Below are 57,671 nucleotides of genomic sequence, written 5' to 3'. Positions count from 1 at the left end.
AGTAGACCTCAGAACACCTTGCGATAAATCAATATACAGCGAAAAGATCAACAGAATATAGGAAAAAACATGCAACAAAATACCCTACAAAATCAACACTTAGACTGGCTAGAAGCAGAGTCCATTTATATTATTCGTGAAGTGGTAGCAGAATGCCATAATCCTGCCTTGCTGTTTTCAGGAGGCAAGGATTCTGTGGTGCTACTCGCTTTAGCACGTAAGGCCTTTCACATTGCCGGTCGCCAGTCGCCATTGCCTTTTCCCCTTGTGCATATTGACACAGGACACAACTATCCTGAGGTCATTGCCTTTCGTGATGAACAAGTGGCAAAACTAGGTGCACAGCTTGTGGTGGGGTCTGTTGAGTCTTCAATTTCACGAGGTTCTGTGGTATTGCGAAAGGAAACGGATTCTCGTAATGCGGCACAAGCAGTGACTTTGTTAGAAACGATTGAAGAAAATGGATTTGATGCCTTGATGGGTGGGGCACGTCGTGATGAAGAAAAAGCACGAGCCAAGGAGCGTATTTTCTCATTTCGCGATGAGTTTGGACAGTGGGATCCGAAAAATCAACGCCCTGAATTATGGTCGCTTTATAACGCTAAACTGCATCAAGGTGAGAATATTCGTGTTTTTCCCATTTCCAACTGGACAGAATTAGATGTTTGGCAGTATATCGCACGTGAAAATCTAGAACTGCCAAGTATTTACTATGCCCATCAGCGTGAGGTAGTGCGTCGTAAAGGATTGCTTGTGCCTGTTACTCCATTGACACCTAAAAAAGCCTTTGAACAAAGTGAAATTGTCTCTGTCCGTTTTCGCACTGTTGGGGACATTAGTTGTACTTGTCCTGTTGCAAGTACGGCATCAACACCGTTTGACATTATTGAAGAAACGGCAGTGACTGATATTTCTGAGCGTAGTGCGACACGTTTGGATGATCAGGTCAGCGAAGCAGCGATGGAACAACGTAAGAAACAAGGGTATTTCTAACTCAAAATGACAATGTATTAGCACCATGAAGTAGGGCAACATGGTGATAGGAATAAGGAAATAACATATGACAATTAATCAATATGCACCACTACGATTTATTACTGCTGGTAGTGTTGATGATGGTAAAAGTACGCTGATTGGGCGTTTGCTTTATGATAGCAAGGCTTTGTTAAGCGATCAGATTTCACATATTACGAAGAATAATTCTGAAGAAATTGATTTTTCAATCTTGACGGATGGCTTAGCAGCAGAGCGTGAGCAAGGGATTACTATTGATGTTGCTTATCGCTATTTCTCTACTGCCAAGCGTAAATTTATCATTGCCGATACTCCAGGACATGAACAGTATACGCGCAATATGGTGACAGGGGCTTCTACGGCAGATGCAGCGGTCGTGTTGGTCGATGCAAGTCAGCTTGACTTTACACAAAAGCCACTTAATTTGTTGCCACAAACTAAGCGTCATTCAGCAATTTTGCGTCATCTAGCCTGTCCTCATATTATCGTAGCAGTAAATAAAATGGATTTACTTGGCTTTGAACAAGAGAAGTTTGAAGCGATTGAGGCTGCCTATAGATTACTTAGTGAACAATTAGATATTCGTGCAGACCTTTATTTTGTACCAATTTCTGCATTAAAGGGCGATAACGTAGTATATAAAAGTGAAAATACGCCCTGGTATACTGGCGCCCCTTTGCTGGGTATCTTAGAAAATCTACCTATTCATAAAGATATTGCATTAAACAAAGAAGCGTTTCATTTCCCTGTGCAATATGTATTGCGTTTAGATAGTGATAAACAAGATGATTTTCGTGGTTATCAGGGAAAAATTGAAGCAGGAAGTATTGCAGTAGGGGATAAGGTTCGCGTTGAACCATCGGGTCAGGAGTCCGTAGTAGCCGCTATATTTTCACCTGATGCCCAAGTAGAACAGGCAAGTGCTGGCGAGCAAATCACCCTATGTTTAACAGATGATATTGATATTTCGCGTGGTGATACGTTGATTTTTGCAACCAGTCCTCGTCAAGCACAAAAGCAATTAAGTGCCACACTATGCTGGTTTGACCAACGCCCATTAAACTTGGCCCGTAAATATCTACTGAAACATACAACACAAAATGTCTTTGCACGTATCAAAGCGATTGACTACTTGTTAGATGTAAAAACCCTAAGTAAACATCAAAGTGGAGAGAGCTTCCAATTAAATGATTTGGGACAAGTGCAGATTAGTTTACAAAAACCCATTTTGGCAACAACCTATCAGGAAAATATTGCTACAGGTTCCTTTATCCTCATTGATGAGGTGACTTACCATACTGTAGCAGCAGGTATGATTTTGGCAGCAGAATAGGAGAAAAACAGTGTTAGTAAATTCTGGAACACAAGTAAATTCTGGAGTGGGGATGCCAATTTCAACACAGGCTCAAACCTCAACTGCATCAGGGGTTTCTATAGGAACACCTATTTCTGCTGAGTTAGCACAACAGCTAAGTCATTTAAATCCAGTCCAACTTGCCTGGTTATCAGGGTATTGCTGGGCTAAAGTGGATGCAGTATCGGGGGTAAATGGTAATGGAGTTTCTCGCCATGAGCCTAATATTACTGGAGATGTGGCTCCTAGCATAATGCCAACCCCTGCAGCAGTACCTATTCGTATTAAGATTATTTCTGCTTCACAAACAGGCAATGCCCGGAAAGTGGCCGAACAATTAAAAGCACAGCTTGATACTGTGGCAGAAGTTCAGCTTATTGCAGCAGCTGACTATAAAGCTAAACAAATGACACAAGAGAGCATTGTATTGTTAGTAACATCTACTCAGGGAGATGGAGAGCCCCCTGAAGAGGCTTTAAACTTGCATCGTTTCTTATTTGGTAAAAAAGCCCCGGATTTATCTGGATTATCATTTGCTGTGTTGGGTTTAGGAGATAGTTCTTATCCTAATTTCTGTCAAGCGGCCAAAGATTTTGATAAACGATTGGCTGAGCTAGGAGCCAAGCGCTTATTTGATGTTGGTACCTGTGACGTAGACTATCAGGAGTTGTCACAGGCATGGATAGCTCAAGCACAACAACATTTCTTGGCTCTCAAAGAGGCAGGAGATGTAAGTGAAGTGTCAAATCGAAGTGAAGCAGCAACAGCTAATGACAGCCCAGCTGACGCTGTAGCCTATACCAAAGAACATCCTTTCACGGCAACTTTAAATGTGCGTCAAAAAATCACTGGAAGAAATTCCTCTAAAGATGTTGAGCATATCGAAATTGACCTGAGTGGTTCAGGGTTGCAATATCAAGTCGGTGATGCTTTGGGAGTATGGTTTCGTAATGATGAGCAGCTAGTCGACGAAGTCCTAGGATTAGTCTCCTTAACTGGGGATGAGTCTGTTACTTTAGCAAATATCACCCCACTTCTTCAGTCTGACAATCCATTGACAACAGGGCATTCTTTAACACTTAAAGAAGCCCTAATCTCTCAGCTGGAACTTACCCAAAATACTGCTAAGTTTGTGCAAGCCTATGCTGCATTAAATCCTATCACAGAGTTACAGAGTCTGGTTGCCAATAGTAAGTTATTACAGGATTTTGTACAGACTACACAAATTGTTGATGTCTTACGTGCCTATCCTCATGCATTGACTGCTGAACAGCTTGTATCACTTTTACGTCCTTTGACTCCTCGGCTTTATTCCATTGCTTCTTCACAAGCAGAAGTGGGAGATGAGGTTCATTTAACGGTGGGGGTAGTACGTTATAAACGTGATGGGATTACTCGTTCTGGTGGAGCTTCAGGTTACTTAGGAGAGCGTTTAGAGGAAGATGGCGAAGTGCCTGTATTTATTGAGCCTAATCCACATTTTCGCTTACCTGTTGCAACCGATAAGGACATTATCATGATTGGTGCAGGAACGGGAATTGCCCCTTTTAGGGCTTTTATGCAAGAGCGTGCGAATCAACAGGCGACAGGCAAGAATTGGTTATTCTTTGGCAACCCAACGTTTACTGAAGACTTTTTATACCAACAAGAATGGCAAGACTATGCGAGACAAGGTCTACTCAATCGCTATCACTTTGCTTGGTCACGAGATCAAGCTAAGAAAGTTTATGTACAAGATAAAATCCGCGAACAAGCTCGTGAGATTTGGTCTTGGCTAAAGGGAGGGGCTTATATCTATGTTTGTGGTGATGCAAGCAAAATGGCAAAAGACGTTGAGCAAGCCTTACTAGCAATTATTCGTCAAGAAGGAGGGCTAGATGATGACGCTGCTGAAGACTATTTGGCCGATTTACGTCAGGATAAACGTTATCAAAGAGATGTGTATTGATTAACAGGATTGAGATTTTGAAGAATAAACATTTGTTGCCCCTTGTGATATTCATAGATGAGTGGTTGCATCAGCTAGATAATGTATATGGAGTAAAGTATGAGTGATAAAACAACAGCATGGAAGCAATTTCCTTTGGCCGATAATGAGCGACTTAAAGAAGAAAGCGATTATTTGCACGGCACGATTGCAGAAGATTTAAATGAGCAGTTAACAGGTGGGTTTAATAAAGATAATTTTCAACTAATCCGGTTTCATGGGATGTATGAGCAGGATAATCGTGATATTCGTGCTGAGCGTCAAGCACAGAAGCTAGAACCCAATAAGAATGTAATGTTGCGTTGTCGCCTGCCGGGTGGAATTATTAGTCCTAAACAATGGTTAGGTATTGATGAATTTGCATCAAAATACACTTCTTTTGGGAGTATCCGCTTAACTAATCGGCAGACCTTTCAGTTTCATGGTGTGTTAAAGCGAGATATTAAATTTATGCACCAATGGCTGCATGAGCTTGGATTGGACTCTATTGCGACAGCAGGAGATGTTAACCGTAATGTACTCTGTACTCCCAATCCAGTTGAAAGTAGGCTACATCAACAAGCTTATGAATGGGCAAAGAAAATTTCCGAGCATTTGCTTCCTCGAACCAGTGCTTATGCGGATATTTGGTTAGATGGTGAAAAGGTTCTTAGCACTGAACAAGAACAGCCATTTTTAAAAGAGTCTTCTGATAAAACTGAACCCATCCTAGGTAAAACATATTTACCTCGTAAATTTAAAACAACAGTGGTTATTCCTCCACAAAATGATGTGGATTTGCATGCAAATGATTTGAGTTTTGTAGCGATTGCCAATAAAGATGAGCTAATTGGCTTTAATGTACTGATTGGGGGCGGTTTGTCTATGGACTTTACCAACCACAATACCTATCCAAGCACGGCACAAGAGTTAGGGTTTGTATACCTTAAGGATGTGCTATCTTGTGCTGAGGCTGTAGTGACTGTACAGCGTGATTGGGGTAATCGCAGCGACCGTAAGAATGCTAAATTGCGTTATACACTAGCGCGAGTTGGCTTGGATGAGTTCCGTGCTGAGGTGGAAAGGCGTGCCAATATTCAATTAGAAGCCATCCGTCCTTACGAATTTACCGAGCGTGGTGATCGTATTGGTTGGGTACAAGGAGAAGATAAAAAATGGCATTTGACCTTATTTGTGGAAAGTGGTCGTCTTATTGACACCCCTAATCGCCCATTAAAAACAGGGATGCGTGAAATTGCCAAGGTACACAAAGGAGATTTTCGTCTAACCGCTAATCAAAACCTTGTTGTAGCAGGCGTGTCTACTCGTGATAAATCCAAGATTGAAAAAATTGCTCGTGAATATAAGCTGATTGATGATAGTATTACCCCCTTAAGAAAACAAAGTATGGCTTGTGTAGCACTGCCGACTTGTCCTTTAGCAATGGCAGAAGCAGAGCGGTTTTTACCGGGGTTTGTTGATCAGGTTGATGCTTTAATGGCAAAATATGGCATGTCGCAAGAGAGTATTGTATTACGCGTAACAGGATGCCCCAATGGTTGTGGTCGAGCAATGTTGGCCGAAATTGGTTTAGTGGGGCGTGCTTTAGGACGTTATAACCTTTATATTGGAGGGAACCGTGCAGGTACGCGTATTCCTCGCTTATTTAAAGAGAATATTACCGAGGCAGAGATTATTGCTATTATTGATGGCTGGATTGCTGCTTGGGCAAAAAATCGTGAGGTAGGCGAGGGGATAGGTGACTTTGCAATACGCACTGGAATTGTTGAACCTGTTACTAATCCTGCTGTGGATTTCTGGGAAGTTAAGCTAAAAGTTGCATAATGCGGCTAGGCTACTTTAAAAAGTTACGCCAAAAGCTGCGTGGTGTGGATAGGCTACTTTAAGGATAAAGTACAAGCATAAAGGGCTATCAATAGATTATTGGTAGCTCATAGTGTTATTTACGGCTTTTTTTACCCTTGGCTGTTAGTGTGCAACCCATAGAAGCGATAATAATGCACATAATCGCAACAATCTGTTGTAAAGTGAGGTATTCATGCAGAATAAACGCACCTACTATTGTACTAAACGCAGGTTCTAAACTTAGTAACACACCAAAGGTTTTGCGGTCCAATGAGCGTAAAGCAATCATTTCTAGTGAATAAGGAATTGCACTGGATAAAAGTCCGACAATAAATCCCATCCATAAGAGTTCAGGATGCCATAAATCCACCAGCCCCAAATCTAGCGTGGCAAAAGGAAGTACAGTCAGTGTGGATATACTGATTCCAAAGGCACTTGCTTGCCCTGGGTGTATACCATTCATTTTTTGACCAATAATGATATATATCGCCCATAACACTGCTGCCGTAGAAATATAGATTAAGCCCATGGTATCTAGAGAATCTGTGCCTGTTAAGCCATTGGGGATAAGGAAAAGAAGACCCGCTGCCACTAAGGCAATCCATAGGAAGTCAATCTTACGACGAGAAGAAAAAAGGGCTAGACCTAGTGGACCACAAAATTCAATCGCTACAGCAATGCCTAGAGGAATAGTCTGTAGTGCCAAGTAAAAGAACAGATTTAATAGTCCTAGCGAGACGCCATAAGCAACAATCAGTTTAAATTGAGTAAATGATAAAGAAAAGCGCCAAGGTCTCCATGCAATCCATAATAAAATAGCTGAGAAAAGTAAGCGATAAAAGGTTGTGCCTTGAGCTCCTAACTCATGAAAAAGTCCCTTGGCATAAGAATTACCAAGAGAAATAGAAATCATAGAGCCTATTAGAGTAATAATACCCACATAGAGTGGGTAATTTTTGGAGACGACTTGCTCAGAAGACATATCAACGCATTTATAAAAACAAATTATGCTAGGAGTGTATGCTCATTCTTTCTTGGCGAAGCGTATAAGAACGCATTAACAACATAGCAGAAATAGGGGAGGTGAAAAAGAGAAATAAGATAATCACCACTTCGTGGAAGGACACTCTATCACGGATATACCATGAGAGTAAACATGAAGCGGCCAATACTAACATGGTACCTAGGGTATTACCTAGGGTGGTAGCGTGAATACGTCCTGTAAAGTCGTTAAAACGCAACAATCCTAAAGTGCCGATTAGTGTAATCAGACTGCCAAGGATTAGTAGTACTGCAATAATGATGCTGGGAATTAAAGGTACACTAGTCATGGCTCAATTACCTCACCGCGTAATAAAAACTTAGCTAATGCAGCTGTTCCAACAAAACCAAATAAAGCAATTAATAATGCAATATCGTAGTACCATGATGTACGAAAAAGTATGCCTAGTGTAATGATAAGCAGCATGGCATTAATATACATGGCATCCAATGCCCAAGCACGATCTTGGGGGCTGGGTCCTTTAACAATGCGAATCGTGCAAACCAGACAACCTAAGGCAAAACACATAATCGCAAAGTAGGAAGCGAGAGAAATAATATTTATGCTCATAGTAGACTACTCAAAAATCTCAATTAATAATTTTTCGTAGCGGTTCTTAATGATGTCGAACCATTCAGTTTCCTCTTTTAAGTCTAGTACGTGTAAACGTAGAATATAGTCTTTTTCAGAAAGACTAGACCAGACTGTGCCAGGTGCAAAAGTAATAATACAGGCAAGAAACGCAATTGCATGAGGATCGCGGATTTCTAATGGTATGTAAACATAACCAGAGTTAAAGTCGTCACGACGCCATTGTAAAATCAGCTTTATCACCGCCAAATTCGAACGTAAAGTATCGATTAATACTCGCCCCATAAGTCGCAAAATAAGCCAAATTTTTTGTGGATAAGCAAGATCTGGGCGTAGCCGTAGTGACAATATCACCAATACAAAACTAATACCCCCACCTAGCAGAAACTGCCCTAGGTCTATACTGTTGGAAAGAAGTAGCCATAATAGGGTTAATAGGACTGTCATAGGAATCCAGAAGAACACACTAATCATTATTGTTCTCCTAAGTGGTATGGAACCCGTTTGGCGTGAAATACTGCCTCGATATACTCCATCGGCTCATCTAGAGAAGTGGCTGTATTGTTCATATATGCCATCACATCGCTAACAAAAATAGTGATATAAAAGCAACCACAGAGTAGCAATGTGATTGGAAGGGCTTCAGATACCGTGAGTTTAGGGGTGTTTAAGGTACCTGAACCCCAGAAGATACGGGTACCTGTACGACCTAGCACAATCACAGTCACCATACCAGAGACCAGCATGAATCCGACTAACATCCAAGCATTATGCGTACTGGAAGCAACTTCAGTAAGATTAATCGCTTGTGAAAGCAAGGTAAATTTTGCTAAAAAACCTGAAAATGGAGGCAAACCTGCGACAATAAGAACGCAGGTAAAAAATGCAAACCCTAAAAATGCCATAGAAGCAGGGATGGGGACACCGACTACTTCTCCTGAATAGTCAGAGGATTTATCTTTATCTAGCCCAAAGGCCTCTAGCGAAATGGATAATACACTACTTTGAACTGTCTCAGTGCGACGAATAATTTCTACTAATAAAAAGGCTACTCCCAATGCTAATACAGAACTAACAAGATAGTAAAGTGAGGGTCCTGTCAGCGTGACACCAGGCATACCTAATGCAGTTAAAAGAGTGCCTGAAGAAATCACAATAAAGTAGGAAATCATACGGCCAAGGTTTTTCTCAGCAAGTAAGCCCATCGTGCCATAAAAAAGGGTGCCTAGACCCATATAGAACATCCATTCCCCACCAAAACCAGCTGGAGCCCCAGTGGGCAATAGTAATGAGCCTACCCGCAATAGTGCGTAGATGCCTACTTTAGTCATGATAGAGAACATGGCTGCAACCGGTGCTACCGCAGAGGCATAGGCATTAATCAACCAGAAACTCAGAGGCCAGGCAGCTGCTTTAATAAGAAAAGCGGTTGCTAAAAAAGCACAAGCAGTTTCAAATAAAATGCGTTCGCTGGCACTCAAGTTGCCGGCTTTCATGCCGATTTCGGCCAGATTAAGAGTGCCTGTGACAGAATAAATCATTGAAATGCCAATGAGCATCAAAAAGCTACCTAGTAGGTTTACTACAATATAGTGAAACCCTGACCCTACACGGCTGACACCTGATCCATGCAAAAGCAGTCCATAAGAAGCGGCTAAAAAGATTTCAAAAAAGACAAAAAGATTAAATAAATCCCCTGTTAGGAAAGCACCATTAAGCCCCATCATAATAAACTGGAATAGGGGATAGAAATGTACTCCTGCTCTGTCCCATAGCGAGCTTGAGTAAATTAAACAAGTTAATCCCAACCCTGCAGTCAATAGCAGCATCAATGCAGTGAGACGATCAGCAACCAGCACAATACCATAAGGAGCCTCCCAATCACCCAACAAGTACACTGCAATATTATTAAACCAGCTTACATATTCTAGTTGTCCTGTCACCCCTATCATAAGCAAAATGGCCACTACTAACTGAGCAAGAGCGGACAAAATCCCTAATGCTTTATTAAAGTGACGACGCTTATCCTTGAGGTATACCATCAATGCCCCAGTGAACATGGGAATGGCGATACTAAAGACAGGCAGATTATTCCAAAATATCATGAGCGTTTCTCAACCTTTCCATCTACATGGTCTGATCCAGTCATCCCACGTTGAGCCATAATAACAACCAAAATGAGAGCAGTCATTGCGAAACCAATAACAATGGCAGTGAGTACAAGGGACTGAGGTATAGGGTCAGCATATAAAATGGTGTCAACCGGTGCTGTCTTATTAATAATCGGAGGGGCTCCTACAAACAAACGCCCTGTGCCAAAAATAAAGAGATTAATCGCATAGGAAAGCAGCGACAGACCGATAATAACTTGGAATGTACGTGGGCGCAGTAACAACCATACACCTGAACCTGCGAGAATACCAACAGCAAGTGCATAAACTATTTCCATGCTAAGTCTCCTCGTGTTAGAAATAAAGGGGTGGCAAGGAAAGCATCTATCATGAAGTCTCTCCTTTTTTGCGTTGCGAACGTAAGGATTGGTGAGCTAGTGCCACTAGCATATAGGTCACAGCCCCTACAACTAGCATAAAGACGCCAAAATCAAATAGCATCACACTGGATAGGTGCAGTTCTCCTAGAACTGGTAAATTAACATGCCATGCCAATGCAGACAAAAACGGTAAACCATATAAAAAGGGTAAGAATCCAGCAAGTGCTGCCATGATGAGTCCTATGGCTATCCAGTTTTGGGGGCGAATACGTGAGCGACGCTCTACCCAATGAATGCCACTAACCATATACTGAATAATGACACCCGTAGCAAAAATAACTCCTGCAGTAAAACCCCCTCCTGGCAAATTATGTCCTCGTAAAAAGAAGAAGACAGCAATAAGACTGATGATAGGGAGGATAAACCGTGCTAGTACATTGGGCACAAGCAACGTTCCGCGAGGAAGAGCCTCATTTTCTTGGATAATAGTTAAATCTGTAGAAGCTATCTTGGTGCGTTTTTCAAGTGCATAAATACTTTCTTCTGGGGGGCGAAAACGGCGTAATAAAGCATAAACAGTAAGTGCCACAATGCCCAGTACTGTAATCTCACCATATGTGTCAAAAGCACGGAAATCTACTAGAAGCACATTGACAACATTGGCTCCTCCACCTTCAGGGAGAGATTGTTCAAGAAAGAATTTACCGATAGAGGGAATAGTATTACGTGTGGTGATAATGTAAGTTAGCAAAGCAATCCCTATCCCAGTGGCGATGGAAAGCATAGCATCACGGGTATGCCGTAAATGGGCAACCGTTTCTTCAGCCTCTGTCATTTCATCATTTTTACTGCGACGTGGCAACCAGCGCAATCCCAATAAAAGCAACACAACAGTGACGGTTTCTATCATTAATTGGGTCAAGGCTAAGTCAGGGGCAGATAACCAGGCGAATGTAATAATAGTGACTACACCAGCACCACCAGCAAATACAATGGCACGAAAACGATTGTATTTAGCTTGATATGCTGCACCAATAGCACAGGCAGCACCAACGAGCCACAATATGGCAAAACTCATACTAAATTCAGTACGTGGCACTTGCCACCAGTCCTGATAGCGTAATAGGGGAATCAGTGCTACTACAAAACTCACCACAATAATACAGAAGACCTGTACTTGGACGCGACTAGAGGCTATATAAGTATTAATCGTACTGGCGGTAATATCTAAGCCATCCATAATGCGGTCAAAAATCGCTCTTCCCTCAATACGAATGCCTAAAGTGCGTCCAGGATGAGTTGCCCAATAAGGTCGTAGGCCCAGATAAAGAATAATGCCTCCTACCAAGGCGAGTGCACTCATTAATAAAGGTATATTAAAACCATGGAAAATGGCAAGATTGATAGCTGGGTGGTCGGCCCCTATAATTGCACTGGTCGCGATTTCTAGGACAGGGGCTATGACAGTAGCAGGAAGCACTCCGATAAGAATGCAAAGACATACGAGTACAGCACTGGGGAACAACATCCATTTAGGTGGTTCATGAGGTGCTCTAGGTAGGTCTTGAGCAGGCCTTCCAAAAAAGACTTTTAGAATAAAGCGTAATGAATAAGCCACGCTAAATGCACTGGCAATCACAGCGAGTACAGGAAGCAGATAACGTCCTCCGATATGGTAATTGAGCGTTTCTGAGAAAAACATCTCTTTAGAAATGAAACCGTTGAGTAAGGGTACACCTGCCATTGCCGCTGCTGCTACAATAGCTAGAGTAGCAGTCAGGGGCATGCTTTTACGTAGTCCTGATAGCACAAACATATCGCGTGTTCCAGTCTCGTGGTCCACAATACCTGTAGCCATAAAAAGCGAGGCTTTAAAGGTCGCATGATTAATCATATGAAATACTGCTGCGATTAGGGCTAATGGGCTATTAAGTCCGAGTAATAAGGTAATTAGCCCTAGGTGACTAATTGTAGAGTAAGCGAGAACACCTTTCATATCGCGTTGAAAAGTGGCAATATAAGCCCCGATAGCCAAAGACAAGAAACCTGATAAGCCTACAAACCAGAACCATTCATCCGTTAATGCTAACACGGGCCAGAAACGGGCGAGAATAAAGACTCCTGCCTTAACAAGAGTGGCGGAGTGTAAATACGCAGACACGGGTGTAGGGGCTGCCATGGCATTGGGAAGCCAGAATTGGAAAGGGAACTGTGCACTCTTAGTCAGAGCCCCAATTACAAAGAGAATCACAATCAGGGGATATAAATCATCGTGACGAATAGTATCTCCTGATTGCAGAATAACTCGCAATTCATAGGAGTTGACCACTTGACCGATAAGTAACATAGCAGCGAGAAGACAAAAACCACCTGCTGCTGTGATAGTCAACGCGATACGAGCTCCACGTCTAGCTTCTGGACGGTGATGCCAGTAGGCAATTAGCATAAAAGAGGAGAGGGAGGTCAACTCCCAAAAAATTACTAATTGGATGACATTGCCCGATAGTACAACACCAAGCATAGACCCCATAAAAGCAAGGAAAAAGGCGAAAAATCGCGGTACAGGGTCTGCTGGATTCATGTAGTAGCGTGCATAGATAACGACCAACAACCCGATTAAACAAACGATAAAAGCAAATAGCCAAGAAAAACCATCTAACCTAAAAATAATATTTAAGTCTAGATAGGGAAGCCATTCGATTTGTTGTTCGGTGACATTGCCAGCAAAAATACTAGGAGTATGCCAAATGACAATACCGAGGCAAATAAAGGCGATAATACCCGATAAGACGGCTTCTCGATTGCGCGCATTTGGTGGGAGTATGCCTGCTAGGATACTCCCAAGAAAAGGAAAAATAACGAGCAGAGATAGAGTCATTAATAATCGCCCATAACAATGCATAAAATACTGTGTTATGTGTATTTTAACATATTATGTCGATAAATAACGATATTTTAAGCGGTTTTAGTTAATTTTAAAACTCGGCAACCAAGCCTTGATAAATAATTTGTCCAGTAATGCTATTGGATAAATGTTGGCCAGCGGGTTCAATGCTAATTAATAACAAATCACCAGTTTTTAGCAGATTATAACGGGGAAATACTGTATCCTGACTGCTATCAATTACCCCTAATGGATGCGTTAAGCCTTGAGAATCTCGATGCCATAGCTGTAGACGAATTTTGCTATCTAATTTCTGATGGACAACTGGCTGTATGAATAGCTTGTTGGTCTGTTTCACAATGAAGCCTACCTGATTAGCTTGGGTTGTAGAGCTAAGCACTGCTGCATTACGGATAGGATTTTCTAGTGGTCGGATAATGAGTAGAGCAAGCATTAATATAACTAACCCTAAACTAAAAAAACGCCAGAAATTGCGACTAATCCAACAGCGACGCATGGTCAGAAGAAATTTATCCCAGTTGCCTTGTGCATTAGTTTGATCTTGGGTGAGCTGCAACTCATCTGCTAGCTCTTGAGTATCTGTATGAGTGTCTTTTTCAGTAGTGGTGAGCTGCTTGATGCGTACCCATAGGGCATCAGGAGGAGTTTCAAGAATTAGCTGGTTTAAAAAATGAAGAAACTCTTCTTCCCAGACAAAACTAATTTTTTCTGCAACGGGATCCTCTGCAAGTAAAGCATGAGCCTCTTGCTGGTCGTTATCGCTCAAAGCCCCCAACACATACTCACCGATAAAAACCGTATGATCATGTTTAAATGCTAAGGTATCTCGTCGTTGAGCAAGATAGTTAAGACCTAGTTTGAGGTTTTCTTTGAGTTGTCCTAATGGCATTTGCAAAAGAGTGGCTGTATCAGGTAGACTCTCGGCACTGAAATAAGTCGTGATAAGTGCTTTTTGAGTGTCTTCAGGAAGCTCTTCAAATACTTGATAAAAAGAGCCTGGCTCTACAAAATTGTGAACGCCAGCGTGTAAATTTGTGCAAACATCACCTAGTACAGCAGAACTCTCTTTAAGATTTTCTTTAAGGGCTTGGTAATTCTTGCGGATGATGTTGTTGAGGTGAAAACGGAAAATCGTATAAATCCAGCCTCTAGGATTGGGCATGGTTTCATCGAAATACTGAGCGTTTTCCCAAATGAGAGTAAATGTCTGAACAACAGCGTCTTCGGCAAACTTGTAATGATGTAGAACCTTGAAAGCAAACGCCAACATATACGAGGCCTCTTGCTTGTAGATGTTTTGCAAGGATTTTTTATTACCCTTAGCGATGGCTTTAAGTTCTTTTGTATATGGAAAGGTTTGCTTTTCTTGTCCCATAGTCATTACCTGAATTGTCTTTTTTTGTTCAATCCTCTGATTTTATCCTAAAAAAACAATTTTTCTTTTATTTTTGCTGAATATCTAAACTTTCAATAAGCGGTTGCCATTGTTCGCGCTCTTTTTGCATGAAAGCACTAAATTCCTGTGGAGTGCTAGGTATGGCTTCCATATAAAGATTTTGGAATTTCCTTTGAATTTCAGGCTTTTTAAGGGCATCGTATAATGCTTTTTGAAGTTTAGCTCTGATTTCAGATGGTACTGCACTAGAAATAACAAAGCCATTCCATGCTTGACTAGTAATATCAGCTACTCCAGTTTCTGCTACAGTAGGGACATCAGGCAGTGCCTTGCTGCGCTTTTCGCTGGCTTGTGCTAGCACATGGAGCTTGCCTTCCTTGCCTAGATTTATGACAGCCCCAGGAGTTAATGAGGCAAATTGCACATCGCCAGCTAATAAGGCAGCAACAGCATCTGGTGAGCCTTTATAAGGGATGGCAACAGCCTGAGTTTGTGTTGCTTTGAGTAATAATTCGCTTGTTAAATGAGAGCCTGAACCTATCCCCACAGTGGCAAAGTTAAATTTACCTGGGTTGGCTTTGAGTAAGTCAACTAGCTCTTTTAAGGTTGTAGCCCCTGTACTTTTGGAGGCTACAATAATATTAGGCTGAGTTGCTGCTAATGTGAGAGGAGCCAAGTCTTTTTGAGGATTATAGCTTAAATTTTTGGTGATAAATTGGTTGTAGACAAGAGGACCATTAATGCTAAGCCCAAAGGTATAGCCGTCAGGTCGCGATTTCGCGACAGCTCCTGTAGCAATATTGCCACCAGCACCAGGACGGTTTTCAACAATGATAGTTTGATCTAACTCTTTACTGACCTCTTTTGCCACTAGGCGAGCGACAACATCTGGATTGGATCCAGGACCAAAAGGGACAAGAAGGCGTAATTCATGGTCTGGCCATTTGGCTTGGGCTGTGCTGATACTCCCCAAGAGGCTTATCCCCAAGATAATTTTTTTGAATAGTTTTAACTGTTTCATTTAAAATCACCTCTAATAGAATCTGTGAAAAGTTTATTTATCACTGCTTATATAGTTTAGTTATGGTTCATTTATAGATTGCTGTTTTTGGTATGCTATGGCGTATTTTCCGGTGTGGATGGAAGAGACAAGTCAGCAGGAGGGATGCCGAACAACGTATCATAGTAAGTATTGAACGTATGCTGTTGTTGGTGAGGAGATGATTCTGCTCGCTCCTTAATGAACTGTTCATGTGATAGTTTGCGAGAAAGCGCAAGGAATCGTTGCTCACACAAGGGAAACATATTCTCATCAGCAGGTATTTCTTTAAAACGGGTCACATAAAGATATTGCATGCAAGTATTGACTGCTTTGTGCTTATCATAAGCGGTATAACCTGGTTCAAGAGGAATATCTTGTGCATAAGCTATAAAGGAATTGCTCATCAATATAAAGAAGACAGAGAAAACATATCCTTTTCGCAAGAAACTATTTCTCATGCTGATTCTCCAGGCCTAAAATAATTTCTGCAATTTTAGCATTGACCTGTTTATCGTCTGGAGACAAAGTCTCATAAATATCTTTAAGAGTATACTTGTAGCCATAGGCACGACGGAAATTATCATAGATATGTTGATTAAGACGCAGATAATCTGCCAATGGAACTTGTTTCATAAACTCTTGTAGGCGGAATTGACAAAGATTATAAATCTCTTTGTTAGTAAGTGCTTGTTTTTTACCAGATTGGACAATTGTTTCTCCAGAGGTTATGCCTGATTGACAATAGCTAACTAACTCCTGTTGAATGGCCTCAGGGTAGGGCTCAGATGAACATGCACTTAAACCAGTGCTGACTATGAGTAGTAATGCACCGTGGGGGATTTTAGAACGATTTAACAGTCGGCATTGCATGATTATACAGACCAATAGGAATGGGGACAGTACAAAAACAGGTGAATACTACCATGCATTAGGAATATTTTTATGTCACAAAACCACTAAATTGTAAGATTAATATCACAAAATATTACTTCTAAAATACTTGCCTAGGCAATTAATTTGCTTTAGAATATAGGATTTCTAGCATTGCCACCTGTTTTATAACAGGATATCCCGCTAAAAAATAATTTTAATTACCATTGGAAATATGAGTACCAAATTTTTGAATTTTAAGCATAAATTGCTTGTGTTGGCAGTGGCTCCTGCTGTGTTATTAAGTGCGTGTGGTGATGGTTCTCAACAGGCACAATCTCGTCCACCGATGAATGTTGCTGCTATTGATGTAGGTGTAGAACCTGTGCGTATTTTTACAACTTTACCTGGTCGTATCAAAGCAATTAAAGATGCAGAAGTCCGGGCACGTGTGACAGGTATTGTGCAACATATTAATTTTGAACAGGGTAGTGAGGTCAAAGCAGGACAGTTGCTTTTTAAAATTGACCCTGCTACATATCAAGCAAGTGTGGATGCGGCAGCAGCATCCTTAACTCAAGCTGAGGCGACCGAGGCAAGCAATGCTATGCTTGCCAAACGCTACAGTACACTTATCAAAGAAAATGCAATTAGTCAGCAAGAGTATGATAATGCAGTGGCAGCAGCACGACAATCTAAAGCCTCTGTAGAAGCAGCAAAGGCAAATTTAGAAAGTGCCAAGATTAATCTTTCTTATACTGATGTGACTTCCCCAGTTGATGGTATTGTGGGCAAGGCATTGGTGACAGAAGGGGCATTGGTTAGCGCTACAGAAGCTACCCAATTGGCTACTGTTCAAAATCTTGATGAAGTTTATGTAGACTTTACCCAATCTACGACAGAGATTACTCAACTTCGCAAAGCACTGCAAAGCGGAGAATTAGAGAGCGTTGATAAAAATACCGCAGTAGTACGTCTGATTTTAGAGGATGGTTCAACTTATGAATTACCAGGTAAATTATTATTTAGCGGTGTTTCTGTCGACCCTGATACTGGTAAAGTGAACTTGCGTGCCGTTTTCCCTAATCCAGAGCATCTTTTATTGCCAGGGATGTTTGTTCAAGTGCAATTAGAGCGAGGCTTTAACAAGGCTGCTGTGATGGTGCCAACACAGGCTATTCAACGCCAAGCCGATGGCAGCAATATGGTATATGTGGTGGTTGATGGCAAAGTAGCCATGCGTCCAGTACAACTTGGCGAAGTTGTGGGTAATAAGACTCAAATCAGTAGTGGTCTTAAAGCTGGTGAGAAGCTCATCGTAGAAGGCTTTACCAAAATTGGTCCTGGGGCTCCTGTCAATGTGCTTCCTTGGTCTAAAGCAGCAAATGCAGCTAAACAACCAGCTACAGACTCAGCTAAAGCGGCAGCTGATGACTCTGCTGAAAAAGCCGCGCAACAGCCTACCGACGCTAAACAATAATACCCTGAAGGTAAATTATGGCTCAGTTTTTTATTCATCGCCCAATTTTTGCTTGGGTGATTGCTATTCTTATTACGTTGTTTGGGGCTTTGGCGCTGCCCAACATGCCCATTGCGCAATATCCTAATGTAGCGCCCCCCACCATTAGTATTAATGCTAGCTATCCTGGTGCTTCACCTGAAGAGGTGGCTCGCTCGGTTACAAGTATCATCGAAAACAAACTTAATGGTATTGAAAATCTGCTCTACTATACATCAACCAGTGATGCAAACGGTAACGCTCAAATTGATGTAACCTTTGAAGCTGGAACCAACGATGACCAAGCGCAGATTGACGTACAAAATGCAGTAGCGAGTGTGACAGCTAGTCTCCCTACACAGGTGACACAACAGGGGTTAACCTATAACAAACAGAACTCTGGCTTCTTGTTAATCGTAGCCTTGAGTTCAAAAGATAGTAGTTATTCTGCAGAGGATTTGTCTGATTATATTGTTCGTAATATTCAAAACCCGATTTCTCGCGTGAAAGGGGTAGGTAAGTTCCAACTTTTTGGTGCAGAACGGGCTATGCGTATCTGGGTAGATCCTCAGAAACTAACAGCATATGACTTGACTATGGCAGATGTTAATAATGCCATCAGTGCACAACACGGAATGATTTCTGCTGGTGTATTAGGTGGTCCACCAACACCCGATAGTCAAACCATTTCAGCCATTATCCGCTCTAATGGTGAACTAACAACAGTGGATGATTTTAATAATGTCGTATTGAAATCTGATTCCAATGGTGCTTTAGTTTATTTGAAGGATGTGGCTCGTGTTGAAATTGGTATTGACAGCTATCGAGCTAGTTCACGTCTTAACGGTAAACCTACCGCAGTATTTGCGATTTCACTTTCTCCCACAGCAAATGCTTTGGAAACTGAAGGATTAATCAAAGAAGAAATGGATAAGCTCTCAGCTTATTTTCCAGAAGGCGTGACTTATACCATACCGTATAATACTGCTCCTTATATTGATGCCTCTATCAACAAGGTATTCCATACTTTATTGGAAGCGATGGTTTTGGTATTTATTGTGATGTTTATTTTTCTACAAAACATCCGTTATACCTTGATTCCTAGTTTGGTAGTACCTGTTGCATTGATGGGGACTGTAGCTGCCTTATTGGCCTTGGGATACTCGATTAACGTGCTGACTATGTTTGCCATGGTTCTGGCTATCGGTATTTTGGTGGATGATGCTATTGTGGTAGTGGAAAACGTTGAGCGGATTATGGCGACAGAGGGATTACCTCCCAAACAGGCGACTATTAAAGCTATGCCACAGATTTCAGGAGCAATTGTCGGTATTACCCTTGTTCTGATTACTGTATTTACACCGCTACTCTTTATGTCTGGCTCATCAGGGGTTATTTACCGCCAGTTTGCTGTAGCGATGGCAGTATCTATCGCATTCTCTGGCTTTTTGGCCTTGACTTTCACCCCTGCCTTATGTGCCACTATTCTAAAGGCTATTCCCAAAGGTCATCATATTGAGAAAAAAGGCTTTTTTGGATGGTTTAACCGTAGTTTTGATAAAGTGACTCTGCGCTATTCAGAAGGCGTTGCTGCCTTGATTAAACGTAGCGTACGTATGATGATTATCTATGTATTACTTGTTGCAGGCGCGGTGTTCTTGTTTAAAAATTTACCTAGTTCCTTTATGCCAGAGGAAGACCAGGGCTTCACAATTACTAGCATAGAACTACCATCTGGGGTTTCAACCAACCGTACAGTGGATGTACTTAAGCAAGTAGAGGGATTTTATATGAATAAAGTCCCAGAATTGCAAAACATTATTGCAGTACAAGGCTTTAGCTTTAACGGTAGCGGTTTAAACTCAGGTATTGCATTTGCTACACTGAAAGGCTTTGAGGAACGTAAATCACCAGAAAGTAGTGCATCTGCGATTGCAGGCAAGGCAACAGGTGCGTTGCTTTACGGTATTCCGGATGCTACGATTTTTAGTATTATTCCTCCTTCAATTCCAGGATTGGGGACATCGTCTGGTTTCTCTTTAGAGCTACAAGATCGTGATAATTTAGGTCAAGCTGGATTGCGTCAGGCAGCTCAGCTACTAATTCAAAAAGCAGGCGAGTCCGGCAAGGTTGTCAATGCTCGTATTGCAGGCTTAGGTCCTGGTCCGCAGCTTTCTATTAAAGTTAACCGTGATAAGGCTCAAACTTTTGGAGTAGCAATTGCAGATGTACGTAGTGTGTTGTCAACTGCAGTAGGTTCTAACTTTATTGGTAAATTCCCCAATAATGGACGCATGCAGAACATCTGGGTACAAGCGGATGACAATGGACGTCTGACATTGGATGAGGTACTAAAGCTTAAAGTTCGCAATAGTGCGGGTAATCTTGTAGATTTGAGTAGTTTAGTTGATGTGTCATGGACCAGTGGTCCCTCACAGGTTAAACGCTTTAATAGCTATGACTCCATCAGTATTTCGGGTGATGCAGCACCTGGATTTGCAAGTAGTGATGCCATGAATGCGATGGTGGACATCATTAAAAATGACTTACCTAAGGGCATAGGCTATGAATGGTCTGGTATTTCTTACCAAGAAATTCAAGCAGGTAACCAAGCACCTATTATGATGGCATTAGCTATCTTGGTTGTATTCCTTGTGTTGGCTGCCCTTTATGAAAGCTGGTCTATTCCATTGTCTGCTTTATTAATTGTGCCGTTAGGGATGTTGGGTACAGTGGCTTTGACCAAGATTTTGAACATGTCCAACGATATCTACTTCCAAGTAGGTATGATTACAGTAATTGGTTTGTCTGCCAAGAATGCGATTCTGATTGTTGAGTTCGCCAAAGATGCTTATGCAGAGGGTAAAGACTTGTTCTCATCAGCAGTAGAAGCGGCACGTTTGCGTTTCCGTCCGATTTTGATGACCTCATTTGCCTTTATCATGGGGGTTATTCCGCTTGCTATGGCAACAGGTGAGGGGGCTGCTGGTCAAAAAGCTGTAGGTTTTGGTGTGCTTGGTGGTATGCTTGCCGCAACACCTTTCTCCGTGACTTTCGTACCCGTATTCTTTGTGTTTGTATTGCGTCTATTCAAGACAAAACCTCGTCTGCTTGGTCCACAAGAAACAAGGCATGAGGAAGAGGTAAAAGAGCGTCAGACTAAAAATGAAATCTACGCTGATTTAAATGAATACACAGAATCATCTTCAAAGGATAAAAAATAATGTCAGTTATTGCTCGTTTATCTGTATTAAGTAGTAGTATTTTGCTGGCAGCATGTAATTTTGCTCCGAAATATGAGGCTCCTGCAGCTCCCTTAGGTGCTCAGTATCAACCAGTGGCAACTGGCGAAGCCCTCAGTTCTGAACAAAAGGCCTCTGAAGGTGAGGCAGTCAAAGTTACCACCAATGAGGTGGTGGCAGGCAGTACTGCGGCTGACCTTGGTTGGAAGACATTTTTTACTGACCCTCGTCTTAAAGCGTTTATCGAGTTGGGCTTAGCTAACAACCGTGATTTACTAGTAGCAACTAAAAATGTAGAAATTGCCAAGAAACAATACGGCATTCAGTTAAGTAATCTTTTCCCTTCTGTTGGGGCTAGTTTTACACAGTCTGCTCAAAATTTACCAGCAGATATGAGTGCAATGGGTGTGCGGAATATTTCCCGTAGCTATATTGCTGGGGTAGGGATTACAAACTTTGAGCTTGATTTTTTTGGCAAAATTCGCAATCAAAATGAGGCTTCTTTACAGGCTTATTTTGCGACTGAGCAAGCACAGCGTACAGCTCAAATTAACTTAGTAGCAAGCATTGCAAATACCTATTTTAGTATTCGCTCGCTTAATGAGATGGAACAGCTTATCAATAGTATTGTAGATGCTTATGGTAAGACCTATCAACTCACTTTATCACGTTTTAAAGCAGGAGTTGCATCACAAGTAGATGTGAACCAAGCACAATCGACCTTTGAAAGTGCCAAGGCAAGTTTAGCTGAGACACGTCGAAATCGTGCCCAAGCTGTTAATGCTTTATCCTTGTTGATTGGACAAGATGTACCATCAGGCCTTCCTGCAGCAGCGCCTTTTGGCAAAGATGTGATTATGTCTAATATTCCTGTGGGTTTACCATCGGATTTATTAACTCGTCGTCCTGATATTATGGCAGCAGAGCATAATCTTAAAGCAGCTAATGCCAATATCGGAGCTGCGCGTGCAGCATTTTTCCCATCAATTAGTTTAACTGCTTTGTTGGGAGTGGCTAGCCCTGAGTTAAGCAATTTGTTTAGTCCTCATCAAGGGCGAGATATGTGGACATTTAGCCCTAGCATCAGTCTACCCATCTACTCTTTTGGTGCTTTGAAAAATAGTCTAGATGTGGCAGAGCTTAGCAAAGACGTACAAATTGCCACTTACCAACAGACCATTCAAACAGCATTCTCCGAAGTTAACGATGCTCTAGTTGGTGTTCAAACCTATAAAGAACAGCTCGATGCCTTGCGTGCACAAACAGCGGCAGCAGAACAGTCCCTTAAACTTGCTATGTTGCGTTATACTAGTGGGGTTGATGACTTTCTTGCAGTACAATCAGCACAAGTGGCATTGTTAAATGTCAAACAGAACTTTTTATCTGTAGGTTTAGCCTCTTTGCAAAATAAGGTGAGCCTTTATAAGGCATTAGGTGGTGGCTGGTCTGCTGAAGATGTGAAAAAGAAGTAATCTTCATAGACGGTTTATTTCACGATTAAAATGTGTTTGCATAGCAGATAAACATTGGTTTAGACCTAACACGCTGCCTTGCTAGGGCAGCGGTTTAGTTTATAGAAAGGTAAAGTGTTTTTTTGTAGATTAACCCATTACATCACCAAGAGAAATTTTATGAAATGGGTGAGATTCTACTGAAATGAGAGAAAGAGAATGATTGAATTAGGTGTAAATATCGACCATGTTGCTACGTTGAGGCAACAGCGTCATTGTATATATCCCGACCCTGTCAAAGCTGCATTGATTGCAGAGCAAGCAGGAGCCGATGCGATTACCTTGCATTTGCGTGAGGATCGACGTCATATCCAAGACAAGGATGTGTATGAATTACGTCCCTTGTTATTGACGCGTATGAATCTAGAGTGTGCAATTACTCCTGAGATGCTGCGTATTGCGTGTGATGTAAAACCACACGATGTGTGCTTGGTACCCGAACGCCGTCAAGAATTAACGACAGAGGGTGGATTGGATGTAGTAACTCATGCTGAACAAACGCGTGAAGCAGTAGAGCAGTTGACAGAAGCGGGGTCCCGAGTCTCTCTGTTTATTGATCCAGATGAGCATCAAATTGAGGCAGCAGTTAAAGCTGGTGCTAAAATTATTGAGCTTCATACAGGTGCTTATGCAGAGGCACAAGATGCTACCAGCATTAAACGTGAATTGGCTCGATTACAAAAAAGTATTGCTTTTGCTTTGTCATGTGGACTTAAAGTCAATGCAGGACATGGCTTACATTATCAAAATGTACGCCCCGTGGTTGAGCTAGGTGGTATTAGCGAACTAAATATCGGTCATGCTATCATTGCACAAGCGGTATTTGATGGCTTGGATAAAGCCGTACGTGATATGAAGGCGTTGTTAATGTAATGAGTTCAGCATAGGCTCAATACATCCCCCTGCTGAAAAGGATATTGATGATGATTAAAAATATAGACATGGTCAATGCGTTGATTGCACGCAATTCAATGAAGCTGGTCACTGCACCAGCCCCCAGCGATGAAGAGCTTGCTAAAGCATTACAGGCAGCCGTTGCTGCTCCAGATCATGGTAATCTGACCCCATGGCGTTTTAAGATTATCCGTGGAGAGGGGATTCAGCAATTTGCTGATTTGGCATTTCGTATCCGTCAAGAAAGTGATGAACCATTTACAGAGGATAAGCTAGCTGCCTCTAAAGCATGGCTATCTGAAGTACCACTGATTATCGCATTGGGTTGTAAGATGGATTACAGCAATACCAAAATCCCTGAGGATGAGCGTATTATTGCAACAGGTTGTGCTGTAATGAATTTGATGAATGCCTTACATCTAATGGGATATGGTACTTTTTGGAGTACGGGTATTGCCACTTATTTTGAGGAGTTTCAGACGGCAATTGGTTTTGATCCCCTCGAATATCGTTTTATGGGTTTCTTGGCTGTGGGCACTCCTAAGATGCCAATTCCACAGAAAAACCGTAAATCCTATACTGAGTTTTTAATAGATTAATTGTTTGCAAAAAAAGCACCGATATGTAGGGGAGCATAATCGGTGCTAAGGTAGGATGGTTTATTTATTAAACTGTTCGTGTTACTTCAACCCTTTGCCTACTTGATTCACCTCGGTAAAGACAAGTCAGATAAGCAGGCAAGGGTATCAGTTTGGTGCTAGCGCGAGCTATTAAGCAACTTCAGCTAGTTTTAGTTCCTCACGTAATTTTTTAGCTACATTCACCATAACGGTCAATGCATCAATGGTTTCCGTCCAGCCACGAGTTTTTAAGCCGCAATCAGGGTTGACCCATAGACGTTTTGCATCGACCACTTCTAATGCTTTACGCAGTAAGTGAGTAACCTCCCTCTCTGTTGGTACACGTGGGCTATGAATATCATAAACACCCGGACCAATGTCATTCGGGTAATGGAAATCACCAAAAGCTGTGAGCAATTCCATGTCAGAGCGAGAGGTTTCAATGGTAATCACATCTGCATCCATAGAGGCAATGGCAGGCAGAATATCATTGAATTCTGAATAACACATATGCGTGTGAATTTGGGTGGTGTCTGCTACTCCAGCAGAGCTCAAGCGGAATGCTTCGCAAGCCCATGCGAGGTAGTTATCCCAATCAGCACGTTTAAGGGGTAAGCCCTCACGGATAGCAGGCTCATCAATCTGAATGACTTTAATGCCTGCTTTTTCTAAATCTAATACCTCATCATTTAAGGCCAAAGCGATTTGCTTAGTCACCTCACTACGAGGAATATCATCACGCACAAAGCTCCATTGCAAGATAGTAACTGGACCAGTCAACATCCCTTTCATAGGACGTTTAGTCAGGCTTTGAGCATATGCAGACCACTTAACAGTCATTGGCTCTGGGCGAGAAACATCACCATAGATAATTGGTGGTTTCACACAACGACTACCATAACTTTGTACCCAAGCAAACTGCGTAAATACAAACCCAGATAATTGTTCACCAAAGTATTCCACCATATCATTGCGTTCTGCTTCACCATGAACAAGGACATCAATATCCAACTCTTCCTGAATTGTCACCACATGGGCGATTTCCTTTTTCATAGCAGTTTCATATGCCTCTAGGCTAAGTTCATCTTTTTTGAATGCAGCACGTGCTTGACGAATTTCACTGGTTTGAGGAAAAGAACCAATAGTGGTGGTTGGTAGCAAGGGCAGATTTAACCATGCTTGTTGTGCCGTAATACGTGTTGTAAAAGGACTCTTACGTCGATCTGCCCCTGCCGGCAATTTAGCCAAGCGTTCTTTAACGGTTTCTTGGTGGATACGCTTATTGGTACGACGATCTTCTGCAGCAGCATAGGAGATAAAAAGTTCTTGTGCTACGGCATTTTCACCCAGATTAATAGCTTTGTTCAATACTGATAGTTCTTCAACTTTTTGTTGGGCAAAGGCTAACCAAGATTTGATTGTTGCATCTAATTTTTCCTCTGCATTCAGGTCTTGGGGGCTATGCAAGAGGGAACAACTAGGGGCTAACCAGAGATTATCAGCAAACTTTTCTTTAGCAGCAGCAACATTTTCTAAAATACGACGTAAATTAGCACGCCAGATGTTACGTCCGTCAACAACACCCAACGATAATACCTTATCTGCAGATAAGACATCCACAAAAGTATTTAATTGGGCTGGTGCACGGACACAGTCAATATGTAAACCCTGTACCGGTAGACGATTTAATAAATCAATATGTTCAGCGACAGAACCAAAATAAGTGGCTAATAGGATAGATACGCCTGCTTGAGCAAGTTGTTGGTAACTGGCTTCAAAGGAGTTAATCCATTTATCAGCCAAGTCTAGTGCAAGAATAGGTTCATCAATTTGCACCCAGTCTACCCCTTCAGCTTTAAGGGTCTCTAACAAAGATTGATAGACTGGTAGGAGTTTAGGTAACAGAGTTAGTCTATCTAAACCTGTCGTTTTGGATTTTCCAAGGTAGAGCAGGGTAAGAGGACCTACGATAACAGGCTTAATCGCTTTATTAAGTAGTTTGGCCTGTGCAATTTGAGCCAATAAATGTTGCGGGTTAAGCGAAAATGTCGTGTTTTCAGACCATTCTGGCACAATATAGTGATAGTTTGTGTCGAACCACTTTGTCATTTCCATCGCAAACTGTTGTTTATTACCACGAGCTAGTTGAAAATATTGCTCCAGAGTAAGGTTTTTCGGATCAAAACCAAAGCGGGCAGGGATACCTCCTACACAAACCAAGGTATCTAATACATGATCATAGAAAGAAAAATCACCTACTGTGATAAATGAAGCCTCATTATCTTGCTGCAACTGCCAGTTTTTTGATTGAATATCTGCGGCAACAGATTGTAAAGTTGCTTCATCACTATTGCCTTTCCAATATGCTTCTACGGCAAACTTTAATTCACGCTTTGCACCAATACGAGGGAAACCTAAAATATGAAATTTACTCATTTTAATCTTATTCCTTATAAAATATTTTGCATAAATCATCAGTTTTGTTATAGTAAATTATCTTTTATATGAAGTAAAACGATATTTTTTTGTATTTATCATGAAATTTATTAATATTTTTAAGTTTTGTGATATGCTTATAAATAAGAGAAATAAATCAAGATAAGAGCATTACACGATGATAAGAGAAATAGATAAGAGCATCACGCAATGAACATTTGAGGCTGAGGATTAAATCTTTATACATCCAAGTCAGCAGGATTCTGTGTATTTAACTATAGTAGTATATCTTTATATTATTTATATAAAACAAATTGTTATTTTATAAATCTAAAGTAAATTATCATGAGTGTTACTAGTGATGAAAGTTGTTTCTTATCGGTATAAAAATCTTGTCAATCTAAAGTAAAATTGCCGTAATTATTAATTTTATAGAATTTATTTTTATTATTAAACAATATGTTATCGATAAATATTAATCTAATTTATAGATTATAAGACTCCCTTTCTCGATGAAAATTTTAGTTATTTTGCTGTCATGGATACTATTTTAGAAGTTAAACACCTTAGAACTTTATTAGCACTAGCCGAGACAGGAACGGTTTCTGCCGCCTCTCAGCGACTTTATCTTACGCAATCTGCCTTATCTCATCAAATTCGCTCCTTGGAGGAGTATTTCCACGTTTCATTGTTTGAGCGTAAATCCAATCCCTTGCGCTTTACTCCTGCTGGTGAACGCTTATTGCAATTAGCGCAAGCACTGGCTCCCATGATTGAAGAGGCGCAAAGGGATATTGCTCAAATAGTACAAGGAGAAGCAGGGGAGTTGCGCATTGCGGTAGAGTGTCATACCTGTTTTGACTGGTTGATGCCAGCGATGGATGTGTTTCGCCCCTTATGGCCAAAAGTTGAACTTGATATTGTGTCGGGGTTCCAAGCTGACCCCGTAGGTTTGCTACTCACACATCGTGCTGATTTAGCTATTGTCTCTGCCATCGAAGAACAGGCAGGCATCGTACATGCTCCTTTATTTTCTTATGAAATGGTCGGTATTTGCGCCAAGGACCATCCACTTGCCCAGAAAGCTATTTGGCAAGCTGAAGATTTTGCGCAGGAAACTCTGATTACCTACCCAGTTCCTGATGAGATGTTAGATTTGCTACGCAAAGTATTATTCCCCGCGGGGGTTCATCCAGAAAGAAGACTTAGCGAGTTAACTATTGCAATTATTCAATTAGTTGCAAGTCGTCGGGGTATTGCCGCTTTGCCTTATTGGACGGTCATGCCGTATCTTGAAAAAGGCTATGTTGTCGCAAGACAAATTGGTGACAAACCTTTACGCAGTGAACTCTATGCAGCAGTGCGAGAATCACAGCAAAATACGACATTCCTGCAAGATTTTATCCGCATTATTCGAGAACAAGGCTTTAAAAATCTTCCAGGATTAAGTGTGCTTGAGTAAGAAAGGGGGCTATAGTATTAGAGTATTAGGGTATTAGGGTATTAGGGTATAAAAGGCTACTCTTACATATCTATTGAATACCATAACTTTTCCAGCACTGGGGAAAATAATCAATAAAAAAGGACGAGTAGCGATAAATAACTTTAGTCTATTCAATCCACTGAACAATATCCTCCAAGGATTGCCGTGTCTTGGCTGGTTGTGTTTCATCACGATAACCGAAACTAACCATCACGGACACCCCAAAGTGTTCAGGGTCTAACGCATTGTTTTGAATTAAAATATCTTCTACTGCTTGTCGATTAAATCCCTCAATAGGGCAAGAATCTATTCCCATCATCGCAGCGGCAGTCATCATATTTGCCATGGCAATGTAGGTTTGTTTGCTTGCCCAGTCAAATAGCGCTCTTTCATCTTCGCCTAGATTAAAATCGTTGAGTTGCCAGTTTTTGAGTAGCTCTCGCATACGAGCCATTACTTCATCAGGTAAGTGTTTGATGTCTTTCATGATATGGTCAAGGTAAGCCGCACCATAGCGAATATCCTTCTTTTTTCGTGCCAAAAGAATGACAAAATGACTAGCACCATTAAAACTTCTCTGTGCTCCCCACGCCACTGGGTATAACTTTTCTTTCAGTTGTGAATCTTGCACGATGAGAAATTTCCATGGTTCATAACCGAAAGAACTAGGAGAAAGGCGTCCTGCTTCTAAGATGGTGCGAAAATCATTTTCAGAGATTTTTTTCTCAGCGTTGAATTTTTTGCAGGCATAACGAAATTGAAAGGGCTGTAATACGTCTTGTGCATTCATAAGGATACTCCTACTATATAAATGGTGTTAATCTTTGAATGATGGCACTATAACATAGCAAGATAAAATATGTAAGTACGCACATAATTGATATATAATATAGATATTTTTACTTAACTATACATTTTATACTAATATATTTATCAATAGGTTATGATTATAAATTCAATATCTCAAGGAGAAACTATGGTAGCCCCTCATGCTATGAATCCTAATTGTTTGGATCAACCTTGTCCTATCGAAACGACATTGGACATTATTGGGGGTAAATGGAAAGGGGTGATTTTATACCGTTTGTTGGGAGGCACGAAACGGTTTAATGAATTACAAAGGCTATGCAAAAATATTACGCAGAGGACCTTAACATTACAGCTAAGAAGTCTTGAGCAAGATGGGCTAGTACAACGTACCGTTTATGCTGAAGTTCCGCCAAGAGTGGAATATACACTAACCCCCTTAGGATTATCTATGGAACCTATCATTCAAGCCTTATTTGACTGGGGAGTAAACTACCAGCAAAAGGGGATTAAATAAGCTCCCTTGTGGTATGTTAATAGCATGGAAGAGTAGAATACTTTTCATATTTATCAATATTGAAAATAATTCTTATTACGTTATAATAACGTTTCTTGAGATTTTTACTATCAGATGAACCTTTATAACTACGTCGTAAGAGGATAATATGAAAAAAAGCCTGTTGATTTTTGCCAGTCTGTTTATATTAGGTCACCAAACGGCCTTTGCTAAAATCGAAACTATCAAAGATGTACTAGGACGTGAAGTCAAAGTTGATATTCCTGTAAAGCGTCCAGTGGTGACTTTTTATTATCCTGATTACATTGCAGCCGTAGGCGTCGATAATTTTAAGAAAGTTATCGGCATTTCTCGTGAATTCTGGGAAAAATTTAATCCAGGTAGCTGGAATTTATTTATTGAGAAAATTCCAAGCCTTAAAAATATTGGGGATGTGGGAAATGTTAGTACCAATACTTTTTCAACTGAAAAAGCCTTAGCGCTCAGACCTGATGTGATGGTCATGGCAGACTGGCAGTATAAGGCGCTTGCGAGTGAAATTCCCAAACTTGAGGAGGCAGGTATCCCTGTTGTCGTGGTGGATTTTAATGCCCAAACAGTAGAAAAACATACAGAAAGCATTCGCTTATTCGGTCAATTAAACGGTACGCAGGAGAGGGCGGAGCAATTAGCCAATGACTATAAAACAGGAATTGCAGATATTCAGGCTCGCATTGAAAAGGCTAAACTTCCTAAACCTAAGATTTATATTGAGTTTGGTGATAAAGGACCTGCAGAATACAGCTATACTTTTGGCAAGAATATGTGGGGAGCTATTGTTGAAGAGGTCGGGGGTGACAATATCAGCGCACCTTTTGTAGAAAATTGGGGGAGTATCAATCCTGAGCAATTTTTAACCTCTAAACCTGATGTGGTTATTATTTCAGGAACTGAAGTGGGTATGCAAGAAAACCCTACACGCATGGCGATGGGAATTGATGTTAGTGAGGAAGAAGCTCAAAAACGATTATTAGGCTATGCTCAACGTCCAGGTTGGGATACTGTGCCTGCGGTCAAAGAAGGGCGTGTCTATGGAATTTATCATACGGCCTCACGTTCAATTTCTGACTTGGCTAGTGCACAATTTATTGCCAAGGCATTGTATCCTACAGTTTTTGCTGATGTCGATCCGAATAAGACTTATATGGATTTTCATCGAAAATATTTGCCTGTTGTCCCAGCAGGAACATTCTTTATTCAGTTAAAAAAATAGTGGACTTACAAGACATCCGTTAATTTTAGACGAGATATTCTGGGCAGATGCATGAAGCCTTTATGCATCTGCTTTTTTTATCTAGTCCATGACACAGAGTGGTTTTGTTTAGTAGTTTTATTTTATGCATTAATATCACATATTAGTTTTATTCTTTAATTCGCATAATGTATATTATGTAAAGTTGAGGGTATAAATAATAAAGCGAGCCTTCCTTAATCAAGAAAACCCGCCTGTTTTAATTCCCTACTTTTCGCCTAACATCAATTCCGCTTTTTGCCAATGGATATACCAATCGTAAATCTACTGATAGCTATCAGGCATTAATCCTTGTTCTATCAAAGGCAATGCAGCAGATACATCAATAGTTGGATTTTCTAACTGTTATGCAGCTATCTAGTCATCTTTAACCACTTTTAGCGGAGCAAATGTCTGTGCTGTTGGCATAATCTCAATACTGTTGACATTCATATGCTCTGGCTGGGCATTAATCCAGCACACTGTATTAGCAATATCTTCAGGAGTTACATACTGTACGTTTTCATAAAGTTGTTTGGCTTTGTCACTATCCCCTTTGAAACGCGTTAAGGAGAAATTTGTATCACCGCAAAGACCTGGTTCAATATTAGACACTCTGATACGTGTACCTGCTAAATCAGCCCGTAAATTTAGACTGAACTGGCGTACAAACGCCTTTGTTGCTCCATAAACATTGCCACCAGGATATGGATATGTCCCAGCAATAGAGCCAATATTAATCACATGACCTGTATTACGGGCAACCATATAAGGTAGCACTACACGGGTCATATTAATAAGACCTTTGACATTTGTATCTACCATGGTATCCCAGTCCTCTAAATTGGCTTGATGGGCAGGTTCCAAACCTAAAGCCAAACCTGCATTATTAACTAATAAATCAATATTTTTCAATGTATTAGGAAGACTATTGAAAGCATTTTCTAACTCTGTCAAAGAGCGGATATCAAAAACCAAGGGTGTAAAAGCCTCTCCTAATTCCTTGCTTAAAGTAGCCAATACATCCCCTTTTCTACCAGCACCAATTACATAGTAGCCCTCTTTAATGAGTCGTTTAGCTATTGCCAAACCAAATCCTGATGTAACACCCGTAACTAATGCTATTTTCATAGTATCTCCAAATCAGTGTGGTCAATTTCGAATCGTTGTACTGCCTCTTGATGTCCTGTATGACAGCTAAAGTTTCCAGCAACATGCCCTACAGGACAAGCGATTACCGTACGTTTGATTGTAAAGGATTGCTTGAGTAGAATCAACGCACATTGTTGGCATGAATGTCTTTCTCCAAAGCGTATCCTACTTGGCATAAATGCCTTTCACCAAAGAGCATCCTACTTGGCATGAATGAGTCTTATAGTTGATTAAAAATATTCTAGGTATATAATGTTACGTTTTAGACGTGTTTAGGTATTGGGTTTTGATGGCTAGGCTTATGAAGCAATCGACCTTAATGAGTTTATTGATAAGTCACACCCTGCCCTTATTTAATGATTACTCGGTGAGTTTGAAGGAAAATCAATGCAGTTAAAGGATAATTCGCTACTAAAACAACAATGTTATATCGGTGGTGAATGGCGCGATGCTTTTTCTGGAGAGACGATTCCCGTCTATAATCCAGCGACAGGCGAAATTATCGCTTACGTCCCTAAAATGTGTCGTCCAGAAGCGGAACTTGCGATTGATGCAGCAGACAATGCTTTTAAAACATGGAAAAAGACACCTAATCGTGAGCGTGCACGCATTCTTAAGCAATGGCAAGCCCTTATTATTGCTAATCAAGATGATTTAGCTAAAATTTTATGCCTAGAACAAGGCAAACCTTTCCCAGAAGCACGCAAGGAAATTCTTCATGGAGCCAACTATATTGAATGGTTTGCTGAAGAAGCCAAGCGTATTAATGGCGACATTATTCCTGCTCATTCAGATGACAAGCGTGCTTTAGTAACTAAAGAGCCAATTGGTGTATGCGCAGCCTTGACACCATGGAATTTTCCCAATTCTATGATTACGCGCAAGACATCACCTGCATTAGCGGCAGGTTGCACCTTTGTTATTCGCCCAGCTTCTCAAACTCCTCTTTCTGCGCTGGCCCTTGCTGAGTTAGCTCACCGTGCAGGTCTGCCTGCTGGGGTATTTAATGTTATTACTGGTACCCATGATATTGGGGATGTCTTTACAACAAGTCCTGTTGTCCGTAAATTCAGTTTTACTGGGTCTACTGCGGTTGGTTCGCAGCTAATGGCTCGTTGTGCAGGTACGATTAAAAAGGTATCGTTAGAATTGGGTGGTAATGCCCCCTTTATTGTGTTTGATGATGCTGATATGGATGCAGCAATTGTTGGTGTTTTGGCTAACAAGTTCCGTAACGCAGGTCAGACCTGTGTGTGTGCTAACCGTATCTATGTTCAAAGTGGTATTTACGACACCTTTATTGACAAATTAACTGTTGCAGTAAAGGCGCTCAAAGTTGGACATGGCTTTGAGGAAGGCGTTGTAGTAGGTCCGCTTATTGATCAAGCGGCAGTTCACAAGGTACAGGAACATATTCAAGATGCTCTAGACAAAGGAGCAAAACTTGTTCTCGGGGGTCAACAGCATGCACTAGGTGGACTATTCTTTGAACCGACCATCTTATCTGATGTCACTCAGGAGATGAAAGTTGCCAAGGAGGAAACTTTCGGTCCACTAGCACCTATTTTCAAGTTCGATACAGAAGAAGAAGTTATTGACTATGCCAATGCGACGATTTATGGTTTGGCAGCCTATTTCTTTTCTCGGGACTTATCGCGTGTCTTTCGGGTATCTGAGGCACTGGAATATGGCATGGTGGGGGCAAATACAGGCACTTTATCCAATGAGTTTGCTCCATTTGGCGGAATCAAACAGTCCGGTATTGGGCGTGAGGGTTCAAAGTATGGGATTGATGAGTATCTGGAAATTAAATACACCCTACTGGCGGGACTTTAATCTCAGTCATCAATGACTTATTTTAAAATTTAACAAATTGCTTAAAAAAGCAGGAGAAGATTTATCCAATTTCCTCCTGCTTTTCTTATAACTTCTTGTTTTTATTATATAAAAAATTATTTTATTTTTTGGAATATATTTTCTAATTATAAGTATATAATGTTAATGTCTATAACAAATAGACATAATAAATTTTAATGAGGAGATTCTCAATGAAAAAAATGATTTTAGTTGCCGCTTTCTTAGGTTTAACTGGTAGTGCTTATGCTGCTGATTTGGCACCTGCATGCCAAGAATACTTCAAAGATTACGAAGCATTCTTAGCAAAAGTTCCTGCTGCACAAGCTGACATGGTAAAACAACAATATGAAACGGCAAAACAACAAATGGGAGCATTACCTGCTGAACAACAAGAATCGGCTTGCAAAATGGCTATAGAGCAGTTCAAACAAGTTAAAGCTGCAATGGGAGTAAACTAATCACTCGTTGGCTACATAGGGGTGGTGTTGTAATTTCAACCCCTCCCCTATTTTATAGAACTGCCCACCAGCGATATAGTGCAGTGTCTTCATATCATCCGTAGCTTCATCAAATAACCAATGACCATCTTTGAATACTTGGTCATCAGCCCAAGCCCCAATCACTTCCCCAATGAATAAATCATAGATTTGTTGATTGTGAGGTTCGGAAATCAGTTTACAAACCAACCAAGCAGCACATCCTTCAATAAGAGGAACATCAAAACCCTCTTGATAGAAAACTGGAACTTTCTGCATTTTTAGCGCATTCTGATGCCTGCTCAACCCCATGTCCAATACTAGCGAAGCCTGTTTTGCTGTAGGGACTTGTACAGCAAAATACCCGCTATTCTCAATCAAATGTCGGGTAAACGCCCCCTTATCAATAACAACAGTGAGCTTGGGAGGAGCAAAGTCTAAAGCACAAGCCCATGCCACTGACATGGCATTAATAACATTACCATGTTTCGCCGATACCATAACAGTAGGTCCATGGTTAAGTAAACGATACGATTTTTGAAGATTAACAGCCTTAATACTCATAGTTTTCATCCTTGTCGAGGAGTATTTAACATAGCCCAACTATACACTACATATAACTTTTGAGATGAATACTTGTCTCTGATTTACTAATATTTTTAATCAGACGAATCCGTTCTAGTGCTTTGCCTAATTCTTCAAGTGAAGAAGCCCTCAATTCAACAAGAATATCCCAACGACCATTGGTGTCATAAATAGCTGTTACGCAAGGATCCCCACGCAAAGATTGCACAATGGAAAGAGCCATATTACCTTCGATTGCAATACTTGTCCAAGCATGGACTTCATGCAATTCATGTTCGGGACGTAGCTCAACCGTATACCCACGGATAACACCCTCATCTTCTAATTTTGCTAGACGATTAGTGACTGTACCACGAGAAACTTGTAACTTTTTGGCAAGGTAGGCAATGGAATAACGGGCATTTTCTCGTAATAAACCGATCAGCCTATGATCAGTCTCATCCATATTTTGCATTTTTAACATTCTCCACTTAAGCTGCTTTTGATATAGCTATCTCTCAACATATTTATCCTTTAGCCTAGCTTTTATAGGATATCTAAATGTTAGATTAATCAAAATGTCAATTTATTATATCATTATGATATATAACTATGCAAATATTAGCATAATTTGGCATTTTAATTATCACAAAAATACGACAAACTATTATCCATGACAATTTATTGTCACTAAGATTAAACAAATGAATAAGAGACAACTGACGAGGAGTTTATTATGTTACGTGCTGAACAATTTGTAAAAGGTAGTTTGCCTACTCTATTAATTAGTCCCCAAGATGTTGCCAAAATCATTAAAACCCAAGGTTTTAAAGCAACTATTGATGGTATGGTTGAGTATATGTATCAAGATTATCTCCGCTGGGATGAGTTTGATAAATGTGCTCGCTTTGGTAGCCTTGTGGATAACGGTGTATTAGAGCTTATGCCTATCGCTAGCCCTGAGCAATATAGTTTTAAATATGTAAACTGTCATCCACATAATCCTAACAATGGTCTTTCTACCGTGCTAGCATTCGGTGCATTAATGAGCAATGACAACGGTAAACCTGAAGTTATCAGTGATTTCACACTCACCACTGCATTACGTACTGCTTCTATGTCTGTGCTAGCAGCTCGCTATCTTGCACGCCCCAATAGCAAACGTATGGCTATCATTGGCAATGGCTGTCAAAGTGAATTCCAAGCATTGGCATTCCACCATGCATTGGGCATCACTGAGTTGGCTGTGTATGACATCGACCGTGCAGCCAGCGAGAAATTGGCTCGTAATCTTGCCAATACAGACATCAAAGTTGAAATTTTTGACTCAGTAGCAGCTGCAGTGAAAGGAGCAGATATTGTGACTACTGTGACAGCAGAATACTCTCGTGCACATATTCTTACCAAAGATATGATTGAACCAGGTATGCATATCAATGCTGTCGGTGGCGATAACCTTGGCAAGACAGAGTTAGACCCTGCTATTCTTACTATGGGCGATGTATATATTGAGTTTGAACCACAAACACGTATTGAAGGTGAAATCCAAAATATGCCAGAAGATTTCCCTGTGAAGTACTTGTTTGAGGTATTCAAAGCCAATAAACATGTACGTAAATCAGATGATGAAGTGACTATTTTTGACTCTGTAGGCTTTGCACTAGAAGATTTTTCTGCAATTCGCTATATTGCTGATGCTGCTGTACAATTAGGTCTAGTTGAACCTATTGCTATTGTACCAGATCTAGCCGATCCCAAAGATTTATTCGGTTATATCGATTTAGTGACAGAGGAAAAAGAACAACCAATGCTTCGTCGTGCATAAAGCAATAAAAATTGATTCATTGATGTGGGGGCTTTTATGCCCCCTTTTTTTAGCCTTCCTAAGCATACCAACCCAGTGAATATTAAGGGGTGTTGTGCCCAACAATAGAGTTTTTTCTGTTATATACTAAATACTGGTTAGTCGCTGTACAATTTCCTGTGCACTACCCTCCTTATTTAGTAATGCATTCTGTCCCGCCCACAACGAAGAAAAATCATCTTTCCCCAACTTTTCTGAAGCAATCTTTAACAAACTCACTGCATTGCTTGCCAGTGGAAAGGCTAACGCATCTGTAGAGATAGGCCCACATTCTGCTATAAAGCGATTTGCAATGCCTCTGGCATAGCGTCCTGATAGTAAATTAGTTATCACCGTATGTTCAGCTCTGCTACTCTGTAAAGCTGCTCTATGCAGTGGATTAATCTTGGATTCATAGGCAAGCAAAAAAGCTGTACCAACTTGAACTGCCTTGGCTCCCAGTTGCAATGCCATGTGCACCATAGTGCTGTTACTAATTCCACCTGCTGCAATCACAGGGCATTTGACAACACGGACAATATTGGGAAGTAAAGACCATAAGCCCATTTGTTGACTAATATCTGTTTCCAGGAACATCCCTCGATGACCTCCTGCTTCAAAACCTTGGGCAATAATAGCATCTACACCCCTACTCTCTAACCAGCGAGCTTCAACCACAGAAGTTGCACTAGACCACACCTGGGCTCCAGTTGCCTTAACTGCTTGTAGTAATTTCGCTTCTGGCAAGCCAAAATGGAAACTTACAATCGGAGGACGGTAATGTTCAATAATAGCCAATGACTCTTCATTAAAGGGTTGACGCCCGGGTGCTGTAGAAATAAGATCCGGATTAATTTGGTACTCTTGTAGATAAGGATTCAACAAAGCCAACCACTGTTGTAGTTCCTCATTTGAAACGGTAGGTGTTTGATGAGCAAAGAAGTTGATGTTATAAAGGTGGCTAGGAATAGCTTGTTGGATACGTTCTATCTCATGGCATAATTTTTCTGCAGACAACATAGCTGCAGGCAAGGAGCCAATTCCCCCAGCTTGGCAGACGGCAATCGTTAACTCAGCATCATGAGCTCCTGCCATTGGAGCCTGAATAATGGCTGATGGATTCAAAGTTATCATCTTGCCCCTCGCTCTAAGTAATTATGCAAAAGTGCATTATCCCATAGTCAACCTATTCTGCCTCTTTCCTAAGTGATAGGCTGTATTATTCTGCTTCTACACCCATATTCAATGACAAGCCACCAGGTTTACTGTCTTCTTTTGTTTTTTGGCGTGAAGCACTTAATGCATCTAGGTATTCTTGTGTAATATCCCCTGTCACATAAACACCATCAAAGCAAGAAGTATCAAAATGACGGATATTAGGGTTGAGATCTGTAACTGCTTGCTTTAAATCTTCTAGGCCTTGATATACCAAGCCGTCCGCACCAATTTCACGGCAAACATCTTCGGTTGTACGCTCATGAGCGATTAATTCTTGTTGAGTAGGCATATCAATCCCATATACATTGGGAAAGCGTACTGCTGGGGCAGCAGAGGCAAAAAACACTTTCTTGGCCCCTGCAAGACGTGCCATATCGACAATCTCACGGCTAGTAGTACCACGCACAATAGAATCATCTACTAACAATACGTTTTTATCCTTAAATTCAACGCTCATCGCATTCAATTTTTGGCGTACAGATTTCTTACGCACAGCCTGTCCTGGCATAATAAAGGTACGGCCGACATAGCGATTCTTGATAAAGCCCTCACGGTATTCGAGTTTAAGACGGGATGCCAACTCCATTGCTACAGGACGTGAGGTATCAGGAATGGGCATCACCACATCAATTTCGTGCAAAGGAAGTTCCTTGGCCACTTTATCAGCAAGATATTGTCCCATACGTAGGCGAGCATTATATACGTTGACTCCATCAATTGAAGAGTCTGGACGGGCAAAGTATACATACTCAAAAATACAAGGATTCAAGCGAGGATTATCTGCACATTGCTCAGCATAAACTTGGCGTTCTTCATCAATAAATAAAGCCTCGCCAGGTTCAATATCGCGTACAAACTCAAACCCAATCCCTTCTACGGCCACTGATTCAGAGGCAACCATATACTCTGTTCCTTCAGGTGTTTCTTGTTTGCCTAGACATAAAGGACGAATACCATAAGGATCACGGAAAGCCACCATGCCAAAGCCAGTAATCTGGGCAACCACGGCATAAGCCCCACGTACACGGTGATGCAAAGCACGGATAGCAGCGAAAATCATTTCTTTGCCTGTGAGTTTCTTATCATTGGCAAGTTGTAATTCATGTGCAAAGATATTTAACAAGACTTCCGAGTCTGAGTTGGTATTAATATGACGGCGATCGATACGAAAGAGTTGCTCTCTTAACTCATCTGAATTAGTTAAATTACCATTATGAGCAAAGGTTATACCAAATGGTGCATTGACATAAAAGGGTTGTGCTTCATCAATACTGTCACTAGAGCCAGCTGTCGGGTAACGAACATGGCCAATCCCCGAATTACCTGGTAAAGAACGCATATTACGTGTACGGAACACATCCCGTACTAACCCATGGGATTTAAACATGCTAAAGTGATTGTCCTTAGTAGTGGCAATACCTGCTGCATCCTGACCTCGATGTTGTAGCAAAAGTAATGCATCATACACTAACTGATTAACGGGAGAAACACCTGAGATACCGACAATGCCACACATAAGAGAAACCTTTAAAATAAATTAGTAAGGAAGATACTTTGCAATATCCGCTGGAACAAGAGTTTTAATATACAAGACACCCTCAACGGCTAGATTGGAAAATTTTGCGTTTACCCACCAAGGTTGCTGAGGCAAATCCGTATATCCTAATAAAGTTACTACCACCAAAATAATGATAATCCCACGCACAAGACCGAAAATAAGACCCAATCCGCTATCGGCAGGGCCTAATCCAGCATAAGAAATCATGGAGCTTAATGTTAGATTCACTACTCCCACCAGCAATAGCACAGCAACAAAAACCACTGCATAAGACAAGCCTGCACTGATGTAATAGTTGTCAAATAGACTTTGAAACCAAGGAATAGCCTTGTGCCCCCACATGACAGCTCCATATCCAGCCAGCACGTAAGCAATCAGGGAAAATGCCTCTTTGAGAAATCCACGAACGAATCCCAATAAGGCAGAACATCCCAAAATAGCTAAAACAACGTAATCAAACTCAGTCACGCTTAATTACCTGTGATAAAACCGCCATGCCCCAAACCACGTAAGCGAGTCAAAGCAGCTTGTGCTGCTTCTTGGCTGGTAAACGGTCCAACACGCAAACGATAGGTCGGACGACCATTGACATTGGCACTTTGAACAAAGGCGTTAGACACCCCTGATGCACTCAATTTATCACGTTGTGTACGGGCATCATCCATAGAGGAAAAGGAGGCCACTTGTACAGAATAACTACCAGATTTAGCTGCAGTATTATTACTGCTGTGAGGGGTGCTATTGGATTTAGCAGCAGGAGGTGTTTTACCCTCTAAAAGAGCTAATGCTACACTACCATCATCGGTACGATTTTCTTCACGAATAGTATTAGTATTTTTGTGTTTTTGAGCAGTTTTCTTGGCTTCCTCTGCTTTACGCTTGGCTTCCTCTGCTTTACGCTTAGCTTCTTCTGCTTTATGTTTAGCCTCTTCTACGGCTTGAGGTGAAGTCTGAGTTGTATCTGTAATAGTCAATGCTTGACCATTGGCAGCGGTATTGCTGGTCATTTCTGGATTGGGATTATTTCCAACAGAACTTGCAATACTTTGAGGGATGGCAGTCCCCCCTACTCCTGTTGCTGTATTATCTACAGGAGCTGTGCCTACAGTACCTGCCGCGATAGCTTGCGTCTCTGTAGCCGTAGTCGGAGCTGGAGTTGTCGTATTGGGAGCTGGGGTAGGAGCAGGTAATACGCCAGGAGCAGCAGAAATAGCAATATTTCCCTCTGCACCGCCTGCAGCTTGATTGCTAGGAGAGACTAATGGAGCCTGTTCAGTTGTCGTAGGCTGATTAATAGGCTCTTCATTAGAGAAAATAAACGGTAAAATTAACACACCCAAAAGTGCTAATACTACTGCACCGATAAGCTTACTTTTCGCCTTGTATTGTAAGTCGCTGTTTGTGTTATCGGGACGCTCTGTACGCATCGTACGAATTGTGCGTGTTTGTTTTTGATTTGATCGAAATAAACCCATAACATCCTCTAAATTACTTTATGACTTCTCAGTCATCTCAATTCATTCGTTAAACTATTGTAAACAATCCTGTAAGATTTATCACTCACTTTGCCATATCTTCTAAAACAGCAGCAACGGTCAAGAAAGAACCAAAGACTACAATTCTATCTTCTTGAGCAGCATTAGCCCGTGCAGCCTTAAAAGCACTTACGGCATCAGGGAACAAGGTAATGGTTGGCAAACCGTCCTTATCCTGAGGAATATGCTCTTTAATAAGTCTAGCCAACTCTTCTGCCTTTCGTCCTCTAGGACCTGTCAAATCGCATAAATACCAATGGTCAACAATACCTCGGAATTTCTTTATAACCTCTTCAGCATCCTTGTCTTTAAGCATACCTAACACAGCGTAGGTATAGGGGAAGTACGACATGCTTTGTAAGTTATGCGATAACACTGCTGCTGCATGGGGGTTATGAGCCACATCAAAAATAGTCGTTGGTTGTCCTGGTAGGATTTGGAAACGACCAGGAAGACTCACTTGCAACAACCCTTCTCGGACTGACTGCAATGGCACTGCCAATAATGGACGCAGCGCATCAATGGCCGCTAGTGCAGCAGAAGCATTTAAGAGTTGGTTTGCACCTCTAAGAGCAGGATAAGCGAGTGCATTTTTACGCCCTATGCGACTTGCAAACGCCCACTGTTGTTTATCGCCATCGTAGTTAAAATCACGACCAAATAGCCATAAATCCGCTCCAATTTCTTCAGCATACTTAACCAAAGTCTCAGGAGGCCGAGGATCACTACAAATAGCAGGCTTACCAGAACGATAAACATGCGCTTTTTCCCAGCCGATTTTCTCACGAGTATCGCCTAACCAGTCTACATGATCAATATCTACTGTTGTAACAATAGAGCAATCTGCATCCACAATATTGACTGCATCAAGACGCCCTCCTAGCCCTACTTCTAAGATGGAAACATCAAGACCATGTTCCTTGAACAGAAGAAATGCAACCAATGTCGTATATTCAAAAAAGCTAAGACTTACTTCTCCTCGTGCTTGCTCAATCTGATGTAGTTTGGCGATAATAGCTTCATCACTAGCATACTCTCCATTGATGCGGATACGTTCATTAAAATATACAAGGTGAGGTGAAGTATACATCCCTACTTTATAACCTGCTGCTAGGTAAATAGACTCTAGCATGGCACAGGTGGAACCCTTGCCATTGGTACCCGCAACGATAATTTTGACGCCATCCCAGGCGTTTAAACCTAGCCTATCCGCCACAGTCTTAATGCGGTCTAGTCCTAAATCAATAGCAGTATGGTGAAGATTCTCAAGGTAGCTTAGCCAATCGGCCAAGGAGTGTTGAAGTGTAGGTACAGACATAAAAAAGCTGTGATAAGTAAAGTCGCTATTTTAGCACAGCGTACTGTTTTATCACAGCCCTAAAACGTTCAAATGGTTTCTGAATGCAATACGTTAGGATATAAATCCTGTTTACTCATTTAATAGACCTTGCACCATATATGAGAATGTTTTCAGTTACCTTATCATTTGTGGCACATACTATTAAACACATCCAACCATAGTTTTACTGTATGTCCAGTTATCCTTTTTATGGTATTTATTAAACACGTCCAGTCATACGTTTTACTGTATCGTCTTTAACAATAAAATGATGGTACAAAGCCCCTAAAATATGGAGCACAATAGCAGCAATCATAACGGGCACAATAGAAGTATGAATTGTGTGAGCAAGACCAGCCAATGACTCATTAAGAGCTACCGGCTTACCATCTACAATATTAGAGGCAACAAGCTGGATACCAAACATAGCAAGACCTCGTCCACCCATCGCAGACATCACCATACCGCTTAAAGGGAATAATACGGTGCCTAGCAATAAAATCCAATGCACAATCATGGCAACAAGATGTTGTAAAGCTGGAGGATTGCCAAGAGGTTTGGGGAAGCCTTGAGTAAGACGTAAGATTAAACGCCACACCACAAAAACAAAAATTAAAATTCCAATAGATTTATGTAGTGGCATCAAGCTAAAAGCCTTGTTTTCACCGATATAAATACCTAATGTAATCATACCAATCATTACAATAGCGATAAGCCAGTGCAATACAATGGTTACTTTACCTAAAGGCTCTGTACAGGAAGTTTGTGAATTGTTCATTTATGCTACTCTCTAAAAAACACACTGCCAGCCAGTGTTCCTATACCATTATAAAAGAAACTGGCAGAAATCCCTATTTTCAGCAGGAATTAGATAATTCAACATGTTTCATATATCTAAAAAATGTTTTAAATTTAAAAAATCATGAATATAAAGTATAAGTTCAAATCTAAATGGTTAGCAGATGAGCATATCGATTCAATTGATAATTACCATCTTGTCATTCTCAAAAACTGCTTTGTAGCTCGTGTCTTATCTCTCTATCGTAAACGTTGATGTTTTACGGTATGGTCTGATATAGACTTCCGCAAAAGGTTGTGCAAGAGACAAGTATAGAAAATTTTAATGAGGAATTATTTTGTTTTTATGGTATATTTTCTGCTCTAGATATATCTTTATTTAGAAAATGTTTGCCTTGATGCTCGCTATCTTTAACATTATTAACAGATTACTATGAGTCCTCAAAATAAGCCCTCTTTACTTTCTGTTTTGCCTTTCTTGGTGCTTCCTCCTTTATTCTGGGCAGGCAATGTCACTGTAGGTCGTGCGGTTAGAGATGATATTGACCCTATTGCCCTCTCATTTGGTCGCTGGGTGATTGCTTTACTGATTTTGCTCCCTTTTGTATGGCGTCTGATGTATCGTGATTGGCCTCTTTACAAACAAAACTGGAAACGTATTGTTGCCACAGCGATTATGGGTGTTGCCGCTTTTAATACCTTGGTATATATAGGGGTTCATAGCACCACAACTACCAATGCTATTTTGTTAAACTCTTGTATTCCCGTCCTTATTATGATTTTTGGGTCTGTTTTTTATCACCAAAAATTGCATATTATCCAAATTGTAGGTCTGACAATTTCTCTGGCTGGAGTGATGTGTATCGTATTAGCTGGAGAATGGTCTCGGCTTGTTCACCTATCTTTTAATCCAGGCGATTTAATTGTTTTTTTAGCAATGATTTGCTGGGCTCTTTACACTTTATGGATTAGAGATATTCCTACTACCATTGATCGTCGAGGTCTTACCGGCATACAGATTATTATTGCCGTTGCTGTACTAGCCCCTTTATTTTTCTGGGAAATGTCACATACCACTACTACCTGGACATTGAATACCAATGCTGTATTAGCATTGGCTTATGTTGGGATTTTCCCTTCAGTTATAGCCTATCTGGCTTATACCACTGCAGTTCAAAAAGTAGGAGCTGTACGTGCGGGATTATCCATTCACCTAATGCCTGTATTTGGTGTATTGCTATCCGTATTTGTCCTTGGTGAATCTATCCATCTTTATCATGTTATGGGGATTGTTATGATTGCCATTGGCTTAATTCTTTCTAATCGAGCCTAATTCGCGAGGTTTTATCCCCTCCCAATTAGGCTTTAAATTAACAATATTTAATCCCTCTGATTGAGCTTAATTAGCAAGGTTTAATCCCCTCCAATTAGACTTAAAGCAAAGTTTAATTCCCTTCAACTAGGTTTTAAAGTTGCTGCCTTGTTGACACAAAACTTACGCGTCTAATGAAAGGATAATTGCTGTGTCTGAGGATGTTATTTGGTCTGATAAGCCTGCTGAATCAATACATTATCCATCAAAACCAAGGCTAACAAGGCTTCTGCAATAGGTGTGGCTCGAATGCCTACACAAGGGTCATGACGTCCTAGTGTTTGCACCATCACTGGTTCATTGTTGGTATTAATGGAGCGACGCTCTATGCGGATACTTGAAGTGGGTTTAATCGCCAAGGATACAGTAATCGGTTGCCCACTAGAAATCCCCCCTAGAATACCTCCTGCATTATTGCTTAAAAAACCATCTGGAGTGATTTCATCGCCATGTACAGAACCTTTTTGAGTAATGCAGTCAAACCCTGTTCCGATAGAAACCCCTTTTACTGCATTTAAACCCATCATTACATAGGCAATATTGGCATCTAATCGTTCATAGAGTGGCTCGCCAAGTCCTACAGGGACATTCTCTGCGACAACCTCAATACGTGCTCCAATAGAGTCTCCCTCTTTACGTAAATCATCCATATAGGCTTCTAGTTCAGTGATAATGCTAGCATTAGGGGCAAAAAATGGGTTTTGGTTTACATATTCCCAACTCTCAAATGGAATCTTAATAGGACCAAGCTGACTCATATAACCACGAATCACAATGCCATAATGCTCTTTAAGCCATTTTTTAGCGATAGCACCAGCAGCCACTGTAGGGGCAGTCAGGCGAGCAGATGAACGCCCTCCTCCACGCGGATCTCGAATACCATATTTATTCCAGTAGGTAAAATCCGCATGACCAGGGCGAAAAGACTGGGCAATATTGTTGTAATCCTTGCTGCGTTGATCTTCATTTTGAATCAATAATGCAATAGGAGTACCAGTCGTTTTGCCCTCATAAACACCCGAAAGAATTTGTACTGTATCAGGCTCGCGACGTTGGGTAACATGACGAGATGTGCCAGGTTTACGGCGGTCTAGTTCAACTTGGATATCAGCTGCTTCTAATGGCATCCCTGCTGGACAACCATCAATTACACAGCCAATGGCAACTCCATGAGACTCGCCAAAATTAGTCACTGTAAAAATCTTACCCAATGAACTTCCCGACATACTATACCCATTAATTAGTTGATTTCACAAAGATTGACTAGTATAGCAACTCATGCATAAAAAGTGTACAAAATAGGATGTGGAAATCTTTCATATTGGGATTGATGATACTAATCTCGTAGTCTAGCATTACAAAGAAACTGCTAAAGCACAATAGCAGATAATAGGCGATGATACTAAAATAGCGGTCTAGCATTTTGCTTTACCGCTATCTTTGTTATTAAAAGGGCTTTTTTTGGGCAGATTATTGCTTTTTTAAAAACTTTGCATATTTTTTTGCTGGACGCACATAGAAAATTGCAAAAAAGAATACCCATAGTGATAAGAGCGTTTCTATCATAGCAAGTCGTTGTGACATCACAGTCGTATCTGCATACCAACGTACAATACCTTCTAGCACATAGAGCAAAACCAGCATAGAAGTCCATTGCATGGTGTAAATATTTCCTTTATATACTCCATAAAAGGCAAACATCAATGGCAAGGCTTTTAGAAAATAAATGCTCCCCCCTGGTACTAGTGGATCTAACCATAACTCCCAAGCGACACAAAGGATAAATAAGGCAATGAGGGCTATCACCGTACCGTAATGTAAGAAAGGATTGAGCTGAGGTTTTTGCATAAAATAAGACCTTAATGCTAAGATAGCCCTTATTATACGGATTTTTAACTTGCTGTACGCCGATAAGTGCATTAGACCAATGTTTCTAAAAATGATGCGACTGAAGTCTACTGATAAAGCAACTGAGATTTCCTCATAAGGTAATTTACTGCCAAGGAGCAATTATTTCGTGCAACAAGGTCGAAATAACTTGTTATACTTAAGAGACGATAAAGTATTTTATACCCATGATGACAGAGAAAAACACAGATAACACGCTAGAAGACATTCAAGAAACACGAGAACAAGTCGAAGAAGAACAGCTTACTAAAAATACACAAACCACTCCTTATTTTAAACAAGCGGTAGTAGTAGCCTTTCATCGTCTCTCTAGCGATAAGTTGACACAAGTAGCGGCAAGTTTGACCTATACCACTGTACTGGCGGTGGTGCCATTGCTTGCTGTGGTGCTCTCCCTATTTACAGCATTCCCTATTTTTAAAGAATTACAGGTCGAGCTGAATCACTTTTTAACCACCAGTCTTATGCCTGAGGCAATGTCCAAAACCATTATGATGTATCTCAACGGTTTTGCTGCCAAAGCTCGTAATATGACTGCCATTGGTTCTGTCGTGTTAATGGTGACTTCGATTTTGCTGATGAAAACCATTGATGAAGCATTAAATGCAATTTGGCGTGTAAAACGTCAACGCCCCTTGACCATTCGTGTGCTAATTTACTGGGCAATTTTGTCCATTGGTCCCTTTATGCTTGCTGCGAGTATTTGGGCAAGTACAGTTGTTGCTCGAACTCAACTTGGTATAGGAGTTGATATTAGTGTTTTGCAAAATATCTTTGCGACGGTCTTCCCTACAATTTTATCTTTTGTAGGCTTTACGCTACTTTATTATGTGGTTCCGAATTGTAATGTTTATCTACGCGATGCCATGATTGGTGCTGGTGTAACAGCTATTTTATTTGAAACCATGAAGATGGGATTTACTTTTTACATTACGAAATTCCCCTCTTATACCGTGATTTATGGAGCTTTTGCGACCATTCCACTATTTTTATTATGGATATACCTATCATGGTTAGTGGTATTATTTGGAGCGATTATTGCTTCTCTGGTGCCACAGATTCGCTTCAGACATTTTGATACACAAGATAAAGCTGGAGCTGACTTTATCCAGGCAATCCGTATTTTGCGTACATTAGCAGCAAGTAGCAATAACAATCCCCCAGGTAAAAGTACTCAATACTTGCTTAAAGAATTACAGGGTAATAGCTCACATACTTTACAAGTATTGGATCAGTTAAATGCGTTAGGATTTATTGTTAATACGCAGGGCAAACGCTCTGAACGCTGGGTGTTGGCTAATACCCCTGAACAAGGGTTACAGCCTTTAGGGGATTTATATCTAATGGATTCTGCATTAGAAAACTTGAATGATGACAAAATCCGTCATGCAATAAGCCGATTGATTCTCAAAGAGCCCGTTTTACTCAAAGATGTTTTATAGTGGTTTTCAGCACTATCCATGGCTAATTGATCTAATAACAACGTTTAGATAAGATAGTTGGTTTATTAAAGTTGATGAATAATTGCTAAATCTTCCTCAATAGTGTAAATTGGCGGAATAGTAATACAGTTGTTGGAGTATTCATGTTAAAAGCAAACGAAATTTTACGTGTCAAGGGCGATGTACTGTATACCATCAGTCCTGATGCTAGTGTACAAGAAGCTATTGATATTATGGGAGAGCAAGATATTGGCTCGCTTGTAGTATTGGAGCATGGTGAGCTTGTGGGTATGCTCACCTTTCGAGAGGTGATGCGTTTTCTCCAACAAAAACGTGATATAGCCTCTGCTACTGTCCGTGGTATTATGGACGACCATCCAGTAAGTGTCACTCCTAATACAGACGTGGCTGAGGTGCAACGGTTGATGTTAAATCTACATATTCGCTATATGCCCATCATGGACGGTCCTACTCTATTAGGGGTAATTTCTCTCTATGATATGACTAAGGCATTGATAGAGTTAGAGAAATTTGAAAACAACATGCTCAAGGCCTATATCAAAAATTGGTCTGAAAATGACGATAAAAGCGAAGACTGATGATTCGTCATAGGTATTATTTATCAAAAAGCCAGTTATCTTCTAGATAGCTGGCTTTTTATTTCCCTTACCCCTTTTGGCATCATCTATTGATTAAAGCAATAAAATCCCCCCCAGTTGCTAGGTGGGTAAATCAACTATCGCATTGTCTAAAGCCCTAATTCACTTTGTGCATGCAGTTCTCCTGCGTCCTGCTCATATTCGCGTTCGGTTCCTACATCAAGCGATACCGTTCCCACTGGAACGCAGCAGCAAGGCAATATTTCTCCTTGAGCAATATAAGCCAAAGGATCACTGAGATACTCCACCTCACCACTGTTAATACGCGTCCTGCATGAGCCGCAATAGCCTGAGCGGCACTGATACTCTACACAATGCCCAGTACGCTCTAACCCCTCTAATAAGGTCTCATTACTCTGCAAAACAAAACTGCGGGAACGCGTAATTACTAAACTCATTTTCTTTACTGCTTAATATCTTTTGTAAACACCTAGTGCTAAGTACAATTAGCGAATAGATTAAATACTCACTAATCACAAACCATCATCAAACTACCTGATACCCAAAGACTTTCCTGATATGACGCTTTTATACATATCACAAAACCCTTTTACTCATCATAGTAGAATGAACTTCACAAATAGGCGAATTAATTACAAATCAAACTCATCAAAGTCTTCAGTATTAATCTCTGCATCAATTTGACCCACTAAGTAAGAGGAAATCTCTACTTCTTGAGGAGCTACCTGAACATTATCAGAGGTCAACCATGCATTAATCCAAGGAATAGGGTTTTGATGAGAGCCAGGGAATGCTGGCTGTAAGCCAACCGCCTGCATACGAATATTGGTGATGTACTCAACGTATTGCACCAGAATATCCTTATTGAGACCAATCATAGAGCCATCTCGGAACAAGTACTCTGCCCACTCTTTTTCTTGCTCAGCAGCGATTTTAAAGAGGTCAAAACATTCTTGTTCAAGGTCTCGTGCCACATATTCCATCTCAGGGTCATCTTGACCACTACGCATAATATTCAACATATGCTGAGTACCAGTCAGATGAAGTGCCTCATCACGTGCAATCAGTTTAATAATCTTGGCATTACCTTCCATTAATTTACGTTCTGCAAAAGCAAATGAGCAAGCAAAACTAACATAGAAACGAATTGCCTCAAGAGCATTTACTGCCATTAAGCAAAGATAGAGTTTTTTCTTTAAGGCATAAAGGCTGACACGCACTTCTTCACCATTAATGATATGTTTACCCTCACCAAAACGATCATATAACTGAGTGGCTTGGATTAAATCATCATAGTAATGAGAAATATCTTTGGCTCGGGCAATAATATGCTCATTGGTTACAATATCATCAAAGACAATGCTTGGATTATTGGTAATATTGCGAATGATATGTGTATAAGAACGAGAATGGATTGTTTCTGAAAATGCCCATGTCTCAATCCAGGTCTCCAACTCAGGGATAGACACTAGCGGCAACAAAGCCACATTGGGACTGCGACCTTGGATAGAGTCTAACAAGGTTTGGTACTTAAGATTACTGATGAAAATATGCTTCTCATGCTCTGGAAGCCCCGCATAGTCAATACGATCCTGTGATACGTCAATTTCTTCTGGACGCCAAAAGAAAGAAAGTTGTTTTTCAATTAGCTTTTCAAAAGTTTCATATTTTTGTTGGTCATAACGGGCAACATTCACGCTTTGACCAAAAAACATAGGTTCTTTTAGAGGGTCATTAGGAGTTTGGCAAAAAGTACTGTACGACATTTCATTAACCTATCATCAATCAATGCCGAACGATACTATCTCGCGCCCGGCTTTATTCGTTGAAAAACCGACGGCTTGCATCGGTCGTATATCCAAGGTAGATAAGGCGATGTCACCTACCCTGCTTAAATTAATACTATTCAGTGGAACCTCGCTAAATCTTGCAAGCCCCGCTCGCGCAATCATCATCTTCAGTAGCTTGTACTACTTGAGCGTCTTCTTGAGTATCATCCGCACCATCACGAGTATTGTGGTAGTACAAAGTCTTAATACCATATTTATAGGCAGTAAGAAGGTCTTTAAGTAGTTGTTTCATCGCTACTCGACCACCTTCAAAACGCTTAGGATCGTAGCAAGTATTAGCAGAGATAGATTGGTCTACAAACTTCTGCATAATACCAACGAGTTGCAGATACCCCTCCATATTAGGCATCTCCCATAGTGTCTCATAATGGTGTTTGAGACGCTCATACTCTGGAACCACTTGTTTAAGAATACCGTCCTTAGAGGCTTTAACTGATACAAGCCCACGCGGAGGCTCAATACCATTGGTCGCATTAGAAATCTGACTAGAAGTCTCTGATGGCATAAGTGCTGTTAGTGTTGAGTTACGTAAACCATGCTCAACAATCTCTGCACGAAGCCATTCCCAATCAAGATGCAAAGGCTCTGTGCAGATTGTATCAATCGCAGCTTTATAAGTATCAATAGGAAGAATACCCTTGGCATAATTGGTTTCATTGAATCCAGTGCAAGGACCAAACTCTTTTGCAAGATTCATTGAAGCCTTGAGTAAGTAGTACTGAATCGCCTCAAAAGCACGATGAGTAAGTGCATTACCACTACCATCTGAATAACGAGCATTATTTTTGGCAAGATAGTAAGCAAAGTTAATCACACCAATACCCAACGAGCGACGTTTCATCGTACCTAAATAAGCTGCCTTGATTGGATAGTCTTGATAGTCTAATAGTGCATCAAGCGCACGCACTACTAAGTCTGCTAAATTTTCAAGCTCATCTAAACTTTCTAATGCCCCCAAGTTAAAGGCAGAAAGCGTACACAAAGCAATTTCGCCCTCTTCATCATTAATATCATTGAGTGGTTTGGTTGGTAAGGTGATTTCCAAGCAAAGATTACTTTGACGGACTGGAGCTAGTTTAGGATCAAAAGCACTGTGTGTATTGGTATGGTCTACATTTTGAATATAAATACGCCCTGTACTAGCACGCTCTTGCATCATGAGAGAAAATAACTCAACCGCCTTCACAGTACGCTTACGGATAGAAGGGTCATTTTCATACTGGGTATAGAGTTTTTCAAAAAGTTCTTGATCTTCAAAGAAAGCATCATAGAGTCCAGGAACATCAGATGGAGAAAATAACGTGATGTTTTCACCTTTAATAAAGCGTTTATACATCAGTTGGTTAAGCTGTACACCGTAGTCCATATGACGCACACGGTTTTCTTCAACCCCACGGTTATTTTTAAGTACAAGTAAGGACTCTACTTCTAAATGCCAAATTGGATAAAACAAGGTTGCTGCCCCACCACGCACACCGCCTTGAGAGCAACATTTGACTGCTGTTTGGAAGTGTTTGTAGAAAGGAATACAACCAGTATGTTGAGCCTCTCCACCACGAATTGGGCTACCAACCGCACGAATACGACCAGCATTAATACCGATACCAGCACGTTGCGACACATAACGGACAATCGCCGCACTTGTGGCATTAATCGAATCTAGGCTATCTCCACACTCAATCAATACGCATGAACTAAATTGACGAGTTGGTGTACGCACCCCTGCCATAATAGGTGTGGGCAACGAAATCTTAAAGGTTGAAACAGCATCATAAAAGCCTTTAACATAGCTAAGACGTGTTTCCTTGGGATATTTAGAGAATAAGCAAGCAGCTACCAAAATATACAAAAACTGTGGACTCTCATAAATCTCATTGGTTACACGATTTTGAACTAGATACTTTCCTTCTAGTTGCTTAACAGCGGCATAAGAGAAAGATAAATCACGGGCATGAACAATGTAGTCATTGAGTTCATCCAGCTCAGCTTTGGTATAGTCCTCAAGAATATGCTTATCGTACTTACCCATCTCTACCATCTTCTTCACATGATTGTAGAGTTGAGGTGGCTCAAACTCTCCAAACGCTTTTTTACGCAAATGGAAAATTGCCAAACGTGCTGCCAAAAACTGGTAATCCGGTGTGGCTGGAGAAATCAAGTCGGCAGCTGCTTTAACAATAGTCTCATGAATATGCTCTGTACGCATACCATCATAAAACTGAATCTGTGATTTAAGCTCTACTTGAGAAACAGAAACGTTATCCAGACCTTCTGCAGCCCATGTGATAACGCGATGGATTTTATCCAAATTCAATGGCTCTTTAGACCCATTGCGTTTGATAACAAACAATTGAGTAGTCATAGTCGTATTGTCCCAGCCTGTCGTGACAACACTAAATATAGACTTTTGTTAAAACCTATATGTAGTGTTATTCTTGGTATTAAAAGCACAATATATTGTGCATACGTAGTTTACTGCTGAAGTTCAAAGTATAGTAAAAAATGGAGGGAAGTACAACCCAAAAACGTATTTTTACAATTTTGCTATATCGACTTTTTTGGCCATAAAAGCCCCTTTTTTCATTGAATATATTCTATAGTTTTGGATAGTTTTCATTGATTTTGGCAGAAATTAAGATGAATTTTCATATTAAGTTCATTTTTTCTTTGCCTTAAAACTGACTTATCCATGCACCAAAAACCAGCAAAATAACCTTAAAATTTTATGGTGTATTGGCTAAAAAAGAACACTTCAACTCATCCTGCAAAAAGAAAAAACCATCAACTGGCTGATGCACAAGCATCCTTCAACCTATCCTGCAAAAAGAAAAACACCATTAACTGGCTGATGCAAGATGCTGCATAAGATTAAAAGCCTCCTCAATGAGGGTAATGTCCCCCGCATTTAGACGCTTAACATCAGAAAGCAGTCGTCGAAAATGTTTAGCCCCTTTTTGACCATTCATTAATCCAAGCATAGGCTTTATCACGGCACGTAGCGGAGCTCCTTGACTCAAGGCTTGTTCAGCATACTGGGTCATCTTTGAGCAAATGGTAGTATCATCCGCCTCTAACCTATCTGACCAGATGGTTTGACTAATATCCCTCAGAACATAAGGTTCATGCCACGCAGCTCGTCCAATCATAATGCCGTCGAATTCATCAAGTAAGCACTGTGACTGTGTCAACTGGTTAATCCCCCCATTAAGAACAAACAATGCATCGGGAAAATCAGCTTTAAGCTGTTTAACTACATCGTAACGTAACGGTGGAATCTCACGATTATCTTTAGGGGATAATCCTTTAAGAACAGCATTTCGTGCATGTGAGATAAATACACGACATCCTGTCTCATAAATTTTAGCCACAAAATCCTGTACAAAGGTATAAGACTCATCATAGTCTAATCCTAAGCGATGCTTCACCGTCACAGGTATATCTACCACATCTTGCATGGCTTTAATACAATCAGCAACTAATTGAGCTTCTGCCATCAGACAAGCCCCAAAAGCTCCTTTTTGTACTCGTTCTGAGGGGCAACCACAGTTGAGATTAATTTCATCATAGCCCCACTCTTCCCCTAGTTTGGCACAATGCACGAGTGCAGCAGGCTCGCTCCCACCAAGCTGTAACGCTACTGGATGCTCCTCTTCGTTAAACTGTAAATGACGAGGCACATCACCATAAATTAATGCACCTGTCGTTACCATCTCAGTATATAGCAAAGCATGAGGAGCTAATAAACGGTGAAAATATCGACAATGTCTATCCGTAACATCCAGCATAGGAGCCACTGATAAACGCCAAGGCTGTAAAGGAGATTGATAAATACCAGTAAGAGACATTCTGCAAGTGATCAATAAATAATGAAAAAAACTTATAACAAGCGACAAGTATTTACTGCGTGAATAGTACAACAGCTATTTTTAAATATCCACCGCTTTGACTTTTCAAGCGGGTAAACGTTGTAAACAAAAACATATTAAAAATAGGTTTGCTATGATACTCAGATACCTGCTGCATAAAAATAAGTTTGCTATGATACCCAGATACCTGCTGCATAAAAATAGGTTCGCTATGATAACCGGATATCCGCTGCAGCTTGGCTACTTTCATCCATTATACGTTTAAGCTCACTAAATTTACGCAACACATCAGATTTATAGACGACCCCCACAAGATGAGGCGGATTTTGCAAATCTACCATGGGTAAACGCTCTCCCGTAAAGTTTACAAAACGATCTTGTGCCTGATCCAAACTCATCGCAATGTTTAGAGGTTCAATATATGTACGTTCAAGTAAATCAGGGGGGATAGGCTGTTGTAAATCTTTTTGTGACACGAGGGCTCGAGTCATATCTTGCACAGAAATCACACCAAGAAATTCCTGTTGATCATTTACTATATAGATATAACGAGCACTATGTTCTGCAAACATATTGACAACATCATTCATCGTATGTTGTGGGGTAAGTACGGTCGTTGCCGGGTTAATAAGGCTTTTGATTTTTAATTTACTTAAAGCAACACGTACTTCATCACTTTTATCCCTATGCTCAACCACTGCAAACATCGCTTTATTTGTTACTTTGCGGGAAATATAATAAGACAATACTGTAGCAAGAATAAGCGGTGCAATCACATTAAAGCTATGGCTCATTTCCACAATCAATACTACGGCGAGTATTGGAGCACTTGTTGCCGCTCCTAAAAAAGCCCCCATACCCACAAGAATAAACAAGTGCGTGTAAATTTCCGCTTCTGGAGACCAAAGCCCCACTGTTTTTACAATTAATAGTGCCACACTAGCCCCCACTAGCATGACTGGAGTAATTACACCACCCACAGCTCCCGAACCTACACTAAACCCCGTTGAGAGAATGTTAAGACTTAAGATAATAAACACTCCTGATAGTGACCAGGTTTGCACAATATAGGAATGAATCAACGTGTCCCCTTTACCAGCAACCCAAGGATTTACTAGAAACAGACAACCTAATAAAAAACCACCCAATGCGAGGCTGATAGGCTCGGGGAGTTTTAACGCAGAGAACAACTGCTTCATCTTATCCAAATAGCGTAAAAATAACGGGGCTGCTATACCAGATACTGCCCCAACTACCAACGACAGCACAATATATTTATGCCCTACAATATCAATAGAAGGGATTTCATACAGCCAGGACCGATAGCCTAGGCTCTGTATGGTAATGTATGATATTGCGGAAGACGTTAATAACGGTACTAAAACCTGAGTAGCCATACTTCCTAACACAATTTCTGCTACAAAGAGTGCACCGGCTATTGGGGCAAAATAGGCTGCCGAAACCCCTGCTGCTGCACCACAAGCCACCAATAATCGCATATGTCGTGGCTCTAACCTAAAAAAACGCCCTACCACCGAACCACTCATCGCCGCCCAGTGAATAATCGGCCCCTCACGCCCAAGAGACCACCCTGTTGCAGATACACATAAAGCCGAAACAATGCGTAGTAAACCCTGCCGCAGAGAAAGCCGTCCATTACCAATAGCCACTGCTTCCATATAGTCAGAGTTAGCATCAACCTTGATGCGACTAGCAAGGTAAAGACAAAAACCAGCAATAACACCGCTCAAAGTCGGAATAATCAGCTTTTCAGCAACGCTCCATGAGCGTGCAATATCAACCACATCACCAGAGTGCCCACTATGTATGGTTTGGATGAGTTTGATGAGTTCGTGAAAACTAATGGTTGTCAATGCTCCTGTAAAACCTAAAATTGCTGCCCATATTAAAATCGCCGTTTGAGAAAACAGTCTCTTGGAGCGTGCAGTCAAATAGGTGCGAAGTTGTTGAAAACAGTGTCTAAACAAATTGAGCATTGATTTAGAAATTTTTTTTACAGAAGATGGTTTACAGCTATTTGGGAGTAATATGATAAATAAGCTATTAACAGTAAGCTATAAACAGACTCTAGTTTAATGAATTTTCGAATTTTATGTTAGTTTATTGGGCTTCTTTGCTAAAATAGCGGTTATTCTTTATTTTTATCAATGACAATGGCTGTTTTTACTCCCCTTACAAATGAACAAGCGCAGGCTTTTTTACTTGAATACAATCTAGGTGAATTGGTTTCTCTGCAAGGTATTACGGCAGGTATTGAAAACACCAATTTCTTTCTAACAACAACTCAAGGGGAGTTTGTCCTCACTATCTTTGAAGTATTAACTTTTGAACAACTACCCTTTTACATCAATATGATGCACCACCTTGCTAGCAAGGGCATTAAGGTTCCCATGCCACAAACACGCAAAGATGGTGAATTAATTGGTAAGTTGTTAGGCAAACCAGCAGTCATTGCAACTCGTCTTAACGGTGGGTATGAAGCCACGCCAAGCAAAGCACATTGCATCCTCGCCGCAGAAATTCAGGCCCAGATACACCTAGCGACCCAAGACTACCCTATTTATCAACCTAATTTGCGTGGTTTATCTTGGTGGCAAGCGAATTATCCTAAGATTAAACCATTCTTGAGTGAAGAGCTTAATACCTTTTATCAAGAGGCTTTAGAAGAACAGATAAGTCTGCAAAACTCCGAGGCATGGAAATCACTTCCCCAAGGGGCGTGTCATTGCGATTTATTCCGTGACAATGTGTTATTTGCTGGAACTTATGCAAACCCATCTATGGGCGGGGTTATTGACTTTTACTTTGCTGGCGTGGATAAATGGATTTTTGATGTGGCGGTTGCCGTGAACGACTGGTGTATTCAGCGTGATACTGGTGAATTTATTCGTCCTAATGTCAAAGCATGGTTACAGACTTATCACAAGATTCGCCCTTTCACTGAAGCTGAGCAAGCAGTTTGGCCACAAGCATTGCGTGCTGCAGCACTACGTTTTTGGACTTCTCGTTTATATGATTTCTATCTACCTCGTGCTGCAGAGACATTGAAGCCCCACGACCCGACACATTTTGAACGGGTGTTAAGACAGCGTTTTAAAGGTTATATCCCCGAGTTACCCGTCTAATTATGACTACTATTTCATCTTATGGTCCTAGTGCTGCCTTTCGTTGGATAAAGCAAGGATGGCGGCTTTACACCAAGCAATTTGTCCGTATGACATTGCTATTTATGTGTGCTTTTTCTGCGGTAATGATGCTGAGTTATCTACCGCTCATAGGCTTGCTATGTAGCTTATTGGGGATGCCTCTCATCCAAATGCTACTTTTTAATGCTGCTTTTGGCACACGTTTGCGAGGTTATTTTAAATCAGATGATTTAGCTCAAAAACTACGCGGCTCTCGCATATGGAGTCGCCTTATACTGGCCTCCTTACTCT

General features: G+C 40.9%; 49 protein-coding genes (1 of these 49 only partly in view). 20 read left to right on the top strand and 29 right to left on the bottom strand.

The window, feature by feature from the left end; translation table 11 throughout:
- The first annotated feature begins 57 nt into the window (after window positions 1–57).
- The 4 genes from cysD to cysI all read left to right on the top strand — a co-directional run bounded on the left by cysD (window position 58) and on the right by cysI (window position 6,179).
- Window positions 58–993: a sulfate adenylyltransferase subunit CysD gene (gene cysD, locus HKX40_RS02105; RefSeq protein WP_343042941.1), complete on the top strand. Its 936-nt coding sequence runs from the start codon at window positions 58–60 to the stop codon at window positions 991–993.
- Between the two features lie 67 nt (window positions 994–1,060).
- Complete coding sequence (locus tag HKX40_RS02100) at window positions 1,061–2,347, top strand: sulfate adenylyltransferase subunit 1 (protein ID WP_171587923.1); 1,287 nt, start codon at window positions 1,061–1,063, stop codon at window positions 2,345–2,347.
- A gap of 10 nt (window positions 2,348–2,357) precedes the next feature.
- Window positions 2,358–4,316, top strand: coding sequence for an assimilatory sulfite reductase (NADPH) flavoprotein subunit (locus HKX40_RS02095; protein WP_343042919.1), 1,959 nt, complete (start codon window positions 2,358–2,360; stop codon window positions 4,314–4,316).
- A 99-nt stretch (window positions 4,317–4,415) separates the two neighbouring features.
- Window positions 4,416–6,179 carry an assimilatory sulfite reductase (NADPH) hemoprotein subunit gene (cysI, locus tag HKX40_RS02090; RefSeq protein ID WP_171587922.1) on the top strand — a complete coding sequence of 588 codons (1,764 nt, stop codon included), beginning with the start codon at window positions 4,416–4,418 and terminating at the stop codon, window positions 6,177–6,179.
- 115 nt (window positions 6,180–6,294) lie between these two features.
- Here the strand turns inward: cysI and HKX40_RS02085 are convergent, their stop codons facing one another.
- The 11 genes from HKX40_RS02085 to HKX40_RS02035 form a co-directional block, all read right to left on the bottom strand.
- Window positions 6,295–7,182 carry an EamA family transporter gene (locus tag HKX40_RS02085; protein ID WP_171587921.1) on the bottom strand — a complete coding sequence of 296 codons (888 nt, stop codon included), beginning with the start codon at window positions 7,180–7,182 and terminating at the stop codon, window positions 6,295–6,297.
- Window positions 7,183–7,210: 28 nt separating this feature from the next.
- Window positions 7,211–7,531: a monovalent cation/H(+) antiporter subunit G gene (mnhG, locus tag HKX40_RS02080; protein ID WP_171587920.1), complete on the bottom strand. Its 321-nt coding sequence runs from the start codon at window positions 7,529–7,531 to the stop codon at window positions 7,211–7,213.
- Entirely contained in the window at window positions 7,528–7,812 is a 285-nt protein-coding gene (locus HKX40_RS02075) for a K+/H+ antiporter subunit F (protein ID WP_171587919.1), read from the bottom strand. The genes mnhG and HKX40_RS02075 overlap by 4 nt, the downstream gene beginning before the upstream one ends.
- A gap of 6 nt (window positions 7,813–7,818) precedes the next feature.
- The gene (locus HKX40_RS02070) at window positions 7,819–8,307 is read right to left on the bottom strand and encodes a Na+/H+ antiporter subunit E (protein WP_171587918.1); all 489 of its coding nucleotides are present in this window, start codon (window positions 8,305–8,307) and stop codon (window positions 7,819–7,821) included.
- On the bottom strand, window positions 8,307–9,938 hold the full coding sequence (locus HKX40_RS02065) for a monovalent cation/H+ antiporter subunit D (protein ID WP_171587917.1): 1,632 nt from the start codon (window positions 9,936–9,938) through the stop codon (window positions 8,307–8,309). Before HKX40_RS02065 ends, HKX40_RS02070 begins: the two co-directional genes overlap by 1 nt.
- Entirely contained in the window at window positions 9,935–10,282 is a 348-nt protein-coding gene (locus HKX40_RS02060) for a Na+/H+ antiporter subunit C (protein ID WP_171587916.1), read from the bottom strand. Before HKX40_RS02060 ends, HKX40_RS02065 begins: the two co-directional genes overlap by 4 nt.
- A 49-nt stretch (window positions 10,283–10,331) precedes the next feature.
- The gene (locus HKX40_RS02055; RefSeq protein ID WP_171587915.1) at window positions 10,332–13,202 is read right to left on the bottom strand and encodes a monovalent cation/H+ antiporter subunit A; all 2,871 of its coding nucleotides are present in this window, start codon (window positions 13,200–13,202) and stop codon (window positions 10,332–10,334) included.
- A gap of 97 nt (window positions 13,203–13,299) precedes the next feature.
- Window positions 13,300–14,604, bottom strand: coding sequence for an anti-sigma factor domain-containing protein (locus HKX40_RS02050; protein WP_171587914.1), 1,305 nt, complete (start codon window positions 14,602–14,604; stop codon window positions 13,300–13,302).
- Window positions 14,605–14,671: 67 nt separating this feature from the next.
- Window positions 14,672–15,646 (bottom strand): Bug family tripartite tricarboxylate transporter substrate binding protein, encoded by a 975-nt coding sequence (locus HKX40_RS02045; RefSeq protein ID WP_171587913.1) that lies wholly within the window; start codon window positions 15,644–15,646, stop codon window positions 14,672–14,674.
- A gap of 95 nt (window positions 15,647–15,741) precedes the next feature.
- Complete coding sequence (locus tag HKX40_RS02040) at window positions 15,742–16,071, bottom strand: hypothetical protein (protein ID WP_171587912.1); 330 nt, start codon at window positions 16,069–16,071, stop codon at window positions 15,742–15,744.
- A 43-nt stretch (window positions 16,072–16,114) separates the two neighbouring features.
- Complete coding sequence (locus HKX40_RS02035) at window positions 16,115–16,537, bottom strand: hypothetical protein (RefSeq protein ID WP_171587911.1); 423 nt, start codon at window positions 16,535–16,537, stop codon at window positions 16,115–16,117.
- Window positions 16,538–16,772: 235 nt separating this feature from the next.
- On the opposite strand from HKX40_RS02035, the gene HKX40_RS02030 reads away from it, so the two are divergent.
- From HKX40_RS02030 to HKX40_RS02010, 5 genes are all read left to right on the top strand, one after another.
- Entirely contained in the window at window positions 16,773–18,017 is a 1,245-nt protein-coding gene (locus HKX40_RS02030) for an efflux RND transporter periplasmic adaptor subunit (RefSeq protein WP_171587910.1), read from the top strand.
- Between the two features lie 17 nt (window positions 18,018–18,034).
- Window positions 18,035–21,259 carry a multidrug efflux RND transporter permease subunit gene (locus tag HKX40_RS02025; protein ID WP_171587909.1) on the top strand — a complete coding sequence of 1,075 codons (3,225 nt, stop codon included), beginning with the start codon at window positions 18,035–18,037 and terminating at the stop codon, window positions 21,257–21,259.
- Window positions 21,259–22,749 (top strand): efflux transporter outer membrane subunit, encoded by a 1,491-nt coding sequence (locus tag HKX40_RS02020; RefSeq protein WP_171587908.1) that lies wholly within the window; start codon window positions 21,259–21,261, stop codon window positions 22,747–22,749. The genes HKX40_RS02025 and HKX40_RS02020 overlap by 1 nt, the downstream gene beginning before the upstream one ends.
- Window positions 22,750–22,947: 198 nt before the next feature.
- Window positions 22,948–23,661, top strand: coding sequence for a pyridoxine 5'-phosphate synthase (gene pdxJ, locus HKX40_RS02015; protein ID WP_171587907.1), 714 nt, complete (start codon window positions 22,948–22,950; stop codon window positions 23,659–23,661).
- Between the two features lie 47 nt (window positions 23,662–23,708).
- Window positions 23,709–24,281, top strand: coding sequence for a nitroreductase family protein (locus HKX40_RS02010; RefSeq protein WP_246233522.1), 573 nt, complete (start codon window positions 23,709–23,711; stop codon window positions 24,279–24,281).
- Window positions 24,282–24,452: 171 nt separating this feature from the next.
- Here the strand turns inward: HKX40_RS02010 and metE are convergent, their stop codons facing one another.
- Window positions 24,453–26,738: a 5-methyltetrahydropteroyltriglutamate--homocysteine S-methyltransferase gene (metE, locus tag HKX40_RS02005; protein ID WP_171587906.1), complete on the bottom strand. Its 2,286-nt coding sequence runs from the start codon at window positions 26,736–26,738 to the stop codon at window positions 24,453–24,455.
- 538 nt (window positions 26,739–27,276) lie between these two features.
- Here metE and HKX40_RS02000 point away from each other — a divergent pair.
- Window positions 27,277–28,200: a LysR family transcriptional regulator gene (locus HKX40_RS02000; RefSeq protein WP_171587905.1), complete on the top strand. Its 924-nt coding sequence runs from the start codon at window positions 27,277–27,279 to the stop codon at window positions 28,198–28,200.
- Between the two features lie 148 nt (window positions 28,201–28,348).
- Here the strand turns inward: HKX40_RS02000 and HKX40_RS01995 are convergent, their stop codons facing one another.
- Window positions 28,349–29,011 carry an NAD(P)H-dependent oxidoreductase gene (locus HKX40_RS01995; protein WP_171587904.1) on the bottom strand — a complete coding sequence of 221 codons (663 nt, stop codon included), beginning with the start codon at window positions 29,009–29,011 and terminating at the stop codon, window positions 28,349–28,351.
- 186 nt (window positions 29,012–29,197) lie between these two features.
- Here HKX40_RS01995 and HKX40_RS01990 point away from each other — a divergent pair, with 186 nt between their 5' ends.
- Together HKX40_RS01990 and HKX40_RS01985 are read left to right on the top strand one after the other, a co-directional pair.
- A complete protein-coding gene (locus HKX40_RS01990; protein ID WP_281360125.1) occupies window positions 29,198–29,545 on the top strand; it encodes a winged helix-turn-helix transcriptional regulator in 348 nt (115 codons plus the stop codon).
- A gap of 148 nt (window positions 29,546–29,693) precedes the next feature.
- Window positions 29,694–30,797 (top strand): ABC transporter substrate-binding protein, encoded by a 1,104-nt coding sequence (locus tag HKX40_RS01985; RefSeq protein WP_171587903.1) that lies wholly within the window; start codon window positions 29,694–29,696, stop codon window positions 30,795–30,797.
- 396 nt (window positions 30,798–31,193) lie between these two features.
- Here the strand turns inward: HKX40_RS01985 and HKX40_RS01980 are convergent, their stop codons facing one another.
- Window positions 31,194–31,946, bottom strand: a complete 753-nt coding sequence (locus HKX40_RS01980) for an SDR family oxidoreductase (RefSeq protein ID WP_171587902.1) — start codon at window positions 31,944–31,946, stop codon at window positions 31,194–31,196.
- Between the two features lie 408 nt (window positions 31,947–32,354).
- Here HKX40_RS01980 and HKX40_RS01975 point away from each other — a divergent pair, with 408 nt between their 5' ends.
- Together HKX40_RS01975 and HKX40_RS01970 are read left to right on the top strand one after the other, a co-directional pair.
- Entirely contained in the window at window positions 32,355–33,803 is a 1,449-nt protein-coding gene (locus HKX40_RS01975) for an NAD-dependent succinate-semialdehyde dehydrogenase (RefSeq protein ID WP_171587901.1), read from the top strand.
- A 212-nt stretch (window positions 33,804–34,015) separates the two neighbouring features.
- On the top strand, window positions 34,016–34,282 hold the full coding sequence (locus tag HKX40_RS01970; protein WP_171587900.1) for a DUF5339 domain-containing protein: 267 nt from the start codon (window positions 34,016–34,018) through the stop codon (window positions 34,280–34,282).
- Here HKX40_RS01970 and HKX40_RS01965 read toward each other — a convergent pair whose 3' ends face one another.
- Window positions 34,283–34,864: a flavin reductase family protein gene (locus HKX40_RS01965; protein ID WP_171587899.1), complete on the bottom strand. Its 582-nt coding sequence runs from the start codon at window positions 34,862–34,864 to the stop codon at window positions 34,283–34,285.
- Between the two features lie 46 nt (window positions 34,865–34,910).
- Window positions 34,911–35,330 (bottom strand): Lrp/AsnC family transcriptional regulator, encoded by a 420-nt coding sequence (locus HKX40_RS01960; RefSeq protein WP_171587898.1) that lies wholly within the window; start codon window positions 35,328–35,330, stop codon window positions 34,911–34,913.
- Between the two features lie 270 nt (window positions 35,331–35,600).
- Here HKX40_RS01960 and HKX40_RS01955 point away from each other — a divergent pair, with 270 nt between their 5' ends.
- Window positions 35,601–36,689, top strand: a complete 1,089-nt coding sequence (locus tag HKX40_RS01955) for an ornithine cyclodeaminase (RefSeq protein WP_171587897.1) — start codon at window positions 35,601–35,603, stop codon at window positions 36,687–36,689.
- 126 nt (window positions 36,690–36,815) lie between these two features.
- On the opposite strand, the gene HKX40_RS01950 is transcribed toward HKX40_RS01955, so the two are convergent.
- The 6 genes from HKX40_RS01950 to HKX40_RS01925 form a co-directional block, all read right to left on the bottom strand.
- Window positions 36,816–37,841, bottom strand: a complete 1,026-nt coding sequence (locus HKX40_RS01950; protein WP_171587896.1) for an NAD(P)H-dependent flavin oxidoreductase — start codon at window positions 37,839–37,841, stop codon at window positions 36,816–36,818.
- Between the two features lie 85 nt (window positions 37,842–37,926).
- On the bottom strand, window positions 37,927–39,441 hold the full coding sequence (purF, locus tag HKX40_RS01945) for an amidophosphoribosyltransferase (protein WP_171587895.1): 1,515 nt from the start codon (window positions 39,439–39,441) through the stop codon (window positions 37,927–37,929).
- A 21-nt stretch (window positions 39,442–39,462) separates the two neighbouring features.
- Entirely contained in the window at window positions 39,463–39,951 is a 489-nt protein-coding gene (locus HKX40_RS01940; protein WP_171587894.1) for a CvpA family protein, read from the bottom strand.
- 2 nt (window positions 39,952–39,953) lie between these two features.
- Complete coding sequence (locus HKX40_RS01935) at window positions 39,954–40,958, bottom strand: SPOR domain-containing protein (protein ID WP_171587893.1); 1,005 nt, start codon at window positions 40,956–40,958, stop codon at window positions 39,954–39,956.
- 85 nt (window positions 40,959–41,043) lie between these two features.
- Complete coding sequence (gene folC / locus HKX40_RS01930) at window positions 41,044–42,336, bottom strand: bifunctional tetrahydrofolate synthase/dihydrofolate synthase (RefSeq protein ID WP_171587892.1); 1,293 nt, start codon at window positions 42,334–42,336, stop codon at window positions 41,044–41,046.
- A gap of 241 nt (window positions 42,337–42,577) precedes the next feature.
- Window positions 42,578–43,135: a cytochrome b gene (locus HKX40_RS01925; protein ID WP_216605136.1), complete on the bottom strand. Its 558-nt coding sequence runs from the start codon at window positions 43,133–43,135 to the stop codon at window positions 42,578–42,580.
- Between the two features lie 453 nt (window positions 43,136–43,588).
- On the opposite strand from HKX40_RS01925, the gene HKX40_RS01920 reads away from it, so the two are divergent.
- Window positions 43,589–44,488, top strand: coding sequence for a DMT family transporter (locus HKX40_RS01920; RefSeq protein ID WP_171587891.1), 900 nt, complete (start codon window positions 43,589–43,591; stop codon window positions 44,486–44,488).
- 203 nt (window positions 44,489–44,691) lie between these two features.
- Here the strand turns inward: HKX40_RS01920 and aroC are convergent, their stop codons facing one another.
- Window positions 44,692–45,753, bottom strand: coding sequence for a chorismate synthase (gene aroC, locus HKX40_RS01915; RefSeq protein WP_171587890.1), 1,062 nt, complete (start codon window positions 45,751–45,753; stop codon window positions 44,692–44,694).
- A gap of 244 nt (window positions 45,754–45,997) precedes the next feature.
- Window positions 45,998–46,375 carry a DUF2069 domain-containing protein gene (locus tag HKX40_RS01910; RefSeq protein WP_171587889.1) on the bottom strand — a complete coding sequence of 126 codons (378 nt, stop codon included), beginning with the start codon at window positions 46,373–46,375 and terminating at the stop codon, window positions 45,998–46,000.
- Window positions 46,376–46,602: 227 nt separating this feature from the next.
- Between HKX40_RS01910 and HKX40_RS01905 the strand changes: the two genes are divergently transcribed.
- Complete coding sequence (locus HKX40_RS01905) at window positions 46,603–47,877, top strand: YihY family inner membrane protein (protein WP_171587888.1); 1,275 nt, start codon at window positions 46,603–46,605, stop codon at window positions 47,875–47,877.
- A gap of 143 nt (window positions 47,878–48,020) precedes the next feature.
- Window positions 48,021–48,476 (top strand): CBS domain-containing protein, encoded by a 456-nt coding sequence (locus HKX40_RS01900; protein WP_171587887.1) that lies wholly within the window; start codon window positions 48,021–48,023, stop codon window positions 48,474–48,476.
- A gap of 149 nt (window positions 48,477–48,625) precedes the next feature.
- Here HKX40_RS01900 and yfaE read toward each other — a convergent pair whose 3' ends face one another.
- The 5 genes from yfaE to HKX40_RS01875 form a co-directional block, all read right to left on the bottom strand.
- The gene (gene yfaE, locus HKX40_RS01895; RefSeq protein WP_171587886.1) at window positions 48,626–48,934 is read right to left on the bottom strand and encodes a class I ribonucleotide reductase maintenance protein YfaE; all 309 of its coding nucleotides are present in this window, start codon (window positions 48,932–48,934) and stop codon (window positions 48,626–48,628) included.
- A 195-nt stretch (window positions 48,935–49,129) separates the two neighbouring features.
- A complete protein-coding gene (nrdB, locus tag HKX40_RS01890) occupies window positions 49,130–50,263 on the bottom strand; it encodes a class Ia ribonucleoside-diphosphate reductase subunit beta (protein WP_171587885.1) in 1,134 nt (377 codons plus the stop codon).
- Window positions 50,264–50,417: 154 nt separating this feature from the next.
- Complete coding sequence (nrdA, locus tag HKX40_RS01885; protein WP_171587884.1) at window positions 50,418–52,709, bottom strand: class 1a ribonucleoside-diphosphate reductase subunit alpha; 2,292 nt, start codon at window positions 52,707–52,709, stop codon at window positions 50,418–50,420.
- A 475-nt stretch (window positions 52,710–53,184) separates the two neighbouring features.
- On the bottom strand, window positions 53,185–54,192 hold the full coding sequence (gene dusA / locus HKX40_RS01880) for a tRNA dihydrouridine(20/20a) synthase DusA (protein WP_171587883.1): 1,008 nt from the start codon (window positions 54,190–54,192) through the stop codon (window positions 53,185–53,187).
- A gap of 230 nt (window positions 54,193–54,422) precedes the next feature.
- On the bottom strand, window positions 54,423–56,210 hold the full coding sequence (locus HKX40_RS01875) for a ClcB-like voltage-gated chloride channel protein (RefSeq protein WP_171587882.1): 1,788 nt from the start codon (window positions 56,208–56,210) through the stop codon (window positions 54,423–54,425).
- A gap of 177 nt (window positions 56,211–56,387) precedes the next feature.
- Between HKX40_RS01875 and HKX40_RS01870 the strand changes: the two genes are divergently transcribed.
- A complete protein-coding gene (locus HKX40_RS01870; RefSeq protein WP_171587881.1) occupies window positions 56,388–57,359 on the top strand; it encodes a homoserine kinase in 972 nt (323 codons plus the stop codon).
- Window positions 57,360–57,361: 2 nt separating this feature from the next.
- A protein-coding gene (locus tag HKX40_RS01865) for a hypothetical protein (RefSeq protein WP_171587880.1) crosses the window boundary here: on the top strand, window positions 57,362–57,671 show its start. The gene runs 461 nt beyond the window's last position; 310 of the gene's 771 nt are visible here — the first part of the coding sequence; it begins with the start codon at window positions 57,362–57,364; its stop codon lies off the right edge, out of view.

It is taken from the genome of Pelistega europaea, from assembly GCF_013133775.1.
GTDB classification, from domain to species: Bacteria; Pseudomonadota; Gammaproteobacteria; order Burkholderiales; family Burkholderiaceae_B; genus Taylorella; species Taylorella europaea.
Note: the sequence above shows the minus strand (reverse complement) of the source record. Positions and strands in the feature narration are given on the sequence as shown.

Bases quoted from the DNA above. Each gene is read 5' to 3' on its own strand.
- HKX40_RS02100 (WP_171587923.1), top strand. From the start codon at position 1,061: ATGACAATTAATCAATATGCACCACTACGATTTATTACTGCTGGTAGT.
- HKX40_RS02065 (WP_171587917.1), bottom strand. From the start codon at position 9,938: ATGATATTTTGGAATAATCTGCCTGTCTTTAGTATCGCCATTCCCATG.
- HKX40_RS01935 (WP_171587893.1), bottom strand. From the start codon at position 40,958: ATGGGTTTATTTCGATCAAATCAAAAACAAACACGCACAATTCGTACG.
- cysI (WP_171587922.1), top strand. From the start codon at position 4,416: ATGAGTGATAAAACAACAGCATGGAAGCAATTTCCTTTGGCCGATAAT.
- metE (WP_171587906.1), bottom strand. From the start codon at position 26,738: ATGAGTAAATTTCATATTTTAGGTTTCCCTCGTATTGGTGCAAAGCGT.
- HKX40_RS01985 (WP_171587903.1), top strand. From the start codon at position 29,694: ATGAAAAAAAGCCTGTTGATTTTTGCCAGTCTGTTTATATTAGGTCAC.
- HKX40_RS02020 (WP_171587908.1), top strand. From the start codon at position 21,259: ATGTCAGTTATTGCTCGTTTATCTGTATTAAGTAGTAGTATTTTGCTG.
- HKX40_RS01910 (WP_171587889.1), bottom strand. From the start codon at position 46,375: ATGCAAAAACCTCAGCTCAATCCTTTCTTACATTACGGTACGGTGATA.
- purF (WP_171587895.1), bottom strand. From the start codon at position 39,441: ATGTGTGGCATTGTCGGTATCTCAGGTGTTTCTCCCGTTAATCAGTTA.
- HKX40_RS01970 (WP_171587900.1), top strand. From the start codon at position 34,016: ATGAAAAAAATGATTTTAGTTGCCGCTTTCTTAGGTTTAACTGGTAGT.
- HKX40_RS01960 (WP_171587898.1), bottom strand. From the start codon at position 35,330: ATGGATGAGACTGATCATAGGCTGATCGGTTTATTACGAGAAAATGCC.
- HKX40_RS01995 (WP_171587904.1), bottom strand. From the start codon at position 29,011: ATGAATGCACAAGACGTATTACAGCCCTTTCAATTTCGTTATGCCTGC.
- HKX40_RS01980 (WP_171587902.1), bottom strand. From the start codon at position 31,946: ATGAAAATAGCATTAGTTACGGGTGTTACATCAGGATTTGGTTTGGCA.
- HKX40_RS01975 (WP_171587901.1), top strand. From the start codon at position 32,355: ATGCAGTTAAAGGATAATTCGCTACTAAAACAACAATGTTATATCGGT.
- HKX40_RS02070 (WP_171587918.1), bottom strand. From the start codon at position 8,307: ATGATTAGTGTGTTCTTCTGGATTCCTATGACAGTCCTATTAACCCTA.
- HKX40_RS01875 (WP_171587882.1), bottom strand. From the start codon at position 56,210: ATGCTCAATTTGTTTAGACACTGTTTTCAACAACTTCGCACCTATTTG.
- HKX40_RS02000 (WP_171587905.1), top strand. From the start codon at position 27,277: ATGGATACTATTTTAGAAGTTAAACACCTTAGAACTTTATTAGCACTA.
- HKX40_RS01965 (WP_171587899.1), bottom strand. From the start codon at position 34,864: ATGAGTATTAAGGCTGTTAATCTTCAAAAATCGTATCGTTTACTTAAC.
- HKX40_RS01950 (WP_171587896.1), bottom strand. From the start codon at position 37,841: ATGATAACTTTGAATCCATCAGCCATTATTCAGGCTCCAATGGCAGGA.
- folC (WP_171587892.1), bottom strand. From the start codon at position 42,336: ATGTCTGTACCTACACTTCAACACTCCTTGGCCGATTGGCTAAGCTAC.
- aroC (WP_171587890.1), bottom strand. From the start codon at position 45,753: ATGTCGGGAAGTTCATTGGGTAAGATTTTTACAGTGACTAATTTTGGC.
- HKX40_RS01870 (WP_171587881.1), top strand. From the start codon at position 56,388: ATGGCTGTTTTTACTCCCCTTACAAATGAACAAGCGCAGGCTTTTTTA.
- HKX40_RS02075 (WP_171587919.1), bottom strand. From the start codon at position 7,812: ATGAGCATAAATATTATTTCTCTCGCTTCCTACTTTGCGATTATGTGT.
- HKX40_RS02085 (WP_171587921.1), bottom strand. From the start codon at position 7,182: ATGTCTTCTGAGCAAGTCGTCTCCAAAAATTACCCACTCTATGTGGGT.
- HKX40_RS02060 (WP_171587916.1), bottom strand. From the start codon at position 10,282: ATGGAAATAGTTTATGCACTTGCTGTTGGTATTCTCGCAGGTTCAGGT.
- yfaE (WP_171587886.1), bottom strand. From the start codon at position 48,934: ATGAGTTTAGTAATTACGCGTTCCCGCAGTTTTGTTTTGCAGAGTAAT.
- HKX40_RS01920 (WP_171587891.1), top strand. From the start codon at position 43,589: ATGAGTCCTCAAAATAAGCCCTCTTTACTTTCTGTTTTGCCTTTCTTG.
- dusA (WP_171587883.1), bottom strand. From the start codon at position 54,192: ATGTCTCTTACTGGTATTTATCAATCTCCTTTACAGCCTTGGCGTTTA.
- HKX40_RS02035 (WP_171587911.1), bottom strand. From the start codon at position 16,537: ATGCAATGCCGACTGTTAAATCGTTCTAAAATCCCCCACGGTGCATTA.
- HKX40_RS01925 (WP_216605136.1), bottom strand. From the start codon at position 43,135: ATGAACAATTCACAAACTTCCTGTACAGAGCCTTTAGGTAAAGTAACC.
- HKX40_RS01955 (WP_171587897.1), top strand. From the start codon at position 35,601: ATGTTACGTGCTGAACAATTTGTAAAAGGTAGTTTGCCTACTCTATTA.
- HKX40_RS02010 (WP_246233522.1), top strand. From the start codon at position 23,709: ATGATGATTAAAAATATAGACATGGTCAATGCGTTGATTGCACGCAAT.
- pdxJ (WP_171587907.1), top strand. From the start codon at position 22,948: ATGATTGAATTAGGTGTAAATATCGACCATGTTGCTACGTTGAGGCAA.
- nrdA (WP_171587884.1), bottom strand. From the start codon at position 52,709: ATGACTACTCAATTGTTTGTTATCAAACGCAATGGGTCTAAAGAGCCA.
- nrdB (WP_171587885.1), bottom strand. From the start codon at position 50,263: ATGTCGTACAGTACTTTTTGCCAAACTCCTAATGACCCTCTAAAAGAA.
- HKX40_RS02040 (WP_171587912.1), bottom strand. From the start codon at position 16,071: ATGAGCAATTCCTTTATAGCTTATGCACAAGATATTCCTCTTGAACCA.
- HKX40_RS02055 (WP_171587915.1), bottom strand. From the start codon at position 13,202: ATGACTCTATCTCTGCTCGTTATTTTTCCTTTTCTTGGGAGTATCCTA.
- HKX40_RS02050 (WP_171587914.1), bottom strand. From the start codon at position 14,604: ATGGGACAAGAAAAGCAAACCTTTCCATATACAAAAGAACTTAAAGCC.
- HKX40_RS01990 (WP_281360125.1), top strand. From the start codon at position 29,198: ATGGTAGCCCCTCATGCTATGAATCCTAATTGTTTGGATCAACCTTGT.
- HKX40_RS01905 (WP_171587888.1), top strand. From the start codon at position 46,603: ATGATGACAGAGAAAAACACAGATAACACGCTAGAAGACATTCAAGAA.
- mnhG (WP_171587920.1), bottom strand. From the start codon at position 7,531: ATGACTAGTGTACCTTTAATTCCCAGCATCATTATTGCAGTACTACTA.
- HKX40_RS02045 (WP_171587913.1), bottom strand. From the start codon at position 15,646: ATGAAACAGTTAAAACTATTCAAAAAAATTATCTTGGGGATAAGCCTC.
- HKX40_RS02025 (WP_171587909.1), top strand. From the start codon at position 18,035: ATGGCTCAGTTTTTTATTCATCGCCCAATTTTTGCTTGGGTGATTGCT.
- HKX40_RS02030 (WP_171587910.1), top strand. From the start codon at position 16,773: ATGAGTACCAAATTTTTGAATTTTAAGCATAAATTGCTTGTGTTGGCA.
- HKX40_RS01900 (WP_171587887.1), top strand. From the start codon at position 48,021: ATGTTAAAAGCAAACGAAATTTTACGTGTCAAGGGCGATGTACTGTAT.